This is a genomic window from Candidatus Nitrospira bockiana (assembly GCF_965152565.1).
In genome coordinates, this window is the sequence record NZ_OZ224215.1 from 1,577,294 (window position 1) to 1,630,939 (window position 53,646).

General features: G+C 62.7%; 63 protein-coding genes and 1 pseudogene (1 of these 64 running past the window's edge). 24 read left to right on the forward strand and 40 right to left on the reverse strand.

The genetic code is table 11. The features are described 5' to 3' along the window. From ACWHYV_RS07820 to ACWHYV_RS07850, 7 genes are all read left to right on the forward strand, one after another. Positions 1-61: the 3' end of a Na+/H+ antiporter subunit B gene (locus ACWHYV_RS07820; protein WP_447980087.1), read on the forward strand. 356 nt of this gene lie to the left of the window's left edge; the window shows 61 of its 417 coding nt (coding positions 357-417); its start codon lies off the left edge, out of view; it ends in the stop codon at positions 59-61. Between the two features lie 10 nt (positions 62-71). Beyond that, positions 72-419: an NADH-quinone oxidoreductase subunit K gene (locus ACWHYV_RS07825; RefSeq protein WP_447980088.1), complete on the forward strand. Its 348-nt coding sequence runs from the start codon at positions 72-74 to the stop codon at positions 417-419. Position 420: 1 nt separating this feature from the next. Further along, positions 421-1,914, forward strand: coding sequence for a proton-conducting transporter transmembrane domain-containing protein (locus tag ACWHYV_RS07830; RefSeq protein WP_447980089.1), 1,494 nt, complete (start codon positions 421-423; stop codon positions 1,912-1,914). Next, positions 1,911-2,261: a Na+/H+ antiporter subunit E gene (locus ACWHYV_RS07835; protein ID WP_447980090.1), complete on the forward strand. Its 351-nt coding sequence runs from the start codon at positions 1,911-1,913 to the stop codon at positions 2,259-2,261. The genes ACWHYV_RS07830 and ACWHYV_RS07835 overlap by 4 nt, the downstream gene beginning before the upstream one ends. After that, positions 2,258-2,557 carry a cation:proton antiporter gene (locus tag ACWHYV_RS07840; RefSeq protein WP_447980091.1) on the forward strand — a complete coding sequence of 100 codons (300 nt, stop codon included), beginning with the start codon at positions 2,258-2,260 and terminating at the stop codon, positions 2,555-2,557. The genes ACWHYV_RS07835 and ACWHYV_RS07840 overlap by 4 nt, the downstream gene beginning before the upstream one ends. Continuing rightward, on the forward strand, positions 2,550-2,921 hold the full coding sequence (gene mnhG, locus ACWHYV_RS07845; RefSeq protein WP_447980092.1) for a monovalent cation/H(+) antiporter subunit G: 372 nt from the start codon (positions 2,550-2,552) through the stop codon (positions 2,919-2,921). The genes ACWHYV_RS07840 and mnhG overlap by 8 nt, the downstream gene beginning before the upstream one ends. 356 nt (positions 2,922-3,277) lie before the next feature. After that, on the forward strand, positions 3,278-3,703 hold the full coding sequence (locus ACWHYV_RS07850) for a hypothetical protein (protein ID WP_447980093.1): 426 nt from the start codon (positions 3,278-3,280) through the stop codon (positions 3,701-3,703). 125 nt (positions 3,704-3,828) lie between these two features. Here the strand turns inward: ACWHYV_RS07850 and ACWHYV_RS07855 are convergent, their stop codons facing one another. From ACWHYV_RS07855 to ACWHYV_RS07950, 20 genes are all read right to left on the reverse strand, one after another. Next, positions 3,829-4,272: a hypothetical protein gene (locus ACWHYV_RS07855; RefSeq protein ID WP_447980094.1), complete on the reverse strand. Its 444-nt coding sequence runs from the start codon at positions 4,270-4,272 to the stop codon at positions 3,829-3,831. Further along, complete coding sequence (locus ACWHYV_RS07860) at positions 4,269-4,805, reverse strand: hypothetical protein (RefSeq protein WP_447980095.1); 537 nt, start codon at positions 4,803-4,805, stop codon at positions 4,269-4,271. Before ACWHYV_RS07860 ends, ACWHYV_RS07855 begins: the two co-directional genes overlap by 4 nt. Next, complete coding sequence (locus ACWHYV_RS07865) at positions 4,802-5,965, reverse strand: nucleoside hydrolase (RefSeq protein ID WP_447980703.1); 1,164 nt, start codon at positions 5,963-5,965, stop codon at positions 4,802-4,804. The genes ACWHYV_RS07860 and ACWHYV_RS07865 overlap by 4 nt, the downstream gene beginning before the upstream one ends. Positions 5,966-5,996: 31 nt before the next feature. Continuing rightward, positions 5,997-6,596 carry a DUF1579 domain-containing protein gene (locus tag ACWHYV_RS07870; protein ID WP_447980096.1) on the reverse strand — a complete coding sequence of 200 codons (600 nt, stop codon included), beginning with the start codon at positions 6,594-6,596 and terminating at the stop codon, positions 5,997-5,999. Between the two features lie 46 nt (positions 6,597-6,642). Next, positions 6,643-7,557, reverse strand: coding sequence for an SDR family oxidoreductase (locus ACWHYV_RS07875; protein ID WP_447980097.1), 915 nt, complete (start codon positions 7,555-7,557; stop codon positions 6,643-6,645). A gap of 7 nt (positions 7,558-7,564) precedes the next feature. Next, positions 7,565-7,927 carry a DUF1428 domain-containing protein gene (locus tag ACWHYV_RS07880; protein ID WP_447980098.1) on the reverse strand — a complete coding sequence of 121 codons (363 nt, stop codon included), beginning with the start codon at positions 7,925-7,927 and terminating at the stop codon, positions 7,565-7,567. Between the two features lie 25 nt (positions 7,928-7,952). Next, positions 7,953-8,369 carry a YciI family protein gene (locus ACWHYV_RS07885; RefSeq protein WP_447980099.1) on the reverse strand — a complete coding sequence of 139 codons (417 nt, stop codon included), beginning with the start codon at positions 8,367-8,369 and terminating at the stop codon, positions 7,953-7,955. 194 nt (positions 8,370-8,563) lie between these two features. Beyond that, positions 8,564-8,968: a RidA family protein gene (locus ACWHYV_RS07890; RefSeq protein WP_447980100.1), complete on the reverse strand. Its 405-nt coding sequence runs from the start codon at positions 8,966-8,968 to the stop codon at positions 8,564-8,566. 16 nt (positions 8,969-8,984) lie between these two features. Then, positions 8,985-12,077 carry an efflux RND transporter permease subunit gene (locus ACWHYV_RS07895; protein ID WP_447980101.1) on the reverse strand — a complete coding sequence of 1,031 codons (3,093 nt, stop codon included), beginning with the start codon at positions 12,075-12,077 and terminating at the stop codon, positions 8,985-8,987. Positions 12,078-12,082: 5 nt separating this feature from the next. Beyond that, complete coding sequence (locus ACWHYV_RS07900; RefSeq protein WP_447980102.1) at positions 12,083-13,297, reverse strand: efflux RND transporter periplasmic adaptor subunit; 1,215 nt, start codon at positions 13,295-13,297, stop codon at positions 12,083-12,085. A gap of 40 nt (positions 13,298-13,337) precedes the next feature. Continuing rightward, positions 13,338-13,676, reverse strand: coding sequence for a hypothetical protein (locus ACWHYV_RS07905; RefSeq protein ID WP_447980103.1), 339 nt, complete (start codon positions 13,674-13,676; stop codon positions 13,338-13,340). A gap of 26 nt (positions 13,677-13,702) precedes the next feature. Next, positions 13,703-13,912, reverse strand: a complete 210-nt coding sequence (locus tag ACWHYV_RS07910; protein WP_447980104.1) for a hypothetical protein — start codon at positions 13,910-13,912, stop codon at positions 13,703-13,705. 416 nt (positions 13,913-14,328) lie between these two features. Then, on the reverse strand, positions 14,329-16,932 hold the full coding sequence (locus ACWHYV_RS07915; protein ID WP_447980105.1) for a sigma 54-interacting transcriptional regulator: 2,604 nt from the start codon (positions 16,930-16,932) through the stop codon (positions 14,329-14,331). A gap of 60 nt (positions 16,933-16,992) precedes the next feature. Further along, entirely contained in the window at positions 16,993-17,289 is a 297-nt protein-coding gene (locus ACWHYV_RS07920; protein WP_447980106.1) for a MoaD/ThiS family protein, read from the reverse strand. A 102-nt stretch (positions 17,290-17,391) separates the two neighbouring features. Beyond that, on the reverse strand, positions 17,392-18,573 hold the full coding sequence (locus ACWHYV_RS07925; protein ID WP_447980107.1) for a WD40/YVTN/BNR-like repeat-containing protein: 1,182 nt from the start codon (positions 18,571-18,573) through the stop codon (positions 17,392-17,394). Between the two features lie 79 nt (positions 18,574-18,652). Next, positions 18,653-19,078, reverse strand: a complete 426-nt coding sequence (locus tag ACWHYV_RS07930; protein WP_447980108.1) for a YciI family protein — start codon at positions 19,076-19,078, stop codon at positions 18,653-18,655. A gap of 217 nt (positions 19,079-19,295) precedes the next feature. Continuing rightward, positions 19,296-19,661, reverse strand: coding sequence for a YciI family protein (locus tag ACWHYV_RS07935; RefSeq protein WP_447980109.1), 366 nt, complete (start codon positions 19,659-19,661; stop codon positions 19,296-19,298). A gap of 60 nt (positions 19,662-19,721) precedes the next feature. Then, the gene (locus ACWHYV_RS07940; RefSeq protein ID WP_447980110.1) at positions 19,722-20,213 is read right to left on the reverse strand and encodes a VOC family protein; all 492 of its coding nucleotides are present in this window, start codon (positions 20,211-20,213) and stop codon (positions 19,722-19,724) included. 38 nt (positions 20,214-20,251) lie between these two features. Continuing rightward, on the reverse strand, positions 20,252-20,605 hold the full coding sequence (locus ACWHYV_RS07945; RefSeq protein WP_447980111.1) for a YciI family protein: 354 nt from the start codon (positions 20,603-20,605) through the stop codon (positions 20,252-20,254). A 33-nt stretch (positions 20,606-20,638) separates the two neighbouring features. Beyond that, on the reverse strand, positions 20,639-21,112 hold the full coding sequence (locus ACWHYV_RS07950) for a VOC family protein (protein WP_447980112.1): 474 nt from the start codon (positions 21,110-21,112) through the stop codon (positions 20,639-20,641). Positions 21,113-21,699: 587 nt separating this feature from the next. On the opposite strand from ACWHYV_RS07950, the gene ACWHYV_RS07955 reads away from it, so the two are divergent. The 4 genes from ACWHYV_RS07955 to ACWHYV_RS07970 all read left to right on the forward strand — a co-directional run bounded on the left by ACWHYV_RS07955 (position 21,700) and on the right by ACWHYV_RS07970 (position 24,510). Then, positions 21,700-22,002, forward strand: a complete 303-nt coding sequence (locus tag ACWHYV_RS07955; protein WP_447980704.1) for a BrnT family toxin — start codon at positions 21,700-21,702, stop codon at positions 22,000-22,002. A 222-nt stretch (positions 22,003-22,224) separates the two neighbouring features. Next, positions 22,225-23,358: an AAA family ATPase gene (locus ACWHYV_RS07960; protein WP_447980113.1), complete on the forward strand. Its 1,134-nt coding sequence runs from the start codon at positions 22,225-22,227 to the stop codon at positions 23,356-23,358. 5 nt (positions 23,359-23,363) lie between these two features. Then, complete coding sequence (locus tag ACWHYV_RS07965) at positions 23,364-23,981, forward strand: DUF4276 family protein (RefSeq protein ID WP_447980114.1); 618 nt, start codon at positions 23,364-23,366, stop codon at positions 23,979-23,981. 217 nt (positions 23,982-24,198) lie between these two features. Then, entirely contained in the window at positions 24,199-24,510 is a 312-nt protein-coding gene (locus tag ACWHYV_RS07970) for a PilZ domain-containing protein (protein WP_447980115.1), read from the forward strand. Between the two features lie 20 nt (positions 24,511-24,530). Here ACWHYV_RS07970 and ACWHYV_RS07975 read toward each other — a convergent pair whose 3' ends face one another. The 3 genes from ACWHYV_RS07975 to ACWHYV_RS07985 are packed head-to-tail and all read right to left on the reverse strand — an operon-like array spanning position 24,531 to position 26,230. Further along, positions 24,531-25,106, reverse strand: a complete 576-nt coding sequence (locus ACWHYV_RS07975; RefSeq protein WP_447980116.1) for a class I SAM-dependent methyltransferase — start codon at positions 25,104-25,106, stop codon at positions 24,531-24,533. A gap of 47 nt (positions 25,107-25,153) precedes the next feature. Further along, positions 25,154-25,576, reverse strand: a complete 423-nt coding sequence (locus ACWHYV_RS07980) for a VOC family protein (RefSeq protein ID WP_447980117.1) — start codon at positions 25,574-25,576, stop codon at positions 25,154-25,156. Between the two features lie 33 nt (positions 25,577-25,609). Then, positions 25,610-26,230, reverse strand: coding sequence for a class I SAM-dependent methyltransferase (locus ACWHYV_RS07985; protein ID WP_447980118.1), 621 nt, complete (start codon positions 26,228-26,230; stop codon positions 25,610-25,612). Between the two features lie 83 nt (positions 26,231-26,313). On the opposite strand from ACWHYV_RS07985, the gene ACWHYV_RS07990 reads away from it, so the two are divergent. Both ACWHYV_RS07990 and ACWHYV_RS07995 read left to right on the forward strand, forming a co-directional pair. After that, the gene (locus ACWHYV_RS07990; protein ID WP_447980119.1) at positions 26,314-26,532 is read left to right on the forward strand and encodes an addiction module protein; all 219 of its coding nucleotides are present in this window, start codon (positions 26,314-26,316) and stop codon (positions 26,530-26,532) included. Further along, the gene (locus ACWHYV_RS07995) at positions 26,529-26,840 is read left to right on the forward strand and encodes a type II toxin-antitoxin system RelE/ParE family toxin (RefSeq protein ID WP_447980120.1); all 312 of its coding nucleotides are present in this window, start codon (positions 26,529-26,531) and stop codon (positions 26,838-26,840) included. The genes ACWHYV_RS07990 and ACWHYV_RS07995 overlap by 4 nt, the downstream gene beginning before the upstream one ends. A gap of 29 nt (positions 26,841-26,869) precedes the next feature. Here the strand turns inward: ACWHYV_RS07995 and ACWHYV_RS08000 are convergent, their stop codons facing one another. The 4 genes from ACWHYV_RS08000 to ACWHYV_RS08015 form a co-directional block, all read right to left on the reverse strand. Continuing rightward, positions 26,870-28,129, reverse strand: a complete 1,260-nt coding sequence (locus ACWHYV_RS08000; protein WP_447980121.1) for an RNA polymerase sigma factor — start codon at positions 28,127-28,129, stop codon at positions 26,870-26,872. Between the two features lie 74 nt (positions 28,130-28,203). Then, positions 28,204-28,416 (reverse strand): type II toxin-antitoxin system HicA family toxin, encoded by a 213-nt coding sequence (locus ACWHYV_RS08005; protein WP_447980122.1) that lies wholly within the window; start codon positions 28,414-28,416, stop codon positions 28,204-28,206. Beyond that, the gene (locus ACWHYV_RS08010; protein ID WP_447980123.1) at positions 28,413-28,634 is read right to left on the reverse strand and encodes a type II toxin-antitoxin system HicB family antitoxin; all 222 of its coding nucleotides are present in this window, start codon (positions 28,632-28,634) and stop codon (positions 28,413-28,415) included. Before ACWHYV_RS08010 ends, ACWHYV_RS08005 begins: the two co-directional genes overlap by 4 nt. Before the next feature lie 250 nt (positions 28,635-28,884). Beyond that, a complete protein-coding gene (locus ACWHYV_RS08015) occupies positions 28,885-29,280 on the reverse strand; it encodes a tetratricopeptide repeat protein (protein ID WP_447980124.1) in 396 nt (131 codons plus the stop codon). 239 nt (positions 29,281-29,519) lie between these two features. On the opposite strand from ACWHYV_RS08015, the gene ACWHYV_RS08020 reads away from it, so the two are divergent. After that, complete coding sequence (locus ACWHYV_RS08020; protein ID WP_447980125.1) at positions 29,520-30,209, forward strand: M23 family metallopeptidase; 690 nt, start codon at positions 29,520-29,522, stop codon at positions 30,207-30,209. A gap of 51 nt (positions 30,210-30,260) precedes the next feature. On the opposite strand, the gene ACWHYV_RS08025 is transcribed toward ACWHYV_RS08020, so the two are convergent. Further along, positions 30,261-31,118, reverse strand: a complete 858-nt coding sequence (locus ACWHYV_RS08025) for a GNAT family N-acetyltransferase (RefSeq protein ID WP_447980126.1) — start codon at positions 31,116-31,118, stop codon at positions 30,261-30,263. A gap of 354 nt (positions 31,119-31,472) precedes the next feature. Between ACWHYV_RS08025 and ACWHYV_RS08030 the strand changes: the two genes are divergently transcribed. The 6 genes from ACWHYV_RS08030 (at position 31,473) to ACWHYV_RS08055 (ending at position 37,240) form a co-directional block, all read left to right on the forward strand. Next, on the forward strand, positions 31,473-31,700 hold the full coding sequence (locus tag ACWHYV_RS08030; RefSeq protein WP_447980127.1) for a hypothetical protein: 228 nt from the start codon (positions 31,473-31,475) through the stop codon (positions 31,698-31,700). Next, complete coding sequence (locus ACWHYV_RS08035) at positions 31,700-32,863, forward strand: ammonium transporter (protein ID WP_447980128.1); 1,164 nt, start codon at positions 31,700-31,702, stop codon at positions 32,861-32,863. The genes ACWHYV_RS08030 and ACWHYV_RS08035 overlap by 1 nt, the downstream gene beginning before the upstream one ends. A 188-nt stretch (positions 32,864-33,051) precedes the next feature. Next, entirely contained in the window at positions 33,052-33,498 is a 447-nt protein-coding gene (locus tag ACWHYV_RS08040; RefSeq protein WP_447980129.1) for a QcrA and Rieske domain-containing protein, read from the forward strand. Between the two features lie 148 nt (positions 33,499-33,646). Further along, positions 33,647-34,675: a cytochrome b gene (locus ACWHYV_RS08045; protein WP_447980130.1), complete on the forward strand. Its 1,029-nt coding sequence runs from the start codon at positions 33,647-33,649 to the stop codon at positions 34,673-34,675. A 109-nt stretch (positions 34,676-34,784) separates the two neighbouring features. Further along, positions 34,785-36,200, forward strand: coding sequence for a multiheme c-type cytochrome (locus ACWHYV_RS08050; protein WP_447980131.1), 1,416 nt, complete (start codon positions 34,785-34,787; stop codon positions 36,198-36,200). Between the two features lie 257 nt (positions 36,201-36,457). Next, the gene (locus ACWHYV_RS08055; protein WP_447980132.1) at positions 36,458-37,240 is read left to right on the forward strand and encodes a class I SAM-dependent methyltransferase; all 783 of its coding nucleotides are present in this window, start codon (positions 36,458-36,460) and stop codon (positions 37,238-37,240) included. 163 nt (positions 37,241-37,403) lie between these two features. Here ACWHYV_RS08055 and ACWHYV_RS08060 read toward each other — a convergent pair whose 3' ends face one another. Further along, a complete protein-coding gene (locus ACWHYV_RS08060) occupies positions 37,404-38,057 on the reverse strand; it encodes a hypothetical protein (protein ID WP_447980133.1) in 654 nt (217 codons plus the stop codon). A gap of 406 nt (positions 38,058-38,463) precedes the next feature. Continuing rightward, on the reverse strand, positions 38,464-39,243 hold the full coding sequence (locus ACWHYV_RS08065; protein WP_447980134.1) for a PAS domain-containing protein: 780 nt from the start codon (positions 39,241-39,243) through the stop codon (positions 38,464-38,466). A 408-nt stretch (positions 39,244-39,651) separates the two neighbouring features. On the opposite strand from ACWHYV_RS08065, the gene ACWHYV_RS08070 reads away from it, so the two are divergent. After that, a complete protein-coding gene (locus ACWHYV_RS08070) occupies positions 39,652-40,320 on the forward strand; it encodes an alpha/beta hydrolase (RefSeq protein WP_447980135.1) in 669 nt (222 codons plus the stop codon). Positions 40,321-40,783: 463 nt separating this feature from the next. Then, positions 40,784-41,737: a hypothetical protein gene (locus ACWHYV_RS08075; protein ID WP_447980136.1), complete on the forward strand. Its 954-nt coding sequence runs from the start codon at positions 40,784-40,786 to the stop codon at positions 41,735-41,737. Between the two features lie 393 nt (positions 41,738-42,130). On the opposite strand, the gene ACWHYV_RS08080 is transcribed toward ACWHYV_RS08075, so the two are convergent. Then, complete coding sequence (locus tag ACWHYV_RS08080; protein ID WP_447980137.1) at positions 42,131-43,552, reverse strand: PAS domain S-box protein; 1,422 nt, start codon at positions 43,550-43,552, stop codon at positions 42,131-42,133. 190 nt (positions 43,553-43,742) lie between these two features. Here ACWHYV_RS08080 and ACWHYV_RS08085 point away from each other — a divergent pair, with 190 nt between their 5' ends. After that, the gene (locus ACWHYV_RS08085; RefSeq protein ID WP_447977236.1) at positions 43,743-44,927 is read left to right on the forward strand and encodes an IS256 family transposase; all 1,185 of its coding nucleotides are present in this window, start codon (positions 43,743-43,745) and stop codon (positions 44,925-44,927) included. A gap of 250 nt (positions 44,928-45,177) precedes the next feature. Here the strand turns inward: ACWHYV_RS08085 and ACWHYV_RS08090 are convergent, their stop codons facing one another. The 9 genes and pseudogenes from ACWHYV_RS08090 to ACWHYV_RS08130 all read right to left on the reverse strand — a co-directional run bounded on the left by ACWHYV_RS08090 (position 45,178) and on the right by ACWHYV_RS08130 (position 53,100). Next, the gene (locus tag ACWHYV_RS08090) at positions 45,178-46,398 is read right to left on the reverse strand and encodes a hypothetical protein (protein WP_447980138.1); all 1,221 of its coding nucleotides are present in this window, start codon (positions 46,396-46,398) and stop codon (positions 45,178-45,180) included. Between the two features lie 337 nt (positions 46,399-46,735). Continuing rightward, entirely contained in the window at positions 46,736-46,909 is a 174-nt protein-coding gene (locus tag ACWHYV_RS08095; RefSeq protein WP_447980139.1) for a type II toxin-antitoxin system VapC family toxin, read from the reverse strand. 270 nt (positions 46,910-47,179) lie between these two features. Beyond that, a complete protein-coding gene (locus ACWHYV_RS08100; RefSeq protein ID WP_447980140.1) occupies positions 47,180-47,398 on the reverse strand; it encodes an AbrB/MazE/SpoVT family DNA-binding domain-containing protein in 219 nt (72 codons plus the stop codon). A gap of 259 nt (positions 47,399-47,657) precedes the next feature. Then, positions 47,658-48,029, reverse strand: a complete 372-nt coding sequence (locus tag ACWHYV_RS08105) for a VOC family protein (protein WP_447980141.1) — start codon at positions 48,027-48,029, stop codon at positions 47,658-47,660. Between the two features lie 177 nt (positions 48,030-48,206). Then, positions 48,207-48,359 (reverse strand): annotated as a pseudogene (locus ACWHYV_RS08110) (AhpC/TSA family protein); the annotation flags it as partial. A gap of 236 nt (positions 48,360-48,595) precedes the next feature. Next, positions 48,596-49,807: a hypothetical protein gene (locus ACWHYV_RS08115; protein WP_447980142.1), complete on the reverse strand. Its 1,212-nt coding sequence runs from the start codon at positions 49,805-49,807 to the stop codon at positions 48,596-48,598. Positions 49,808-50,028: 221 nt separating this feature from the next. Further along, a complete protein-coding gene (locus ACWHYV_RS08120; RefSeq protein WP_447980143.1) occupies positions 50,029-50,715 on the reverse strand; it encodes a hypothetical protein in 687 nt (228 codons plus the stop codon). Positions 50,716-50,859: 144 nt separating this feature from the next. After that, a complete protein-coding gene (locus ACWHYV_RS08125) occupies positions 50,860-51,840 on the reverse strand; it encodes a rhodanese-like domain-containing protein (RefSeq protein ID WP_447980144.1) in 981 nt (326 codons plus the stop codon). 306 nt (positions 51,841-52,146) lie between these two features. Beyond that, positions 52,147-53,100, reverse strand: coding sequence for an aldo/keto reductase (locus ACWHYV_RS08130; RefSeq protein ID WP_447980145.1), 954 nt, complete (start codon positions 53,098-53,100; stop codon positions 52,147-52,149). 226 nt (positions 53,101-53,326) lie between these two features. On the opposite strand from ACWHYV_RS08130, the gene ACWHYV_RS08135 reads away from it, so the two are divergent. Then, positions 53,327-53,491: an FmdB family zinc ribbon protein gene (locus ACWHYV_RS08135; RefSeq protein ID WP_447980146.1), complete on the forward strand. Its 165-nt coding sequence runs from the start codon at positions 53,327-53,329 to the stop codon at positions 53,489-53,491. The last annotated feature ends 155 nt before the right edge of the window (positions 53,492-53,646 follow it).

A 53,646-nucleotide genomic window follows, 5' to 3' on the forward strand; every position in this document is an offset into this window, starting at 1 on the left:
CTATCTCGTGGTCATCGGGGTCGTCGTCGCCATTCTGCTCAGCGTGGCCGAAGTGGAATAAAGGGAAAGACATGGAAGCGGTCTTGGCGGTGGTCATCGGCGTGCTCTATGCCGGAGCCATGTACCTCCTGCTGCGGCGGAGCGTGATCCAACTCGCCATCGGCTTCATGTTGCTCAACCACGCGACGAATCTCCTGCTCTTCACGATCGATGGGGTGACTCGCGCCACGCCGCCCATCGTGCCGGAAGAGGGCGCTCGGCTGGCGTGGCCCTTTGCCAATCCATTGTCCCAAGCCTTGATCTTGACCGCCATCGTGATCGGGTTCGGCCTGCTCGCCTTCACCGCCGCGTTGATCCAGCGCACGGTGAAGACGGTCGGGGCCGATGATGTGACCCGCCTCCAGGGGAGCGACCGCTGAGATGAGCGCGTCGCTCCTTGTCCTGCCCTTGGTCGTACCGTTGCTGACGGCGGCCGGGTGCCTCTTCGCCCGCGGACACCGGCGTATCCAGCGCCTGCTCAGCGTCCTCGGCGCGGCGGCCTTACCGGCGATCGGCGCGCAGCTCCTGGCCCGCACGGTGGCCGACGGCATCCTCTCCACGCAGATCGGGGGTTGGGCGGCCCCCTTTGGGATCACCCTGGTCGCGGACCTCCTCAGCGGGCTGATGGTGTTGCTCACCGGGGTCGTGGCGCTCGCCGTCGTCGTCTACTCGTTGGCGACGGCCGACCCATGGCTGGAGTCGATCGGCTACCATCCGGCCCTGCACGCCCTGTTTGCCGGTATTTGCGCGGCGCTGCTGGCCGGAGACCTGTTCAACCTGTACGTCTGGTTCGAGGTCATGCTCATCGCCTCCTTTGTGCTCCTGTCCCTTGGCGGAGACCGTGCCCAGCTCGAAGGCGCGCTCACGTACGTCACGCTCAACCTCATCGCATCGGCGTTCTTTCTCACGGGCATCGCCTTTCTCTATGGGCTCGCCGGTACCCTGAACCTGGCCGATCTCTCGACGAAGCTCCAACCCTTGCGCCATGGGGCGTTCGTCGCGACCAGCGCCATGTTGTTTCTGGTGGCCTTCGGTATCAAGGCCGCCGTCTTCCCGCTGTTCTTTTGGCTGCCCGCCTCGTACCATACGCCGCCGTTCGCCGTCTCCGCCGTCTTTGCGGGCCTGTTGACCAAAGTGGGCGTCTACGCCCTCGTGCGGCTCTCCTCATTGCTCTTCCTGTCCGATCACGGGCCGATGCAGTCCGCCATCCTGGTGCTGGCCGGCTTCACGATGGCGGTCGGAGTGCTGGGTGCGCTGGCTCAACGGGAAGTGCGCCGGCTGCTGTCGTTCCTGCTCATCGGCCACATCGGGTTCATCATCTGGGGCCTGGGCCTGTTCACGGCGCATTCGCTGGCGGGGTCCGTCTTTTATCTGCTGCACCATATGCTGGCCATCACGAACCTCTTCCTCATCAGCGGCATCATTCACTGGAAATTGGGCTCGGAGTCCCTGCTCAGGCTCGGCGGACTCTTTCGCTCCGCACCGGGGCTTGCCGTGCTGTTCATCATCCCGGCCTTTGCGCTGGCCGGGTTCCCTCCGCTCTCCGGCTTCGTCGCCAAGGTCCTCCTCGTGAAGGCGGGCCTCGAGGTGGGCGGGTACGGCCTTGTTGCGGTCGCGCTCGCGGCGGATCTCTTGACCCTCTATGCCGTCTCCACGATCTGGGAGCAGGCGTTCTGGAAGCCGCTTGCCGGCGAGAACGAGAGCCGGCACGGCGGTTCCTGGCTCACCTATGGGCCGGTCGCGGGGTTGGCGGTGCTCACGGTCCTGCTCGGCCTGGTGGCTGACCCCGCCGTCCGGCTCTCCAGCCTGGCGGCCGATCAATTGATGCATCCTGAGCGCTACATCCGCGCGGTGCAGGACGGGGGGCGGGGATGATACGGGCGGCGCGTTTCACCTTCGGGAAATTGCGGCGGACCCTGGAGTTCCTCGTGTTCTTCGGATGGGAGCTCATCGTGGCGAATCTCAGACTCGCCTACGACATCATCACGCCGGGCTACCACATGCGCCCGGGGATCCTGGCGATCCCTCTCGACGCCCGGCGTGACGTCGAAGTCGTGCTCCTCGCCAACCTGCTCAGTCTGACGCCCGGCACCCTCTCCCTGGACGTGCCTCCCGACAAACGGCACCTGTACGTGCACGTCATGTATCTGGACGATATCGACGCGTTCCGCCGGAAGATCAAGGCGGAATACGAACGCCGAGTCATCGAGTTGCTGGCATGAATCCGGACGACCCCTTGCAGTGGCCTCTCGCCGTGCTCTGTGCGCTGGGAGGACTGATCGTGGCGATGGCGCTTGCGTTCCTGCGGATGCTCCGGGGTCCGACGGGGGCCGACCGCGTCGCGGCTCTCGATATGATGTCCAATCTGGTGGTCGGGCTCATCGCGGTCTATGCCATCGTGACCGATCGTCTCGTTCTGCTGGATGCCGCCATCGCGTTGGCCATCGTGACCTTCCTGGCGACGGTCGGGTTTGCCCGATACGTCGAGTGGGGGGGCACTCGGAACAGCCATGATTGAGGTCTTCACGCAGATTTGCCTGCTGATCGGCACGGTCTTCATGCTCCTGGCCGCCCTCGGGCTCGTGCGCCTGCCGGACGTGTACATGCGGCTGCAGGCCGTCTCCAAGGCGGTGACAATGGGGGTGGGATGGATCATGTTGGCCGTCGCGCTCAGCTTCGAGACGCCTTGGGGCCTGCTGCGGGCCGCGGCCATTTTCAGCTTCGTCTACGTCACCGCGCCCGTGGCCGCGCATCTGCTCGGTCGCGCCGCCTATCTGACCAACGCTCCCCTCTGGGAGGGCACCGTGGTCGATGAGATGTCCGCCCATGGCCGATCAGGAAGGAAGCAGGACGGGGCGGAGAAGACGGCACTCAGCCGTTGAGCCTCGGTCCACAGGCCCGGAAGCCCTCACCTCAGCTCCCGTACCGGCCGTGCCCGCCCGTCGTCCCGCTTTCTCAGAGGAATGCTCTCGATCATCGTCGTTGACGCACGCGTCGGTACCCCTCGAATCCTCCGGGTCGTCCTTGACAAGCTGTCGACAGCGAGTGATATTCCGAACCGGAATACGGACGCTCGGGCGACCGACTGATCGGTTGGCTCGGTCGTGGTCTCCCTTCCCGGTGATGTCACCTGCTCGTGTCGAGTGCCCATGTGGACCGACGGTGCCGCTGAGACCTTTGACGTCTGCGTCTGGCATTGCGCTGCGGTCGACTCACTGCACGGGTCCATTTACGGAGGATGACGGCCGTGATTCGGTATCTCCATGAGATGAAATGGAGCAAAGCCGTTCTCTGGTGCTATTTGATTTGGTATCTCGTCGTGACCTATTTCTACTTCGACCCGTCCCCGAAGATCTGGATGAACTCGATCGGGATCAGTGCGGTGGTCGGTACGGCGTTGATGTTGAGCGTGTCCTCCGGCGGGAATGGGCGAAGAGATTACTGGCAGATGTTCCGTCTCTATCTCATGCCATTCTGCGTGTCGAGCTTCTCAGCTTTGATCAAAGGACAGGGATTTATCTTGTTCGTATCACCACGACTCGAGGAAAGCCTGGCGGCAGTCTCCTCGTGCCTTCTGTTTGTCGCCACCATCTGGGCCGTTAAACTCATGAAGGGAAGCCGTGGCGCCCCTTCACCGCCGGCGATCCAGCCGCTCGACCCATAGACGGTCGCGTCTCTCCCGAGAAGCGAGTCCCGGGCTTGCCACACGCTTGTCTGCCGGGGCCGGATGGGACCCGGTCGCACGATCCCGAGTCGGTCGGTGCGAGAGAATGAGACCCGCCAAGCCGATTAGAGGTCCTTCCGGAAGCAGCGTACCTGCCCGATGTCCTGCCCTTCCGCCTCCCTCGTCGCCCGGGCATACAGATAGAACGCCAGGCTCATCAAAAAGATCGCGTACCAGGTCCAATTCCGGCCGGGTATGAAATGGGCTGTGATGTGGGCCAGAAAGACGTCCATCCACGGTTGATGGGTGGCCACGAGAACGTTCCAGAGAATGTCGGGGAACATGGCGACGAGATGTCCCATGAAGGTCCAGAACAAGGGGTGCCGGGCGATCCGGCCCGACGCGAGCGTGATGGTCCCCATCACGCTCAGGGCGGCGGCGGCGCCGACGAAGAAATGCAAGAACCAGTGAAAGCGCCCGTCGTGCTGCTGATACGAGAGATACAGGAACGCCTCGGCGGCGCCGAACAGCAACCAGGGCCACACGGGATGGACGCGCGCCGGGCTCACGGGTCCATGTCCTCCAGGAGAAGCCGGATTTCCCATGCGCGCCGGTTGTATCCGGGGTCCAGGGTGCGGAACCGTATGAAGCCCGAGGCGTCCACCAACACGTAGCCCACCGGGTAGCCGCCGTCGTTCGGCCTGCGGAGATGAAACGCGCGGGCAACGGCCTCGTCCGGGTCGGCCAGGACGCCGTCGATTCCGGTCTCGATGATCGGCCGCGAGCCGTCCGGCGTGACGACGATCAATCGGGCGTGTGCCGCGAGATCGGACTGATCAGCGAGGTCATGGAACAGGTGCCGTCCCGTGAGGGGTCGATCAAATATGACGACGGCCTTCTCAGCCGCACGTGGAAGACCCCGCACCGCCGGCATCGGCTCGCTGCCGGCCGGGAGCAAGACCCCGGTTCTCTGCTGCGCCTGATCCGGATCGTTCAAGGGATTGCGTTGATGTTCGGCCAGCGCCAGGAGTCCCGCAAACACGGCTGCGGCGGCCATCCAGAGCCCTGCGTAGCGGCGGAGGCCGTATCGTAGGCTCATCATCGGCTTGGGACCGGGTCCGAGCTCCCTGCCAGACGCCTTGCCAGCCAACTCTGGAGGTGCTCGGACACCTCCGGACAGTAGAGCGCGGTGCCGGCGGCGTGGCGTCTCGAGTCGGCCTGCTCCTCTGATACGACGAAGAGCCCCCGGTAGCCGAGCCAACCAAAGAGCCATGTATCGTCTTCGACCGCGATAGGAACCTCGGCGCAGTGCAGCAGCGACGGTTGAACGGCGTAGGCGGCCGCGATCAGATCGAAGGGATAGAAGCCGTCTCGGCCGATCTCTTCACGCCAATAGGCCAGCCAGGACCGAGCACCTTGCGCCACCCAGGCGGCGGCGCCGCCGCGGGCGGTCAGCCCGTGAAGGAGCGCGGCGTCGACGAGGATAGCCCGTGCGGCTTCATAGGGGATGAGGGTGGTCGGCACGCCCAGCGCCACCACCGCGGCCGTCGCCTTCTCGTCCTGCGTCACGTTGAAGTCGCGGAACACGGGACCGTGCCCCAGGAACGAACGCGCCGTGCCGCCTTCGATCGGGTGAAAGACATGGCCCTTTCGGCGGCCCATCACCGCAATGAGCCTCGTCACCCGGGCTCGCAGCTCCGGCCGGCCCTCCAGCGCGACGGCGACGTTCGTCAACGGTCCCAGTGCGAGAATCGCCAGCGGCCCTTGCTCGAGAGCCGCGCGGAGCCTCTCATGGGCCTCGTGCAGGGGAGCGGTGTCGATCGGGGTCTGCTCCGCCAAGGGCCCGGGCGACCCACGGTGAACCGGCACAGCCCGGCCCGTGTCCTGCTCGACCAGGGCGAGCAGCGCGCGGGCGGTCCGATCCGTCTCAGGGAACGCGGCGTTCCCGAAGACCGTCGAGACGCCGACGACCTCGACGCCAGGGTCCTGAGTGAGCAGGAGGAGCGCCAGGCAGTCGTCGGGATCGGCCCGGCGGTCCTGCCCGCACGCCGCGTCCGAGTCGATCCACACGCGGACGGGCGCGGGCGAGAACGGCTGAGCCGGCTCGAGCGGAAGCGATGGCGCCGGCAGTTCGCCGGTGCGCCAGGTCTCGACCGGCATGGCCAGCGTGGCAAGAAGGAAGGCCGCACCGGTGGCCGCCAAGGCGAGAGCCGCCAAGATCGCCGTACGGAGAGAGCGCACGACCGAGACGAAGACGAGCATCCTCACGGGCGCTTGTCTTCCCGCCCTTCCTCTATCGTTTCCTGGTGTAGGTGATCTCCATCATCTTCATCTCTTTCCCGTCGCCGTGCGCGCCGTACATTTCGAAGGTCTGGGTATTGGCGTCCACCAACTTCCACACGGCGCGATGCGTCATCTGTCCGCCGCCCGGTTCCGGGTGGCTTCCCTTCAACGTGATGGTCTTGCCATCGGCGCTGGCCGTGCCTTCCATCGTAAAGATCCCGGTGCCCATGCTATCGATCCACGTCGAGACATAGCGCTTGCGAAGGTTGTCGTATCCGGTGATTCCCATTCCGGAGTAGGGTTGCCCCATCATCGTGCTGGTGAAGTCCTGTTGCAGAAAGCGCCCGTCGAACAACGTCTTCAGCTCAGCGGAGCCGGTGGATTCCGTCGGCGGCTTGTCGGGCTCCATCCATTCTTTGGTCGTCGTGGTCCAGCTCCCGGCCAGGCTCGCAAGCTGCTTGTGCGGGTCGCCGGGCATGGCCAGCTTCTTCCACGTCTCCATCATCGCCTGCGGGTCCATCTGTTTGTCGGATTGTTTCTCTTTCGCCAGCGCCGGCGAGACCAAGAGAACCGCACACAACCCCATGCTCAGGATAGATGACAAACGCATAGGAACCTCCTTGTGATGAAGTGATACGCACATTGAGCCGGCGACGTCACCGGTAGCCGGTCGCATCCGCCGGTTTGCCGGCGTCATGAACCTCACGAAAGTAGCGCCAACAATCCGGCTGCGAGCCGTCAAGGTCGGTGAAGCCATACACGTGTGCCAGTTGGCCGCTCGAGAGCGACTGGCCGGTCCAGCGTGACACCTCCGGGTCGCCGGCCAGGTGGGCGACGGCGCGACCGACGTAGCGCGGCGTTTCACTGATCACGAAGTGCGGTTGTGTGACGGTCGCGTCACGCCAGTTCGCTTCGCTGACACCGTAGTGCTCCAGCATCTGCTCGGAACGCAGCCAGCCCGGGGTCAGGGCGACCGCGGTCCCCTGATAGGGGCGAAGCTCCTGGGCAAGCGCCCAGGCCATGCGAATGACCGAGGTCTTGGCCAGATCATAGAACAGCGACAGCCTGTAGTGCCTCGTGTTGTAGTCAACGGTTCCGTCCGTCATCTCGACCAGCAGTCCACCCGGATGCCTGATCAGGAGCGGCAGGGCGAAGTGGCTCGTGATGATGTGCGTGTCGATGGCCAACCGCAGCATGCGCAACCCGCCTTCCAGCGAGTGCTCCCACACCGGCACGTTCCACTCGATCAAGGGATCCGCACCCCACACGTCGTTGACCAGGACGTCGAGGCGACCTTGCTCGCGCTCGATCCGCGCGACCAATGCCTGGACCTGTGCCGGGTCCAGATGATCGACCTGGACGGGAATGCCCCGGCCGCCGGCCTGCTCCACCAGCTCGGCCGTCTCCTCGATCGTTTCGGGTCGGTTCAGCTCGGAAGGCTGCGAGCTGGTCGTTCGGCCGGTGCAGTACACGGTCGCCCCGGCGGCGCCGAGCTCGACGGCGATGCCGCGGCCGGCGGCCCGCGTGGCCCCCGCCACCAGCGCCACTCTCCCTTTCAATGGGTGCGTCATCTCCACGCTACCGGGCATCGATCATGACCGTGAAGCCGCCGTACGCCATGCGCTTCACGTCGAACGGCATGGCCTTGGGATCACACATGTCCGTGATCCTCGGGTCCTTCATGACCTTGGCGTTGACTCGATCACGGTGCGCGCGCGATTTGAACACGATGTAGGCGAAGACCACCGTCTCGCGGGGCTTGGCTCTGGCGCTTCTCGGAAACGGGACGCCATATGCGACGTTCAGGTCGTCGCCGACGCATTCCCGGTACTCGAGCGCGCCGTGCTCTCGCCAGATCTTGCCGGCCTTGTTGGCCATCCGAAGATAGGCCCGCAGGTTCTTCTTCGGAACGGGGAGCACGAATCCATCGACGTACGGCATACGCATCCTTTCGTGTGTGGTGGACCTACCGCTTCTCTCCGATGCCCAAGTCCCGAAACCGTTCGATGGCCTCGCTCGGCTCGAAGTCCTCGAGGTCGAACACCTGCCGCACTTCGATCTCGCCTTCCTTGCCGTCGCCGGCCGGATTGGGGAACTTCTCCGCCCACGCGCGGGCTTCTTCCCTCGACGCCACTTGGATGAGCGTGTACCCGGCGATCAGCTCCTTGGTCTCCGCGAACGGCCCGTCGATCACCGTCCGCTGCCGGCCGGAATACCTGATCCGCCACCCCTTCGAGCTGGGCTGGAGGCCCGAGCCATCGACCAGCACGCCGGCCTTCTCGAGCGACTCGTGGTAATCCGCCATCTCGGCAATGAGCGGCTCGCTCGGCATGACCCCCGCTTCCGATTCCGTGGTGGCTTTGACGATGATCAGGAACCGCATGGTACCCTCTCCTTCTCGATTGGTTCGAGTCCGCCTCCCGGGCTGCCGCCCGATCGGGTTCCATCTGTTAGTCGAACGAGGACGGGAAAATCGACACGGAACCGCTGCCCGGCGGAACCGTCCTCTGTCTGCTGATAGTCGAACAGGAAATCCAAAATCGACAGAGTCTGCAGCGGTCCTCGCGCGCGGTCCGGTTACACTCGCTCGGCGGCGGAGTCGACGACGGCAATCGCCTCGATCTCGATCATGGCGTCCGGGGAGTACAGCGAGCTGACTTCGACGATGGTGTCGGCGGGGTAGAGAGGGGTGAACCAGTGACCGCGCAGCTCCACGATCCGGTCGAAATACCCCATGTCCGTCAGGAAGATGGTGACTTTGACGACGTTCTGGAGGCTCGATCCGCCGGCGCGCAGCACGCGGTCGAGATTCTCGAAGGCTTGCTTGGCTTGAGCGTCGAAGTCGCCGGCGCCCACGATCCGGCCGCGCGGGTCGATCGCCGCCTGGCCGGAAATGAACAGGAGGTCGCCGACTCGATAGCCCTGCGCGAGCCGGAACGGCTCGTAAGGGTCCGGATCGATGGTGATGCGAGCGATCTTCATGTGTGCCACCTCACGTTCACCCCTTTGCTTCCGCCGGGAGGAGGGTCCCGTGCTCCATCTCTTGGTACGCTTCGCGTGCCGGGGCGGGCCGCCGCTGCGCCGCGATCAGCGAGTAGAACACGGGGACGACGAACAGCGTGAACACGGTGCCGACGGTCATACCGGTGACCAGCACGATGCCAATGCTGTTGCGGGCGGCCGAACCTGGTCCGGACACGAGCACCAAGGGCAGGTGCCCGAAGACGGTGGCCGCGGAGGTCATCAGGACCGGCCGCAACCGCGTGAGCGACGCCTCCCGCAGCGCGGCCGCCTTCGAGAGCCCCCGGGCCTGCAGCGTGTTGGCGAACTCCACGATCAAGATGCCGTTCTTCGCGATCAGGCCGACGAGCGTGATCAGGCCGACCTGGGAATAGATGTTGATCGTCGTCAGGTCCAGGAAACTGAACACCAGCGCTCCCGAGATCGCGAGCGGGACCGAGCCGAGCAGCACGATCAGCGGATCGCGGAAGCTCTGGAACTGGGCCGCGAGCACCAGATAAATGAGGACGACCGCGAAGCCGAGCGTGACGGTGAGCGTCGAGCCTTCGCGCCGGATCTGTCGCGACTCGCCCGCATGATCGAGCGTGACGCCGGGCCCGCCCGCCGCCCTCGCCGCCGTCTCGAGCACGCGCAGCCCTTCCTCTTTCGTGACGCCCGGCTTGACGCCGCCGAAGACGCGGACCGCGTTGCGCTGCTGGAAGCGGTTCAGCGTGCGGGGCGCCGTGCCGGTTTCGATGTGCGTGAACGTCGACACCGGGACGAGCTGTCCGCCCGGCGTCTTGATCTTGAGGTCGAGCAGCGGGCCGACGGTGGCCCGGTCTTCGTCGCCGAGCTGCGGGATCACTTTATAGCTGCGCTCGAAGAAATTGAAGCGGTTCACGTAGGCCCCGCCGAGCATCGTCCCGAGCTCCCGGCCCACCCCGGCCAGGTCGAGCCCGAGGTCCGCCAGGCGTTCCCGGTCGAGCACGACCCGCGCCTCGGGCAGGTCGATCTTCAAGTCCGTGTCGACGTACAGGAACTTGCCGCTGTGCCAGCCGGCGCCGAGCACCGCGCCCGTCGTCGCGACCATCTGCTCGATCGGCGCATCGCTCTCCAACACCAGCTCGACGTCGTACTGGCCGGACGTCGGGAGCGGCGGGTCCAGACGCGGGAAGATGCGCAGCCCGGGAACCCGCGACACCGCCCCGAACACCTCGCCGTACATGTCTTCGGTCGAACGGGTCCGCTCGCGCCAGTCCTTCGCGACCAGGCCGCCGAAGCCGCCCCAGGCGGCCGTCAGAGACCACATGAACCGGGCCTCGGGGAACGACGTGATCGCGCGGACGACCTCCAAGGACTCGCGATTGGTCGCAGCCAGCGTCGAGTCGGGCGACGCTTCCAGAAAGAGGCTGATATGACTCTGGTCCTCGACCGGCGCAAGCTCCTGGCGGGAGAACAGGTAGAGCGGCCAGGCGGCGACCATGATGAGCAGCGACGCGACGACCACGGTCCACCGCATCGTCAGCGCCCCGTCCAGCAGCGCGGCATACCGGCGGCGCACCACCTCGAAGCCGCGGTCGACCAGCCGGCTCAGCCGGCTTTCCTGGCCCTGGGGGTGCACGAACCGCGCGCTCATGACCGGTGAGAGCGTGACCGCGACGAAGCCCGACAGGACGACCGCCGCGGCGAGCGTGATCGCGAACTCCAGGAAGAGCGAGCCGGTCAGGCCGCCCTGGAAGCCGATCGGGGCATAGACGGTCGCCAGGGTGATCGTCATGGCGATGATCGGGCCGATCAGCTCCCGTGCGCCGATGAGGGCCGCCTCCATCCGGGACGTGCCGCGCCGGACGTGCCGCTCGACGTTCTCGACGACGACGATCGCGTCGTCGACGACCAGCCCGACCGACAGCACGATCGCCAGGATCGTCAGGAGGTTCAGACTGAAGCCGAACGCAAACATGAAGAGCGCCGCTCCGATCAGCGAGACCGGCATGGCGACGAGCGGGACCAGCGCCGTCCGGACCGACCCCATGAACAGGAACACCACGAGCGCGACGATCGCGATCGTCTCGCCGAGCGTCTTGGTGATTTCCTTGAGCGCGTTCTCCATGAACATCGTGCCGTCCCAGACGAGGCGCATGTCAATGTCCTTTGGGAGCGTGGGGCGGATGCGCTCCATCTCGTCGCGGAGCCGATGGGCGACGTCGATCTCGTTCGAGCCGACGAGCGGCCAGATCCCGAGGTAGACCCCCTCCGTCTCGTTGTACTTCGCGACCATGTCCGCTTCCTCGGCCCCGAGCTCGACCCGCGCCACGTCGCTGAGACGCACGATGGCGCCCCCTCGGTCGGCGACGATCAGGTTCTCGAATTCGTCGACCGAGCGCAGGTCGGTGTTGGCGAGCAGATTGACCTGCACGGCGTGGCCCTTCGTCCGACCGACGGCCGCCAGATAGTTGTTGCGCCTGAGGGCCGCCTGCACGTCGCCGGGCGAGAGGTTGAACATGGCGAGGCGATCGGGGTCGATCCACACCCGCATGGCGATCTGGCGTCCGCCCTCGATCGTGACGCGTTGGACGCCGGACAGCGTCGACAGTTGCGGCTGCAGGGTGCGCAACAGCCAATCGGTCAGGGCCGGCACGCTCCGCTCCGTCGACGTGAAGCTGAGGTAGAACGACGCGTAGGGCCGATCGGCGCGTTGCACCTCGATCACCGGCGGCTCGGCTTCCGCCGGCAGCTCGGAGCGAACCTGCTGGAGGCGGGCGGTGACCTCGGCGAGCGCCGCCGTGCTGCTGTGGTTCAGCTTCAAGTGCACGGTGACCGTGCTCAGGCCCGCGCGGCTGGTCGACTCGAGGTAGTCGACGCCGCTGACCGCCGAGACCGCCCGCTCGATCGGCGTGGTCAGGAAGCCGCGGACGGTCTCGGCGCTGGCCCCGTAGTAAACGGTCGTGATGATCACCGACGAGCTCTCGATCTTCGGGTATTGCTGGACGGGCAGCGACGACAGGGCGCGCCAACCCACGAGCACCAGCACGAGGTTGACGACGACCGCCAGGACGGGATGCTTGATGAACACGTCGGTGAACGAGCGCATGATGGTCACCTCGCCCCGCCGGCCGTCGTCTCAGGCACGTCGCCGGTTGCGACGAGCACGGCGTCCCGCAGCTTGAACGCCCCCGAGGCCGCCACCCGCTCGCCCGCGGCCAGGCCCGCCTGGATGACGATCTCGTCGCCCAGCATCGGGCCGCTCTCGACGTGCCGCGCATACGCGCGGGGTTTGCCGTCCTTGTCGGACCCGATCACGAACACCTGGTCGCCGCCGGGTCCCCGCCGCACGGCGCTGACCGGAACGGCCACGGCGTTGCGCGGCGGGCCGACCGGCACCCGGACGCGCACGGAGGCCCCGGGAGCCGGCGCGGCGGGGCCGCCCTCGATCCTGGCCCGGACCATCTGGTTGCGGGTCACGGGGTCGACGCGGGCGTCGAGCGCGACGAGCGTGGCGGCGATCGGCGCCGATTGACCGGCGGCGAGGATGTCGACCGCGTCGCCCACCTGGAGGCTTGCAGCGACCTGCTGCGCGACCGTGAAGTCCACGTGCGCCGCGTCGTCGAGGCCCTGGAGGGTCGTCAGTTGGGTGCCCTCGTTCAGGTACTGGCCCGGGTGCACGTCGGCGATGCCGACCCGCCCACGGAAGGGGGCGCGGATGGTCTTGCGGGCGATGATGGCTTTGGTGCGCGCGATCTGGGCCAGGGCCACGTCGCGGTCCGCACGGGCGCGGTCCACCTCCTCCTGGGAAGTCGCCAGGTCCTGGCTCAGAGACTGCCGGCGGTCGAGCACCGTCTTCGCGAGGGCGGCTTGCGCCTCCTGTGCCTTCAGCTCGGCCTCTTCGACGGAGATGTCCAGCGCGACCAGCACGGTACCCGCGTCGACGATCTGCCCGGGTGTGAACCTGACCTCGCGGACGGTGCCGGGCAGCTCATTGCGCACGACGATCGAGCGCAGCGCCAGGACGGTCCCGATCGAGGTGGTGGTCGGCCGGTGCTCGATCTCCTTCGCGACGGCGACCGTCACCGACTCCATCGGCTCCGGCTGGTTTGCCGCGGCCGCTTGGCTTTCCTGAATGGACGCGTACTTCCAGGCGGCCAGGACGAGCCCGAGCGCGAGGAGGGCGGCGAGCAGCAGGGACGGTCCAACCCAGCGACCCCGGCGCGCCAACGTGCCGTTCCCATGATGGAGGGGCTCGTCACGGTCCCACGACGGGTCGAGCGCCCCATGACCGTTCCGCGGTGTTTGGCTGTCCTTCAGTTCGAGCATGTCGTTCGTCAAGCCTCCTGTCCGGTTCCCCCAGTCCGTGTCATGCGACCCAGGCGGAGCAGCGTTTCAACTCGGGCTGTTCCACGTCACGGCGCCTCCCCGAAGAGGAGCACCGGCTCATTGCACGCTGGGGCGACCGGGTGTGTGGCCGGCTCACGAGCCAGGAGGCCGCGCTGACCAGCAGCCCCGCGAGGCCGAGGACGTACGCCCAGGACGCCAGATGAAGCATCAGGAGGAGCGTGCCAAAGCCGAAGTGATCGGGTTTCCACTGTGTCGACAGCTCGAGTCCTCCGGCAGTCATGAGAAGCAGGAGCCCCGCGCTGCCCGTCGCCCATGCCGTCCGTTGCAAGAAGCTGCGTCTGTGAGTCGTACCATCCATCTCGTCACCATGGGTTGCCGCCGCCATCACAGGGAGCTCTGCCGGCGGTTTCGCAGGATCACCGGATCGATCATTTCGCCGCATTGCACGCAGCGCCACACGGGGAACTCGACATAGTCCTCGACCACCATCAGGCCGCCGCATCGCCAACATCCAGTCGGACTGGTGAGCTGTCGTGCATCGAGGGCCTCGTCGTCCGTCAAACCTTTTGCCGGAGCTTTGACTGCCGTTGCCATGGTGGCCTCCCTCCAGATTGCGTCCGCCCTGCCCGCCGTCGATCGTACGTGATCCGACGCTCGTGCCCCGTACGACATGGCATAGATCGTTCCAGGCACGCGGCGGCTCGAGACGAAAGACAAGTCGTGGAGAGAAGAGAGGTTTTGAGAGGGGATCAGCTTCCTCCGTCGGCAGGGGAATCTTGTGACGTGGTCCGCGCGCCGAAAGAGTGGCACGGTGCCGACGGATCGGCGCATTCACGACGTGGAGGGAGGAGTGAGCGGCGACTGGCTCCAAGGCGGGCGGTACCCCTGTCAGTCGGAGCTGACGCGGATGTCGGTGCGGCTGGAAGCCGGATCTGAAATGAAGGTGCGCCTGGGACGGCGGCATCGAAGATTGGGGCGAATGCAGGCTGTGCCCCACTGCCTTGGTGGGCTTATTGCGGGCGGGTGATGCCCAACTTCCGCATCTTGGACTGCAGCGTGGTGCGTTTCATGCCGAGCCGGGCGGCGGCGCCGGACGGCCCGCCGATCGTCCACTTGGCCTCCCGCAAGGCGCGTTCGATGTGCTCGCGTTCGGCCATCTTCAGCGTTGTGACGCCGTTCGATTCCACGCCTCTGGGTTCCACGCCGCCGGGTATCTTCAGCTCGGCGATGGGCACCTGAAGCTGGGTCCCTTGCGACAGGATAACCGCGCGCTCGATGAAATTCTCCAGCTCCCGCACGTTGCCGGGCCATGAGTAGGCCGTCAGCGCGTGCATCGCCTCGGCCGGAATCGTCTCGATCCGTTTGTTCATGCGCCGCGCATAGTTCTGCGCGAAATATCGAACGAGCACGGGGATGTCCTCGCGGCGCTCCCGGAGCGGCGGGACGACGATCGGAAAGACGTTCAACCGATAATACAGATCGCTGCGGAATTGTTTCTCGGCGACCATTTGGCTCAGGTCGCGGTTCGTGGCGGCGATCAACCGCACGTCGACGCGGATCGTCCGCGTGCTCCCCAACCGCTCGAACTCCTGCTCCTGCAACACCCGCAGCAGCTTCGATTGGAGCTCCAGCGGGATCTCCCCCACTTCGTCGAGAAAGATCGTTCCCCCGTTCGCCAACTCAAAGCGCCCGATCTTCTGCGCGATGGCGCCCGTAAACGCGCCCTTTTCATGCCCGAAGAGCTCGCTTTCGAGCAGGCCCGTGGGAATCGCGGCACAGTTCAGCTTGACGAACGTACGTTCGCGACGGCGGCTGAGGGTGTGGAGACTGCGCGCGACCAGTTCCTTGCCGGTCCCGGTCTCGCCTTGGATGAGCACCGTCGAGTCCGTCGGAGCGACGATTTCGACCTGCTTGAGCACGCGCTTGAGGGCGGCGCTGTCGCCCACCATCTCCTCGAAATTGTGCTCGGTCCGGATCTCGTTCTCCAGGTACAGCTTCTCTTCCGCGAGCTTGTCTTTCAGCGCCGCGATTTGGCGATAGGCCAGCGCATTTTCCACGGCGATCGCCACCTGTTGGGCCACCTGGCTCAACAGATCGATCTCGTCCTGGGCAAACGCATCCTCCCCGCGCCTGCCCACGTTCAGCGCGCCCAGCGCGCGGTGGTGGGAGAGCAGCGGGACGCAGCAGAGGGACTTCACCCCCTCATGGAGCAAGTGCTCGCAGGCTTTCGACTCCAGGGACAAACTCTTGAGATCCGCTTCCCGAAAGATCACGGGCTTCTTGGTCGTGATCGCGACACCGGCGGGCGCCTTGCACTGCGCATCCGCCTGTCCTTCTTCGACGACGTTGGTGTTCTTCATGAAGTCGAGGATGTGGATGCGATACCGCCGGGTCTCGGGCTCATACAACAGCAGGCTCGAGCTGTCGTGCTGGATGACTTTGCGCAGACAGGCGCTGACGGCGGTGAACACGTCGTTCAAGTCCAAATTGGACACGACGGCATTGTTGACCTCGAGCAACAGTTGCTGGCGGTCCCGTTCACGCGCCAGTTGCCGCTGGGCGGACCGCGCACTCTCTTCATGCAGCACGTTGTCCACCGCGACGGCGACCTGGGCGGCCACCTGCCGGAGGAATTTCAGCTCCGATTCGCCGAACGCATACGGGCTGAAGCTGCCGAATCCCATTGCCCCCAAGCGTCGTACAGCCGTCGTGAGCGGGAGGAGGCAGTAGGATTCGACGCCGATGCCGCGCAGCAGGGCCGTGGTGTTGGGAAAACGCGTCTCTTCCTCTCGGCGCGGCACCACGAGGGGCTGTTGCGTCCTGAAGACCAATCCGCTGAAGGAACCCTCGACGGGCAGCTCCAACCCGGGCGGAATACTGTCGGCTTCGGCGGTGCCGAGGGTGTGCACGCGCATGACGTTTCTCTCGGGGTCATGCAGCGTGAGCGCGATGAACTCAAACGGGACCATGGCGGGGAGACGCCTGGCGAGATCGCGAAAGAGTCCCGTGAGGTCGCGATGCGACACGATGGATTCCGAGACCTCGAGGAGAAACCGGAGCCGATCCCGATCCCGGCTCAACTCCTCGTGGTGGAGGACGTTGTCGACGGCCACCGCGACCTGTCTGCCGATCTGTTGGAGCAGGGCGACGTCCGCCTCGCCGTAGGCTGCCTTCTGGATACTGGCAAATCCCATGGCGCCGAGCCGCCGCAGCGCCGTGGTCAGGGGCACGATGCAGAAGGAGCTGATGCCGTCTTCCCGCATGCGTTGCGTGACGGTCGGCCAGCGGACTTCTTCCGCGACGTTCGGCACGACGATGGGCTGCTGCGTTTGCCACACCAAGCCGGCCGGCGTCTCTTCGATCGGCTCCCCGTAGCCCCCGATGATGTCGGCCGGCACATTCGCCTGCAGCGTGTGGAGCCGCATCACATGGCACGCGGGGTCGTACAAGGAGAGCGCGATGAAATTCACCTGCACGACGCGAGGCAGCCGCTGGGTGAGGTCCTGAAACAGCTCATGGAGGTTGTGGCGGGTCGAGATCAGCTCCGCGACCTCGAGCAGCGTCCGGTATTGTTCGGCGAGCGTATCGCAGGGGGAGATCGACCGGCCGTCCATGGCGCTCAGTATGGGCCATTCATCGCATGGTCTCAAGGGGGTCCGTGCCCCTCGCCCCTCCTAGCCGCCCGCCATGGCGCCGACGATCAGGAACGGCTCGGCGCCCGTGGCGACGGCGTCGGGGAGGGAGGCATCCGGCGATTCGTGGGACAGATCCTGCTCGCAGGCGAAGAACCGGATGAACGGCCGGCGCCGCCGGGTGACGTGGTCGCGGATCGTTCCCCGCAACATCGGATAGCGCGCCTCGAGCGCATCCAACGCCGAGCCGAGCGTGACCGGACCGTCGACCTCCAGTTTCACCTCGCCGTCCACGCGCGCCAATGTCCGCAGATGGGCGGGAAGGATGATTCGGACCATGGCAGTCGTTAACCGTTAAATGTTCTTCGTTAAACGTTATTTGTTAAACGTTAGTCGTCCAGAACATCACTGGACCTTAACCTTAACCTCAACCTCAACCTTCTACAAGGTCTGGACCTCTACGGACAGCACCGCCGGAAAATCGTGGACGATCGCGGTCCAACTGTCGCCGTTGTCCGACGACCCATACACCTGTCCGCCGGTCGTGCCGAAGTAGAGGCCGCACGGATCGAGCGCATCAACCGCCATCGCGTCGCGCAGCACGTTCACGTAACAGTCGCGTTGCGGCAGGCCTTTGGTCAGCGGTTCCCATTCGTTCCCGCCCGTCCGGCTGCGGTAGACGCGCAGCTTCCCGTCCGGCGGGAAGTGCTCGGAATCGCTCTTGATCGGGACGACGTAGATCGTCTTCGGCTCATGGGCATGTACTGCGATCGGGAAGCCGAAGTCGGATGGCAGGTTCCCGCTGATTTCGTGCCACGACCCGCCGGCATCGTCGCTGCGCAGGACGTCCCAGTGCTTCTGCATGAACAGCACATTCGGGCGGGAAGGGTGCATGGCGATCCGGTGCACGCAGTGGCCGACCTCGGCATCGGGGTCCGGTAATTCATATTTCGACTGCAGTCCCCGGTTCATGGGCCGCCACGTCGCGCCGGCGTCGTCGCTCCCGAAAACACCGGCGGCCGAGATGGCGACGAGGATCCGCTTCGGATTATTGGGGTCCAGCACGATCGTGTGCAGGCACATCCCGCCCGCGCCGGGTTGCCAGAGATTCCCTTTCACCGCGCGCAGCCCGGGCAGCTCCTGCCACGACCGACCGCCGTCGGTCGAGCGGAACAAGGCCGCATCTTCGACGCCGGCATAGACGACATCGGGGTCGCTCAGCGACGGCTCGAGATGCCAGACGCGCTTGAACTCCCAGGGCTTTTGCGTGCCGTCGTACCATTGATGCGTGGTGAGCGGCCTGCCGGTCTCGGCGGACGCATCGTAGAGAAACATGTTGCTCTCGCCCTTCGGCATGCCATCCGGCCCCATGAGGTCTTCGGGTTTGGTGCCAGGGGCGTACCACGTTTTTCCGCCGTCATCCGAGCGTTGGATGACCTGTCCGAACCAGCCGCTGGTCTGGGACGCGTAAACCCGATTCGGATCAGCCGGCGATCCCTTGAGGTGGTACAGTTCCCAGCCGCCGAACAATGGACCGTTGATGTCCCAGTTCTTGCGTGTGCCGTCCGAGGTCAGCACGAATGCGCCTTTGCGTGTCCCAACCAATAGCCGTACCGTGCTCATCATGCTCTCCTTTGCAGAAGACCCGCTTCAGTGTCCGCTCGTCTCAACCGCCATGATCCATCAGATCTCGGCCCTGTGATCACAGCGATGTTCCCGTCAACTGTTCGGCGCGACTCGCCTGATCCGACGCACGTGTTCTCTCCGCGCACGTCGCGGCCACCGGCCGGACTTCGACGACACAACCGTGTTCGAGCCCCGGACATCGCTTGGCGATGTCGAGCGCCTCATCCATGCCGGCGACGCGAAGGTAGAAGTAGCCGGCGATCGCTTCTTTGGATTCGGCGAACGGGCCATCGGTGACGAGCAGTCCGTTCTCGCCGGACACGAGCTTGCCCTCGCCGTGCAGCGGATGGCCGCCCGTGCACTTGCCCTGCTGGATCAGCCCCTCGAACCACGTCATCCAGTCGGAGACGACCCTCTGGTGTTGCTCCGGCGACAGCCGCTTTTCCCAGTCGGTGCCGCGAAAGAGCAAGAGATAATCGTGTTGTGGTGTCTGTTGCGACATGGCATCCTCCTTCATCGTGGTGAACGTTCCCCTGACATCGACTAGTCGTTCTGCATGCTCGAAATCGACAAGGCCCGGTTCGTCTTAGGCAGCGGGGCCGGCTGCTTCATCCTTTCTTTATCTCGGTGTCTGGAGATCAGGTCCCCGGTGTCCGCATCCTTTTGTCGTCCGCGAGGCGTGAAATCGACGGCGCCGGGAAGCCGTGGCAGTCCGCCGGTTATTCATGGGGCAGGCCCGGCACCTCTCTCACCGGCCGCACCTCCACCGTGCCGATCCGTGCCCCGGGCACACGAGTGGCGATGAGGACTGCCTCATTGAAGTCTTTGGCATCGATCAGAAAGTAGCCGGCGAGCTGCTCCTTCGTCTCCGCAAACGGCCCATCGGTGACGATCTGCCTCCCGTCGCGCACGCGGACGATGGCGGCCGTATCCGCCGGGTGCAACGGTGACGCGCTCACGTATTGGCCGTTGCCGTGAAGCTGGTGGGTGAGCTGGATCGATTCCGCCAGCATCGCTTGCCGCGTGGCCTCGTTCAGCTTCCCGAACGCCTCTTCATCATGGTGAACGAGCAACATGTATTTCATCTCAGTCCTCTGGTTCGTGAGCTCCTTCGGCGACGGCCACGCCTCGTCCCTCGACTCCGTCTACCGAGTCTCGCTTGCTTGCATCTGAGCAAAAAAGGCGTGTCCACGTTTCTGGATTTCTTCTTGCGAGAGATCCTCTTTGCGGGTTGCCACGCTCCATTTGTGCCCGAACGGATCGACAAACTGCCCGCATCGATCACCCCAGAACATATCGGTGACCGGCATCGCCACGGTTGCGCCGGCTGAGGTGGCGCGGGCAAACGCCTTATCAACGTCTTCGACGTACAGGTACAGCGCGACCGGTGTCCCTCCCAGCGACTGCGGGCTGCGGCAGCCGTGCTCGACCTGCTCACCCCCGAGCATGATGACGGAGTTCCCGATCTTGAGCTCCGCATGCATGATGCTTTTTCCATCCGGCCCGACGAACCGACTCCGTTGCTCGGCGCCAAGGGCGCGCGTATAGAAGTCGATGGCCTTGTCCACTTCCCGAACCGTCAACGCCGGAGTAATGCTGTGATAGCCAGTCGGAATGGGCTTGACCTGTGTTGCCATGACGGTCTCCTTTCTGATTATTCTCTGATGATTCGCGATCAGTTCGGCAAACCCGGTATCTCGATCACCGGTCGAACTTCCACGGTCCCTTTCCGCGCCATCGGAATGCGCTCCGCGATCGCGATGGCCTCGTCGAGATCCTTCGCGTCGACGAGAAAGTAGCCGCCGAGCTGCTCGTGCGTCTCGGCGAACGGCCCGTCCGTGACGAGCCGCTTGCCGTTGCGCACGCGGACACTGGTCGCCATGGAAGTCGGATGCAAGGGGTTCGCCCCCAGATAGTGTCCGTTGGCTTTCAGCTCCTGAGCGAGCTGCGCGGACTCGACGTAACAGTCGCGCCGCTCGGTCTCGCTCAGCGCCTCCTCGTCACCGTAGATCAGCAACAAATATTTCATGGGGCGGTCTCCAGGTAGTCGGTCGCAACCGGGTCACGAATTCTCGTATGCCTGCTTCAAACGTTCAATGTCGATTTTGCCCATTTGGAGCATGGCTTCCATCACTCGTTTCGACTTCTGAGGATCCGGGTCGTTCAGCATCTCGTTCAAAATCGTAGGCGTGATCTGCCATGACAAGCCATATCGGTCTTTCAGCCAGCCGCACGGCCCTTCTTCTCCGCCTCGAGAGAGCTTGTCCCAATACTCGTCGACTTCCTCCTGCGTCGTACAGCTTACGGAGAATGAGATGGCCTCCGTGAATGTGAAGTGCGGCCCGCCGTTCAATGCGATGAAGTCTTGCCCCTCGAGCTGAAAGACCACGGTCATCACGGTGCCTTTGGGACCGGGCCCGGCTTCTCCATAATGGGTCATCGTCACGATCCTCGAGTTCTTGAAAACCGAAACGTAAAAGCGTGCCGCTTCCTCGGCCTGGTTGTCGAACCACAGGAACGGCGTGATTCTTGGCATAAAGCGCGGCTCCTTGCACCAGAATTCGAACGACGGTGACGACTGCACGAGATTTGAACAGGATGACGGCGGCCTCCCTGTGTGACCCCCGGCGATCCGGTTCCGATGGAAACCTCAAGCGCCGTGGACATCCTATAGTCGTCGGGGATGGGCAAAATCGACAGTCAGCCACCGGCAGGGAAATCAAGGCCTTCGGTTGGGCTGCCCGGCGTGGATCGGTTCACTGATTGTCTGATCGATCCGCGGTGGCGCTGTCCGCCGTCTCGGCGCGCGGCTGACCTGACTTGACACGCACTACACATCAGCGGATCTCGAACGCCTCGGTTGATCTCTCTTAAGATGAGCCGTCGGCTGACGAGGAATTCGAATTCGACGAGAGGCGTCCCTCTAAGCCATTTACCTAAAGGGTTCGTTCAGCGTGAAGTCAATGACGTTGCTTGACAAATCATCATAAGCAAGCGATATTCCGCGCGAAATAGATCATTGTGAAATGAAGTTCCGATCAGCAGGTAGCCGGGATGACTATCTCGACGCAATGAGCCAAGGTTCGTTTGGGCCTGCGGTGATGAGACTTGAATGAAATTCTCTTGGGACCCGAAGAAGGCCGTGCCAATCTGAAGAAGCATGGGGTCTCATTTGAGGAAGCATCAACGGTCTTTCTTGATGTATTGTCGGTTACGGGCGCGGATCCAGACCATTCTGTTGGAGAGCAGCGCTTTGTGACCTTTGGCGCTTCGAATCGGAATCGGCTGCTGATCGTGGCGCATACCGGGGAAGGTGAGGGCCCGGAGAAAAGGGGTCGGGAGTCGATGCGGGGCATGGTTTCCGTTCTCGTCGGAGCGCATTCTGGACTACGTGGACGATGGTGGTTTCGCCGACATGAGATGTAGAGGATAAGACTCCCGACCCCTTTTCTTCCCCCTTTAGCGGTAAAGAAAAAAATGAGTAAAGAAGTTCGTTGGCAGCACGCTACTGGAAGGCGGTTGTGTCTGTTGGAAGCAATAAGGCCTTAGGCGGACAGTAATTTGCTGTGCCGGGAGCGGTCTTCTTTTCCGCCCAGCAATAAAAAGACAACCTTGCGCCGAACTCATTCTGAGTCGAAGGGTTGACGAATGAAGCTCTTAACATTTAAAGCGATCCGCTACCGCAGCCTACGCGATGAAAGCATCGAACTTCGTGACCTAAATGTGTTCATTGGCACGAACGCCTCAGGAAAGAGCACCATACTGGATGCGCTTCGCTTCCTTCATGAGGGAGTACAAGAACGTGACTTCAGACAGCCTGTCTTCTCGCGTGGTGGAATTCTCCATCTGGCCTGGAAAGGAGAGGAAGCTCGACAGATTGAGCTTACAGTGCGTCTAGAAGATGCTGGCAAGGTCTACGAATGGTCGATCCGGCTTGCAAGAGAAGGCTACGAGTTCTCCGTTCAAGAGCACGTTGATGAATTGCCTTGCGGCTCTCCGCCAAACCGCCTGCTCGATGCCAATAATGGAATGGGATGGTGGTGGTCTGCTGAGAAGGCAGGGCAGAGGGTTACCCTACAACAGGGCCCAACAGCCTGTGCGCTTGCAGCGGCGGCGGCTGATGCAGCGTTTCCAGCGCGTGGCGTCGCAGAATTCGTGAGCCGCTGGGGTTTCTTCGATCCGAACCCGTTCCTGCTCCGCCGTGACTGGGCCAATTTGGACTCGTCTCATTTCGATCCTTACGGCCGAAACCTTGGTGAGAGGCTTTACTTGCTTCATAAGGCTTCGCCGGAAATTTTCACTCAGATTGTGTCGGCGACTCGGTCGGTCTTAGGATTGCCGTCGAACATTGAGCCTCGCGAATCTGAGGATCGCTTTTATTTTGTACAGACCGAACCTGGGCTTCAATATTCAGTGCATCAAATGGGAGTATCCAGTGGAACTCTTCGTATGCTGGCTCTCATGACAGCGCTTTTTGGTGAAGCCGGCACGAACTTGATCGGGATTGAGGAGCCGGAGAACCATATTCACCCAACAGCCTTGGCCTCCTTTGCCGAATACCTTTTGAAGGCGCGTGATCGCGTTCAGATCCTTGTGACGACGCACTCCCCTCTCCTGCTCGACTTCCTGAATGAGCCTGCAGCTATTTATGTCGTTCGGCACACCGGCCAGCTAGGCACACGCGTGAAGCGGGAAAAGAATGTGGATTCTGTCCGGCAAGCGTTGGAAGCTTCTGGGTTCGGACTCGGGGAGTTTTACGAGACCAAAGGCTTCGGGGGCTAAGCAAGATGGCAAAACGCGTAATCGTCGTCGCCTCGGGCGAAACCGAACGCCGTTCTCTGCCTCACCTGGTGGAGCACCTAAAGTCTGAAGATATCTTTGTGACCGAAATACGTATACCGCCAAGAAGTAAGGCGCTCAATGTCGAGATGGCAGAAAGGCTTGTGAAGGCCGCGTGGTATGAAAACATCGCTGCCCCGCCGGATAAATTTGTTGTTCTGATGGATCTTGATGGTAAAAGCCCCGATGACGTCATCCGCCCATTACAGGAACAACTTCCCGTACGCCTCGGTCCGAAGATCCAGGCAACAATACAGTATGCATACGCACAATGGCATCTTGAGGCTTGGTATTTTGCTGATGCCACAGGGCTAAGAACATACCTAGGGCGCGATCTTGGCCAGATAGATAGCTCTCAACCGGACGATATCCTGAATCCTAAGCGGCATCTAAAGCAGTTGTTGGGAGAGCAAGCTTATACAGCTGTGCTCGCCGAAGAGATTGCAAAGTGTCTGAATGCAAGAACGATCGGCCAGCGAAGCCCGAGCTTTCATGGATTCGTTGATGCCGTTAGAAATGGAGAAATTTTGCCTGGGGATTGGGGGGGAGTGACACCTGCCACATGAAAAAACGAAAAGAGGGACATTCTGACCCCTATTCTTGTCCATGTCTTGAGCCAGCCTGCCCTTCACCACGAAAAGGCCGATGTCCTCATCAAGCGCTTTCTGATGTCTCCAAATGTCACAGGCTGAACTGCCGAGCAACGAAGGATCTGCTGCATCACCGTGAAGCATGGGTCGAACTCAGGAAGCGTTTGCGAACCGGACTGATCACTGAGTGGAGGTGGTTCTGATCTCACGAGCCGTTCAGCGCTTTTCCGTCCAATTGCCAGTCGCCTTCGACGGGGATACCGAGGGGGTGGGCGTGATCCGCGACCTTTCCATTAATGGCTGTCGCATTGCCAGCGGAACCGTGCTTCAGCCGGGAGCAGCGGTGAGCCTGAGCCTCCACCCCGGGGATGGGCCACCGATCATGATCGAAGTTGCGGAAGTTCGATGGGCGACCGCCTGGGAGTTTGGCGTCCTTTTCCGGACGCTGGAAGCCGACGCTCAGGAACGGCTGCTTGCCTTCATCAGTACACTCCCCTCGGCGTAACTCGGACGGTTCTGCTTCGGTCATGGCTTCACCGCGACAACACAGAAATCTTCGTTCACATCCTTCACGTGTACACCGGCGAACCCCGCCTCGGCGAGCAGTTCAAGCAACCCCTCTTTCCGTTGTCCGGAATAGGGGGTGAATCCGAGCACGAGCTTGCCTCCGGGTTTCAGGACACGCCGGATCTCTCGGAGCCCTGCTCCGGCATCCGGCCAGATCTGCATGGAATTGATCGCCAAGGCCTTGTCGAACCTCGCATCCTTGAACGGCACGCTCTCCGCGACGCCTTGCTTGAGCACGACCCGCCCGGTTCTGATGCCCTCGGCGTTTCGAGCCGTTGCCTGATCGACCATCTCTGTAGATGGATCGATCCCGGCGACCAAGCCCGATGAGGCGGAACGAGCGAGCAGCTCGATGCCGACACCAGGCCCGAAGCCAACCTCGAGCACGCTGTCATTCGGCTGAGCGTCGAGCAGCTCGATCGCTCGCTCGGCGATCCGCCGGTTGGTGCGGGCCATGATCATGCCGCCCAACCTTCCCAACATGCCGCGGGGACGACCGAATGCGCGCATCAGGATGCTCTTCGCGAAATTCATCAGCTACTGATCGTCCTTCTGTAGTCTCGAGCCTTCGTTCATGCCTGTCAGTCCTCGACTTCCCACTCAGGATTCCACGCGATCTCCCAAAGGTGTCCGTCCAGGTCCTGAAAATAGCCGGAGTAGCCTCCCCAGAAGCGCTCGTGCGGCGGGTCCGTGACCCGTGCACCGGCTCGCGCCACTTGCGCCATGATCTCATCGACTTCCTGTTTCGAGTTGACGAGGTGACCGATGGAGAAGTCTGCGGGATTTGATGGACCCACGGCGACCTTCGCATCCTTGCCCAAGGCAGCTTTCGGATAGAGCGCCAGGATCAGGTCGTCCTTCATCTTGAAAAAGACCACCGCGCCGTTCTCAAACTCCGTCCCGACAATCCCCTCCGTCGGCAATCCGAGCCCATCGCGGTAAAAGGCGAGCGCCTTCTCCAAATCGTTCACACCCAATGTGAGCACGTTGATGCGTGGCTTCATTGGACTTCCCTTTCTAGCCACCGAATGACAAGACTAGCCCTTTTGGCCGGCGATCGATATCTGAACCGCTTTGCGACAAAGGACTGCGACGTGCCCTCTGGATGATGGATCATCGACTTCTGACAGAAGGATCTCGAAGCCGGCCTCACGGAGCAGCGCTGCGCTGACGTCGGGTGCATGACCGCTGTAGAAGAAATCCACCTCGAACATCGGAGCGATGAACTCATCCTCGCGGCCGCCTACCGATAGAAGGACTGGCGCGCCCGGCCTTACCCACTCGTGCATCTGGTGAAACAATGTTCCATGCTGCGCTCTCGGGACATGAAAGATTGAGTCCCAGGCAACGATTCCGTCATAACGGTGAGAAAGGTCGATGGCCGATAGATCTCCCGCGATCAAGTCCGCCTCGGGGCAATTCATGCGGGCCAGGCGGAGCATCTCGCGAGATGAATCAACGCCGGTGACCCGGTGTCCGCGGTCGAGGAGGTATCGGGCAATGGGTGTGCCTGTCCCACACCCGAGATCGAGAAGATGTGCTCCAGGTTCGACGAGGTCGAGAAAGCGGTCGACATATGGTTTCTCGCGGAACCCGGATAGACCGCGCTCGCGCGACCACTTCTCGGCGATCAGATCATAGGGTGCGCGCGCTCGCATGCGGTCTCTGATGGTCCATGACACATCGCCGCGAACGAGACAGGAGGATTTGAATCAATGAGCATCTACTGTATACTAGCCACATGCCGTTCAACCTGCCTCTCAGAGATATGACACTCCAGGAAAAGCTTGCGGCCATGGAGTTGCTTTGGGAGGATCTTGCGCGCACCCCGGAAGCCGTCGAGTCTCCTGCCTGGCACAAAGACGTCCTCGATGATCGTGAGCAGCAACTGGCCGACGGGCAATCTCGCTTCACCGATTGGGAGACAGCCAAAGCCAATATCCGTAAGAAGCTCTCGTGAAAATCGAGATCCTCGATCAAGCCCAGGAGGACTTGATCAAGGGTTTTCGGTTTTACGAGGACTGCGAATCCGGCCTCGGCTCCTATTTCGTCGACTGTCTCTTCTCCGATATTGATTCCCTTCTATCGTTCGCAGGAATTCATCAGGTGATGTACGGCTATCATCGGTGCCTCTCCAAACGATTTCCGTTTGCCATCTACTACAGAGTAGAAGGAGAATTGGTTCGTGTGTTTGCTGTACTGGACTGCCGTCGAAAACCATCCTGGATCAGAACACGACTCAAAGAAGGCGGTCAGCCAAACCCCTAGTCTGGTTACCCGTAGAGCCGATCGCCGCTTCAGTCCAATTCGCGCAACCGCCGCTCCAGAAATCGCCGTTCCGGCTCCTGCTGCGTGAGCCTGAGCGCCCGTTCATAAGAGGCTCGGGCTTCCACGGTGTGTCCCAGGCGCCGGCAGAGGTCCGCCCGGGCCGCGTGTGCCAGGTGGTAGTTCGTGAGCTCGCCACGGGCGAGGATGGCGTCGATGAGGGCCAGGCCCGCGGCTGGTCCGTCCCGCATGGCCACCGCGGCCGCGCGATTCAGCTCGACGACCGGCGAAGGATTGGCCTGAAGCAGCACGTCGTAGAGTGCGACGATCTGTGCCCAGTCCGTGGCCGCGGCCGTGGGCGCCTGGGCGTGCACGGCTGCGATCGCCGCCTGCAGGATATATGGGCCCACCTGGCGGGATGACAGCGCGCGTTCCACGAGGGAAAGCCCCTCCTTGATTTGATCGCGGTTCCACAACGAGCGGTCTTGGTCCTCGAGGAGGATCAGATCGCCCGTCGGCGACATCCGCGCCGCGCGTCGCGAATCGTGGAGCAGCATCAGCGCCAAGAGTCCGATCGCTTCGGGCTCCGGGAGCAACTGGGCGAGCAAGCGTCCCAGGCGGATCGCCTCACCGCAGAGATCGTGCCGCGTGACCGAGCCGCCGGATGAGGCGGAGTAGCCCTCGTTGAACACGAGGTAGACGACGCGCAGCACCGCGTCGAGCCGGCCCGGCAAGTCCCGCTCGGAGGGCACGACATAGGGGATGCGCGCGTCTCGGATCTTCGCCTTGGCGCGTACGATCCGCTGAGCGACGGTGGCCGGCTTGGTGAGGAAGGCGCGGGCGATCTCCTCCGTGGTCAGCCCGCAGACTTCGCGCAGCGTCATCGCGACTTGCGCCTCCGGCGGCAAGGCGGGGTGGCAACAGGTGAAGATCAGCCGCAGGCGATCGTCCTCGACGCTCTCCTCGTCCCATTCCTCGGCGTCAGGATCGGTGCTGGTCGTCGTGTCCAGTTGCTTGGCCAGCTCCTCCATCGACGCGTCGAATCGAGCGCGCCGGCGCATTCCGTCGATCGCCTTGAATCGGCCGGTCGAGACGAGCCAGGCCCGCGGGTTGGTCGGCACGCCGTCCCGTCCCCATTGCTCCACCGCCGCCGCAAACGCCTCGTGCAACGCCTCCTCGGCGGCATCGAAATCGCCGAGCAAGCGGATGAGCGTGGCGAGCACTTGGCGCGACTCGGAGCGATAGACGGCATCCACCACCTCGCGGATCTGTTTGGTCGTGCCGTCGTTCACTGTCCGCAGGCCTTGAGGAGGGCTGAGAGATTAGCGTGCGAGAGAGGGCGAAATGGCTTAAGACCCTCGTGCCTTCATAGGTCGTCCGGTGTGAGTCCCGTGAGCTTTGCGAGACGGGCAAGCATCTTTGGCCCGATCTCGTCGCGCTCGTGAAAGGCGAACACCACATCGGGCCAATCTGTACGGGCCAGCACGCGATGCGATCCTGTGGTTCGTTTGATGTGCCAATCGATGCGGAGCAGCGCGGACAGGACCCGAGAGGCCTGGGTCGAAGGCCAGCGGCTCATGCCGCGATAAACGAGACGTTCAAGAATTCATCAGGGAGAGCCTCACCATGTTCCAGGCGATCGGCCATGACCCGAAGCGCCAGAGCTTGCACTGCGACTAGTGCTTGTGTGCGAGTGGCACCATACGCCACCACACCCGGCAGCGCCGGCACTTCGCCGATCCAGCGCCCGTCGTCTTCCTGCTCAAGCTCGATCGTGAATTGATTAGGCTTTGACATCTTGTGTGTGGGTCCGCTTCTTCATCTTGTCGGCAGGAAGCGGTGTCTCACCACAGTGCTTGGCAACGCGGTGTTTCGAAGGCACGCTCATCTTATAACCCATCCCTTCACACCTGTCGAGACGGGAAGGGGATTGCCGCCGAGATTGCCGTGCGGAAGCGAAAGCGGCGGGACATGCCTGACGAGTGCCGCTCCTCTCCTGTTCGGGCGGTGCGCTCGCCGCGTGCAAACGGTCTAGGCGGTCGTGCCCTTACATGCTGACGTGCTTCTTGAGAATCTCCGACTCCTTGATCGTGGGATCGTTCGGCGCGAGCTCCAGCGCTTTCTTGAACGAGGCGGTCGCCTCGTCATGTTTTCCCATCTTGTCGTACGTCAGCGCCATGTTGTAATGCACGACCGCCGAATTCGCGTCGGCTTTCACGGCCTTCTGGAAATGCTCCATCGCCACGTCCCAGTGCCCCTGCTGGTAATGCCCCACCCCTTCGTCGTTGGCCGCCCGAGCAGCCGATGCGGCCGGGGCGAAGAGCGGAGCATCGGCGGCCGTTCCGGCTTTTCTTGTGCTGTCGCCGGTCTGGCTCGTATCACACCCGAGCACGCTGCTGATGGAGAAGAGGACGACGCCGAACAACACGGTGCTCCGTTTCATGGCCGCCTCCTTGGTGAGAAGTCTCGATGCACGATGCTCCAGTCTAATACAGGGACGGAGGCGAGGGCTATGAGATCCGGTGGGGCTGGCTGCCTCATCCGGACCGTCGGTTACCATGCGGAGAACGTAGGATCGGGCGTAATCCCAGGGCCGTCGACTATTTCGACAAGCGAGATAGAGCAATCGTACGAGTTCCGCGCTCTGATACAATCGGTGCCCCGCGAGAATAGGCACGTCGCATGACAGCACCGCTGACCGTCCAGCTTCCTGTCAGAGGCGAATGGCGGGTGATGCAGCCGCCCGGTCATCCGGAATCGGCCTTCGACCTCCTGGCGGTGAAAGGGGAGCAGCGGGACTACGTCTCGACCGGTTATCTCCGATGGATGTTCGGCATGCAGCCCGTGGAAGAATGGTACGGCTGGGGACAACCGATTTATGCCCCCTTCGAGGGCGTGGTCGTCCAAGCGCACGACGCCGTCCCCGATCGGACGCCCGTCAACCTCATCAAGGATCTGGCCTTCACCATCCTGCCGATCTCGCTCTTCGCCCCGCGAGGCGTCAATGCCGACCTGTCGCGCTTCGCCGGCAATTATGTCGTGCTCCAAGCGGGATCCGTCTACGCCCTGCTCGCTCATTGCCGGCTGCACTCGCTGAACGTGCGTCCGGGGCAAACGGTGAGGGCAGGGGAGCCGCTGGGCCAGGTAGGCAATTCCGGGAATTCACTCGTGCCGCACCTGCATGTTCAGCTCAATGATGGCCCCAACCTGTTCACGGCGGGCTCGGTTCCGTTTCGCGTCAGTCGGTTCGAGCGATGGACCGGGCAGGGATGGAGGTCGGTGAGAGACGAAGCCATCGCCGGCGGCGACGTCGTGAGAATGGACGGCGAACGCTCGGGGAATCCATGCGACACCCACCGAGCGCGTCACTGATGATCCACTCGGATACCGTCCGGTTGGAGACGCGGTCATGAAGAATGCGGGCTAGTACAAGACAGAAGGGAGAAAAGCCCCGGCCGGCTTCTGGTACAGACCACGGCTCATGAGCGTCATGGGTTGAACGATCCGAAGCCCCTGCGCCAGGCACCACCGGAGCAACTCCGCATTCCGCGTCGGCAGCAAGAACCCCGGACCGGTGAACTCCGGCGCCGCACCGATCAGCGCCTTCAGGTCGTCATTCGTCTGCCCGACCGCGTGGGCAAAGAAGCCGATGGCCGTCGCATAGGCCGTCACACGCCCGCCACGTTCCACCAGTCGTGCCGTGCCTCGATCGATGGCATCGGTCACTTCACGGCTGCGAGCATGGCCGTGGATGCTCGCGCAGAGGCGATTGCAGGCCTCGAGATCCTCGATCGTCGCGGGCCGCACCCGGTAGCCGGGTATCTCCAGTTCGAGCGGGGGGCCCTGCAGCACCGTCAGCGGTTCGCGCGCATCGAAACCGAGCTTGGTGTACATGGAAAGCGAACGATTATGGTAGGCGGCTTGGACGAGCCTCACGCCGATGAACCCCCGTGCATGAGCCCGATCCAAAACCCGCTCCATCAATCGCCGTCCGATGGAGCCGTTCTGCACAGCAGGGTGGACGGTAATGGGTCCCACGCCCGCAATGGGATCGCCTTCCCAGAGGAAGTTGCTGCCGATCACGCGACCGTCACGCTCGGCGATCACGGAGTAGACGTCCTTGTGCGAGAGGACCATGGTCAGTAAGCCGACCGCCGCGTCGGGTGAGGGAAAGTCCGGGGGAAAGTTGTGCTGTTCCGCGATCGTCTTGAAGGCGTCGTAGCATACGGTGCCACAGGCGGTCGCGTCCGCGATCGAGCCCGATCGAAATGTGGCTTCCATAGATCCGTCCTCCCTGCCTAGGTCATCGCATCCCACAGGGGCCGGGTAGAGGACGACCTCGATGGGTCAACTCCTCGCACCTGCTCGGTGCCGCCCCTCGCCTGGCTGCCCATTCTCGCTATTGCCTGTCTTGTATGCAAGCACCTCGAACGCGATCAGCCCCGGAAGGGCAGCTCTCTCACTTCTCTAAAACGCTCCACACCTCCTTTTTGTAGGGTCCCAGACAAAATTGTCGCATTGGCGATCCCCCACGCTGGAAATGGCGTCAGTTTTCCCAGAAAACCTCATCACTCCCGATGGCATAGACGTTGCTGACCGTACCACTCCATGTCGCCTTCTATCATGGAGGTCATCATGAGCAGGGCGTTCAGGCACCGAGATGAGCGGACGTCGGTCGACGAGGAGCTGTTGTCCGTGCTGAGAGGCGTGGGGCCGCAGAGCATCGAGCAGGTCTGTGCGATGACCGGCATGGATTGGCCGAGGGTCTTTCTAGCCGTCGATCGGCTGAGTCGATGCGGCACGATTGCGCTCCACAGGAGTGGCCGAGGTCAGTATCACATTTCCCTCCCCAGGGCCGCGTGATGTCGCCGAGCGATCACACGGCCTGGCTGCTGATCTCCACGACCCTCCTCATGCTGACCCTCCCCGGCGTAGCCCTGTTCTACGGGGGCATGGTCAGGAAGAAGAACGTGGTCAACACCATGGGGCTGCCGCTCCTGGCGCTCGCGCTGGTGTCGATCGGATGGGTGATGGTTGATGGGGTGGCCGTCACCGGTGAACCGTCGGCGGCTGGGACTGTCCGGTCCGCCGACCGGCCGCTCGAACAGTTCTCTGACGTCATTGCGGGCGCACTGGCCCTGGCCCTGGTTGCGGGCGCCCTCGTCGAGCGGATGCGCGTCTCGTTTTTCTTGCTGTTCGGGTCCCTGTGGGTGACCGTCGTGTACGCACCCGTGGCCCACTGGGTATGGGGAGGGGGATGGCTGGAGAATCTCGGCGTCCTCGATTTCGCCGGTGGGGCGGTCATTCATCTGACCGCCGGCGTCACCGCGCTGGTCGGCGTGCTCCTGATCGGCCCGCGAAGGGGGTTCGGACGCACCGAAATGATGCCCAACTCCTTGCCGCTGTCGGTGTGCGGCGCCGGGTTCCTGTGGGTGGGCTGGTTCGGGTTCTCGGCCGGCGCCCGGGTCACGTCCATGGCGGCCTCCACGATCGCCGTCGTCGCCATTCAGGCCTCGGCATGCGCGGCCGCGCTGAGCTGGACGGTCGCCGAGTGGCTGCAACGCGACAAACCGACGGCGCTGGGGACGGTGAGCGGCGCCGTCGCCGGTCTTGTGGCGATCGCGCCCGCCGCGGGCTACGTCGGCCCGCTGTCGGCCCTCGTCATCGGGATCGGCGCGGGCGGCGCCTGCTATATGGCCGTCAACTTCGTCAAACCGATTCTCGGCTACGACGATTCCTTGGACGTGTTCGGGATGCACGCGGTCGGAGGCACGTGGGGCATGGTCGCCACCGGGTTGTTCGCGTCGACCGGCGTCAATCCGGACGGCAGCGACGGCCTGTTCTTCGGCTATCCCTATCAGTTCTTCGCGCAGTGCGTTGCGGTTCTGGCGGTGTGGAGCTTTGCCGCCGGGGCGACGTTCGTGATCGTGAAGGGGCTCCAGCTCGTGCTGCCGGCGCGGGTCGACGCGGACGCCGAGCTGCTCGGCCTCGACCTGAGCCAGCATGGGGAGAAGGGATATTCTTAAGCAGTGAAAAGTGCTGAGTGCTGAGTCCTGAGTGTGAGACCGTGAAGCGGATATTGAGTTAGGCGAATTGAATTACGGAGTAATGAGGAATGAATAGGGAACCAAGAGTGGGAGAAACTTTCTCTACGTTGCATGCTGGGCTCTTCTTCAGCACTCAGGACTCAGCACTCAGCACTAACGGGGCAGTTATGGCCATCATCCACGATGACAGTAGTCGCAGGCGGTTCCTGAGCCAGGCGGTGATGGGGTTCGGCCTGCTGTTCGGCATGGGGACATTGGGGGTTCGGTTTCTCCAGTTCCTGATTCCCAGCCCGAAGCCCCGGCAGGCGGCGCCCGTCCTGATCGGGACGGAATCGACGATGCCGCTCGGAGAGGCGGTGGCCATGGACCTCGGCGGTCAGAAGATCATGGTGCTGCGGACGGACGATGGCGTCGCGGCCTTCTCGCGACGGTGCACGGACCTGGGCTGCCTGGTCTCATGGAGCAAGGAGCGTGAACAGTTCGTCTGCCCGTGCCATCAAGGCGTGTTCGACAAGACGGGGCGGAACGTGGCCGGTCCACCCCCGCGGCCGCTCGATCGTTTCCAGGTGGTGAAGCGGGGTGAGCAGCTCTACGTGAACATAGAAAGCACTTAGAAGATGTTGGGTCCGTTCAGTCGGTTTGGTCCGTTAGGTCCGTCGGAAGCGGATCAGTTCCTAGCTCTGAACGGACTTAAACAGACTCAACGGACCTAACGGACTCAACCGACCTAACAGACCCACCGAACAACACAAGAATTCAATCGTGGCCACGGAAGCCAAAGCAGAAGCACTTGAACAGGGGCCGGAGAAGAAGACCCTGATCGACTACATCCAGAAGGATCTCCCGGAGCATCTCGACTGGTGGCCGTACACGCTCGGAGCGATTCCGCTCACCTTGTTCGGCGTGTTGATCACGACGGGGCTGCTGCTGACCTTTTACTACGTGCCGTCCGCCGAGAAGGCCTATGAGAGCGTGGACCAGATCACGCATGAAGTGTACCTCGGCTGGTTCGTGCGCGGCGTTCACAAGTTTTCCGTGGACCTGATGATCCTGTTCCTGCTGTTTCACGTGATCCGGGTGTTCCTCACGCGTGCGTACCGGGAGTCGGGAGAACTGAAATGGGTGTCGGGCTCGCTCGTGCTCTTCGTCACGTTCGCGATGGGCTTCACGGGCTATTCCCTAGTCTACGACAACGTGTCCTACTGGGGCATGACGGTCGTGACCAGCATGCTCGGGAGTTTGCCGATCGTCGGCGCTCCGCTCTTGTATCTCCTGCGCGGCGGCGAGGAGGTCTCCGGCGGGACGCTGTTGCGGCTGTACGACCTGCACACGAAGCTGCTTCCGGTCTTGCTGGCGGGGCTGGTCCTGGGACACGTCGTGATCGTCCGGCTCCTGGGTTTCGCCACCGTCAAAGGCAGCCGCGGCTTTCATCCCTTCTATCCCGAACACACCCTGATCATGGGGGCGATTGCCGTCGGCCTGCTGGTCCTGATCGTGGACCTCGTCATGATCTTTCCCCCAGTGCTCGGTCCCCCGGCGAATCCCCAAGAAGTCGCGGCGGACGTCTCACCGCCCTGGTATTTTTCGCCGGCCTACATGTGGATCACGCTGCTGCCCGGACCGGTGGCGCTCTCGAGCCTGCTCGGGTTGGCCGGGCTCTTCGTCGTCTACCCGTTCGTCGATCGCGTCCTCGCCGAGCGCGGGTGGCCCATGCCGGTCGTGAATGCCGCGGTGGCGGCGCTGGTCGTGCTCGTGTTCGTGGTGCTGATGGTGCTGGATACGAGGATGTGAAGGAAGGTGTTGGGTCCGTTTAGTCGGTTGGGTCTGTTAGGTCCGTTAACGGACGAAACGGAATGAACCGACCCAACGGACTCAACGCGCATGGTGGCAAGGAGGAGCCGTGGCGGATTCATTCGAGGAAGAACGCGCGGAGGCGGCAGGGGCGCCGAACGGCAAGCTCAACTTCACCCGCTACATGATCGGCGGGCTGTGCCTGGTCCTGTTCCTGGCGCTGACGGGCGTCGGGTATGTGCAGGTCGAGGAGCGGCGAGGCGGCGGACTGCGGCCGTTCATCTCGGCCGAGAACAAGAAGTGCATCGACTGCCATCTGGCAAAAGACGTCTCGGTCGGGGGCATCAACGATTGGAAGGCCAGCGCGCATGCGCCGAAAGGGATTGGGTGCGTGGAGTGCCATCGCGCCGAGAAAGGGGACGCCGACGCCTATCCGCACGAGGGCGCGTTGATCTCGACGCTCGTCACGCCGAAGGACTGCATGCGGTGTCACGACAAGGAGGCGTCGGAGTTCGCGCGATCCCATCATGCCAAGGCGGCGCAGTTCGTCGGGTCCCTCGACAATTTTCTCGGCAACGTCGTCGAAGGGCCCGAGGTCGGCACGACGGGCTGCGCGGGCTGCCATGGCAGCGTCGTCAAGGTGATGGAGAACGGGAAGCTGCATCCGTCCACCTGGCCCAACTCCGGCATCGGCCGCGTGAACCCGGACGGGTCGAAGGGGACCTGCTCGGCCTGCCATGCCCGGCACGGGTTCTCCATTGCGCAAGCCCGGCAGCCCGAGAGCTGCGGGCGATGCCACATGGGGCCCGATCATCCACAGATCGAGGCCTATTACGAAAGCAAGCACGGAATGCTGTTCACCGCGAACAAGGACAAGATGAAGCTCGGCAAACCATCCGAGCAGTGGCATCCCGGGAAGGATTATCTCTTCCCCACCTGCGCCACGTGCCACATGAGCGCGACGGGCACGCAGGAGACGACCCATGACGTCGGGGATCGGATCAGTTGGACCCTTCGGCCGGTCGTCTCGACCAGGCTCGAGAACCACGAGGCGCGGCGAGCCGCCATGAAGCAGGTGTGTTCATCCTGTCACAGCGGGGAAATCGTCGAACGGTTCTTCACGCAGATGGACAGCGGCATCACCCTGTACAACGAGAAGTTCGGCAAGCCGGCCAATACGGCGATGAACCGCCTGAAAGAGCTCGGGAAGGTGACGCCGACCCCGTTCGACGAAGAGATCGAATGGGTGTTCTACGAGCTGTGGCACCACGAAGGACGCCGCGCGCGGCATGGCCTGTCGAAAATCGCACCCGATTATGTCCACTGGCAGGGGTTCTACGAAGTGGCGAAGCATTTCTACACGAAGTTCCTGCCGAAGGTCAGGGAGCTGTCGCCCGACGTCGCCAAGGAGATGCTGCGGCAGGAGAGCCACAAATGGGTCGAGAACGGGATGAGCAAAGACGAGATCGCCCAGATGCTGGAGTTCTACGATAAGGAAATGCAGGGCAAGCGGGGAGGGTCGTGAGGGGGTGATAGTTATTCGTTATTCGAGATTCGTTATTCGGGGGATAGAAACAGATCTATTGGCGAAACCTCCTGAGTACCGATTAACGAAGAACGAGTAACAAATAACGATCAACGAGCCTCCACGAACACTGCTGGACGCGGCAAAAGGCTCGCCTTTTCATCAAGACCCGCTTTACACTCCCCCATCCTACTGACACCCGGCCGCTCCGCACATGGTGGTCCAAGAAGCGGCGCCTCATCAACTCAACGCTCGACATGAAGGACGAGAGCCTCTCGCCTGGAACGCAGACTTGGACGGCCGCCTCTTATCATGCCCACGCTCGATTCGTCTCCGATCTGGGTAGCCCGCTCCTCGACCTCTTGAACATTCGACCCGGGGAGCGCGTGCTCGATCTGGGCTGTGGTGACGGCGCCCTCACGGAGAAGCTCGTTGCAGCCGGCGCGCACGTCGTGGGTATCGATACCGCATCAGACCTCTTGACCGCTGCGGCAGCGCGAGGGTTGGACGTCCGCCTCATGAGTGGGGAGCAGTTGGCGTTCGTCCAGGAATTCGACGCCGTGTTCTCGAATGCGGCGTTACACTGGATGCAGAACGTCGACGCCGTGCTTGACGGCGTCCGGCGCGCGCTCAAGTCGGGCGGTCGCTTTGTAGGTGAATTCGGGGGCCATGGTAACGTCGCCTCGGTTGTCGTCGCCTTGAGGGCGGTGCTCTCCCGCCGGGGCCTTGACCCGGCGCGAGCCAAACCGTGGTATTTCCCTACCCGTGACGAATACTTCCAGAAGCTGGAGGCCGCGGGGTTCTCGGTGGAGCACCTGGAGCTGTTCCCGCGGCCGACGCCACTGCCAACAGACCTTCATGGCTGGCTCGAAGTCTTTGCCCCGAGCGTGTTGGGGCAGCTAGTGCCCCATGACCAGCTTGCGGCGCGTGAAGAAGTCGTCGATCTTCTCAAGCCGGCTCTCTGTGACAGTCAGGGACGCTGGACCATCGATTATGTTCGGCTTCGCTTCTCGGCACGACTCAAGTCCCACGATCGTTGAGTGAGACACGGTCGAGGCAAGACGAACAGGCGGTAGCCGGATGCCCGGAGACGGTTCTTCAGCAACTCTAACTGTTACCAAAGAAAGACCTCGAATAACAGAAAGGGGACTGCCGTTGGCAGTCCCCTTTCATCCCGACGTCACGCTTCTTGAAACAGATCACTCACACGGCATTGGCTCGATGGTATGAGTGCCAGAGCACCAAAGCGATCATTGGGACAACGAACAAGAGGAGAGTTCCGGGAATAGGAACGGCTCCTGTGACAGAGGTCAGGCCGGCCTGCTTGCCGCTCGAATCGACGTAGAGCGCCTTGATGCTCCACTCGTTCTGCGGGAGTAGGGCACCGCTCACAATGGTGGTGCGGAATTTGAACGAGTAGTCGGCGGCGTTGGGAACAGGAACGCCGCCGAGGTTCGTCGATTGAGCGCAGATGAAGCCGCTGTTGCCACCCGTTCCGCAGCCATTGGCGTTCAATCCACTGATCCCAGCGCTGGGAAATGAGGAAGGCGCCGACTGAAGCAATGGTGTGCCGACGATGTGATTGTCTTGCGCGACCGTCTTGATTGCGACCGCATCGAGCCCGGACCCTGGTCCATTGTAACCGGCCGTATTCACCGAGAGGAGAAAGTCATAAGTGTGCGTGGTGGTGGTTGAACCGACGAGTTGGCTGACTAACGTATAGACCGATCCAAAACAGTTGCCACTACCACAATCGGGACCAAAGGACACTGCGAATGCGGTCTTCGCAGAGCCAAGGAACAGAGTGGCCATCACGATGACGCTGAAAACGAGTGACCTGATTATCCGCTGTCGCATAGGACACCATCCTTTCTGAGGGCGTTGACGGTGAATGCCAAAAGAGAAGCCAGCCTCGAGCTGAGACCGGTTTACCTCTCAGGCGTGGAGAGGTGTTGCTTCTTAGCCGTTACGCTGTGAGGGAACGTTGTGCAGAGATCAGAGATCTGAAGAGCGGTGGGGGTGGAGCAGGTAGAGCTTCGCCCCGTGAGCCACACTAAGAGAAGGTACCGGCTTTATTCAAGAGAAGGTACCGGCTTTATTCTGCCACATGCTGTGGATCGCAGGAGTCGGCATCACTCTCTCTCTGGCGTAGGTGGTCCCCTTACATGAGAGAGGGGAGGTGGTGAGCCGCAGGGTCTTGGTGATCAGGCTCGGCTTCGCTTCTCGGCACGGCTGAGCGGACCCAGGGTGACGTCGCACCGTCCTAGCCTGCCTTCCCTCCGTTTAATTCGTTCGCTGCCCGGCGCTGGACCTCCTTCTCGAGCTCTATCAAACGGAGCTCGCGCCCGACGGCGACGTCATGGAAGGTCTCGAGCTCTTCGACCTTTTCTTGTAGCGCCCTCGTTCTCTCGTCCACCATCTTTTCCAGCGTCCGCTGGAGTTGCCTGGCCGCCTGCTCGGCCTGCTTGCGGTCGCTGATGTCCTGGAGCAGCCAGCGGATCGCCACGACCTTATCGTCTTTGCCCCTGCTGACGCTGCAGCGGGCGGAAACCGGGATTTGCTGGTCCTGCCTCACGGTAAATTCCGTATGCCAGACGAGCGGGTAGCCCGATGTGGAGGTTTCTGGTGGCTGTTGTGTGATCTTGGAGATGAAGGAGCGGAGGCCCTGGCGGGCTTCTCGTGGGGCGAACACCGCGAGCGGCTTCCCGATCACCCGTGCGGGATCACACTGCAGGAGCTCGCAGAAGGGACGGTTGGCTTCGGTGACGACGCCGAACGCGTCGGTGACGCAATACGCGTCCGGGGCGAACTCGAACAGTTCCAGATAACGGCGTTTCTCGGCTTCCGCGCGTTCGAGGGCCTCGCCCAATGCGGCATTCTGTTCCTGCAGCGTCTCTTCTGCGATCTTGAGCTCTTCGAGTGCGTTCTGGAGCTCGATGAGCACTTCCGGTGAGCGCTGCTCGGCAATGGTCGCCGTCAGCTGATCCACGAAGGCCGCCAACGCGTCAATGGTGAAGCACGTTCGCCGATGGACGTCGCTCATTCGCTCGACCTCACGGTCACATGATACAAAACAATGGCTTCCCTTGTGAGTCGGAGTAAGAGCAGCATCAGTGACGAAATCATCCTACGAATCGTCTCGCTCAGCGAGCGGGATGGATCACCAGATGTAAGCGGACATCATCGAGCCACACGGCGCTCGGCTCTTGGGTGGCCTTGGTCGCAGCGCCGCCTACCCGTACCAGCGCACGCGACTCGGCGGTCCGAGGATCGGCAAGCGAGCACCTTTGGCGAGATGCGGTGATCGGGAGCCTCTCGGGATGGTAGGGAGAATGAGCCGGTCGGGGGCGAAGTTCATGATGCCAGGACATCGCGAGCGAGCCGCCGAGGATATGCCAACGGCCGGCCGGCCGATGCCGCGGCTGTGCGCTGTCTGCTTACAATTGCGTGGATGGGACATCGGGAAATCACCTTGCCGAGTGCGCGCGGGCCGGTCGCGTGCCGGTGGTACGCGGCGCCGGGCAGCCGTGCGGCCGTCATTTGGGTGGGTGGTGTCGGAGGAGGGTGGGATACACCGGCCAAGCAACTGTACCCTCGGCTCGCCGAGAGGCTGCAAGCCGACGGGATCGCATCACTCCGGATTCGATTTCGAAACCCCACCGACTTGGAAGAGGCCGTTCATGACGTCTCGACAGGCCTGACCTTTCTGGAAAAAGACGGAGCCGAGCGGCTCGGCTTCGTCGGCCATTCCTTCGGGGGAGCGGTCGTGATCGAAGCGGCGACGACCACGCCTCTTGCCCGCGCAGTGGTCACGCTGGCGACACAGAGCTATGGAGCCGATCGCGTGAACGAGCTCAATCGGCACTGTGCGCTCCTTCTGATCCATGGGATGCGGGACAGCGTCCTTGCTTCAGCCAGCTCTCAGTACGTCCATCAGTTGGCCCATGAACCGAAGCGTCTCCAGATCTATGGCGCAGCAAGCCACGGGCTCGATGAGGCGGCCGAAGACATCGAGCGGCTGGTGCACGAATGGCTCAGCACACACCTCCGGAATGGCGGCAGGGCGAGGCCGGTACATCGGCGGATCAACACGAGGATCAAACGGGCGAGACAGGCCTGAAGGAGTGAACGATGGCGCAGCCAGGCAAGAAGGGACAAGGCAAGAAGGTCAAGGCAAGGCGACCAGGCGGTGGCGAGGTGCCCGGAGAGCGAGCCCCTCAGCAAAAAAAGTCGGCAGCGAGAACCCCTCGCAGTAGAGGAGCGACCGCTCCGTCACGGTCTCCCCGGTCCCAGGGATCGCGATAACGGGTTCGCGGGGCTCCAACCATGTGGCGCCCCGCCGGCCCGGTCTCATCTCGCTGTTGTTCTTGTTGCTTCACCCGGGCATTTCTGCTAGGGTCGACTCTCCATCGCGTAAGACCTCCTGAGCTCGGGGCAGCCGTCCCTTGGACATCATGGACTCTTACGCGATTTTTTTATTCCCACCCCATCGCGTGCCCACTGAGCCGATCGAGAAGATCTCTTTCTTGGCATCAGCCCCGCACGGTTGTGGATCGTCCCGTTCAACATAAAGAGGTGAATCGTTGATTCAAGAATCGTGGTCCAAAGTTCGAGGATTCTTTCGTGACTCGGCAGGAACTTTCTATCACATTCTCGTCGTCGCGCTCAGCGCAGGCATTGCACTGTTACTGCCGGCCGGCGCGAGGCAGTTCTTATCGGTGTGGTCACGAGTCGAGCATGATAAGTTCTCACTCATCGCCGTGGAGCTGACCGTCGCCATTCTGCTGATCGTCAGCCTGAACTACATCCACCGCGGCATCCGGGACCGTCGCCTGTCCCGAGTGGCGATCGGAGCCGGGCTGGTCTCTTTTTTCCCTCGTCGCGCGCGTGAAGCTCAGCGGCACATCAAACAACTGAAGGAGGAACACGGTACTGGACGCACCATCATGGTCATAGGGTCGAGCGGCTCCAGCACCTTTGTCGATCAAGTGGGGAGCCTCTCCTCGGTCCTCGACAAATGCGTCGGTGCGAAGATTCTCCTCGTGAACCCCTACGGCCAAGAGGCGAGTGCGCGCATCCTGGCCATCGGCCACCCCGAATACACACTGGCCGCCTTCCGGGATGAAGTCCGGCAAAGCATCGGGCTGCTCAAGCGGTTGAAGGCCATGGGGAAGGCCGTCCAACTCAAGCTGTACTCCGACCCGCCGCTGATCAAGATGGTGATCCTCGGCGATTACCTCTGGCTGCAGCATTACCATGCCGACCTCGACGTGCAGACCATGCCGGAGTACGTGTTTCGGCACAACCGCAAGCTCCACGGTCTCTATACGCTTTATTCCCACTACTTCGTACAGCGATGGCAGAGTGCCGAGATTCCCGAATATGATCTCGAGACCGACGAGCTGGTCTATCGAAGCAGAACCGGCAACGAGATTCGCCGGGAACCGTTCGGGATCGAGAGTGCGCCTGAAGAAGCCGGCGCATCGGGCGAGCGGCTCGAACTCACCGACGTCGCTGATCTCACCGCTCGTCGGTGAACCACCGCTGTGTGAATGGAGTTGTCGCGGGCGGCAGGGTCGGCAATTCGGGCAACTCACGCGTGCCACGTGCACGTTCCGCTAGGAGCGGAGCGTGTTCATGGCCAAAGCGGCTCCGTTGCCCGCGCATTCTTTCGAGCGATGAACGGGATCGGGCTGGAAGCCAGCGAGAGAAGAAGCCATGGCGGCGGGGGATCTCATCACTGAGTGAGGGGAGTGACCGGGCAGCATGCGGGTGACGTCCGCGATGCCAATTTGCTAGTTGCGAGACCCGGGCCTGTCTTTTCCTTCTGTCATAATCCAACGTGCAGCTCCGAGCGTGCCAGCGGCGAGGCCAGAACCCAGTCGCATTCAGTACTGATGTCGTGATGCATGACCTGACCCTGAATCTGCTCACGAGCGCTCTCGTTGCTGAGAACGGGTCCTCTCCGCGCGCAATTTCTGTACTTCCTTCTCCATTTGAATCAACTTGAGCTCCCGGCCCACGACCAGGTCATGGAACATTTCCAACTCGTGGACCTTGTCCTGGAGAGTGGAGCGCGAGGCTTCGAGGTCCGCCACGGTCTTGCGCAGTGCGGTCTCACCATCGTGCAACAACTGTTCGGCTCGTTTGCGGGCGTCGATATCCTGAATGATCGCCACGAGCTTCTCCGGTGGGGCATCGCGCCGGAGAAGCGCAGCCATCGCCACGTTGACCCAGGTCTCCGAACCGTCCCTGCGGATATACCGGGTTTCGGCCACATAGTCGCGGTTGTCCCCACCCACGAGCCCCTTCATGAGCGCACAGTGTTTCGGCCGGTCGTCGGGGTGCGTCAGATCCGCGCACGTCAGCTCATGCAGTTCGTTCGGACCATAGCCGAGCAGATCACACAACTTGTCGTTGGTCTCGAGAAACCGGCCCTTGGCGTCGACGAGAGCGATCCCGACGGCAGCTTGATCGAACATGGCCCGGAGGCGTTGTTCGCTTTCGCGTAACATGATCTCCACCTGCTTGCGCTCGGTGATATCCGTGTCGGTTCCGACCATCCGAAGCGGCTTGCCCTCCGCATCCCGCTCCACGACCTTCCCTCGATCAAGATTCCATCGATACTCGCCGGTTTTCATCCGAAGCCGGTTCTCGCACTGATACATGGGCGTGTGGCCCTCCCAGTGAGCCTGCAGCGCTGCCCGCAGCCTAAGCATGTCGTCGGGGTGAACGATGTCTTCCCAGAAGCTGATATGCGGCGGCACGTCGTCGGCGGAATACCCCAAGGATTCGATCCAGCGGCGGCTGAAGAAGACCTCGCCGGTCCGGATGTTCCAGTCCCACAATCCCTCGACCGTCGCATCGAGGGCATGGGCGAGCCGCCGCTCACTCTTGTCCAACGACTGTTTGTGCTGGGTCAGCTCGGCCATGTGTCGCTCGAGTGACCGCCCATGTTCCGTCAACAGTCGAGCCTGCTGCTCGGCGCGCCGCTGCGCCTGCTTCATGGCTTCACAGGTGACGGCAATCAAGCCCCCCATCGCCATAAAGATGGCCAGGGCGGTCAGTGCATGGGGATCCAGTGTATGGACCGGCGGCAAGTAAAAAAAATAGATGGCGGCGATGGCACTCCCGATTACGGCGAACACCGCGGGGCCTGCACCTCCGGCCCATCCCGCCACCGTGATCGCGAAAAAGTACGTGATGAAAGGCACGGTGTCGCCTAACAAGGGATTGAACAGGAGTCGAAGCCCCGTTGCTCCGATGACGGCCAAGGCTGCCGCCCCGTACTGGAGCGGGAGGGACTGCGGCATCCGGCCCAGGATCCTGTCGATCAGCGCTCCAGCGGGCATATGCGCCTCTCTTTGGGGTGGGGGCGAGGCAAGCGGCAAGAAAGGAGAACCCAGTATGGACCAAGACGCCGCCCATTTCAACGCCGGCTCGGAAGAGGGTGATGTAACGTTGTGTGTGTAAAAGAAGAAGGGTGTAAGCTGGGTCGCTGTCCAGGCAAACCCATTCTCCAACAACGGAGGGCTTACACCCATGAGCACGCTAGCACCGTGGACCGAGCAGTTTCAACATTTCATGAGCGACGTCCGCGAGCAGTTCTGGGGCGATCTGCATCGCCACACCCGGGAGGTGTGGCAACGCAGCCTGGAGCGACTCTCGGTCGAGGCGCGGGATCGGTATCTGGGGGTGCGGGAGTATGAGCGGGACGCGAGCCGGCCGGATTATCGCAACGGCTTCTATGAACGAGAGGTCGTGACGGTGTTCGGGACGCTCCGCGTCCGCGTGGCCCGGACGCGGCGACAGGCGTTCCTGCCGCGGGGGCTCCAGCGCCTGCAGCGGCGTGCGCCGGAGGTGACCCTGCTCATCCGCGAAGCGTTCTTACGCGGGATCAGCACGCGGCCCGCGGGGCGCCTCATCGCGTTGCTCACGGAGGAGCCGGTCAGTGCCCAAACGGTCTCGCGCCTCAGTCGGGCGTTGGACCACGCCGTGGCCCAGTTTCATCAGGCGCCCCTGACCGACGACTGGCGCTATCTGTTTCTGGACGGGGTGAGCCTGCGCGTCCGACGCCCCAGCGGCCGCAAGCGCGTCCAGCTGTTAGTCGCCTACGGCATCCGGGCCGATGGGACCCGGCAGTTGCTGGCGTTTACCCGGAGCCGGGGCGAGAGCCAAGCAGCGTGGGAGGGCTTATTGCAGGATCTCTACCGGCGCGGCCTGGAGGGCCGGCACCTGCAACTCGTCGTGACGGATGGCTGTCCGGGGTTAGCGGCCGCCGTGCAGACCGTCTACCCCAGGGTCCCGCATCAGCGGTGTTGGGTGCATAAGCTGCGCAACGTACTCGGGCGTGTCCGGCGCCGGGATCATGCGGCCGTCAAGGCCGCCGTGCAGGCGATCTATCAGGCCCCCAATCGGCGGGAGGCGGAGGCCGCCGCCCGCACGTTCGCTCGGCACTGGCAGGCCGCGTATCCGACCGTGGTCGCGCGGGTGCTGGCGGATCTGCCCGAGTTGTTGGCGTTCTTCAGTTGTCCTCCGCGACTGCGGCGCAAGCTGCGCACCACCAATGCCATCGAACGCTGCTTCGTGGAAGTGCGTCGGCGGACGCGCCCGATGGTCTGCTTTGTCAATGTCCAGAGTGTGGAGCGGATTATTTACTCGATCTTCAACCGGTTTAATTTGCAGTGGCGTCAGCACACCCTTCAGGAATTTACACAAGCGGCTTGACATCACCTCGGAAGAGGAAGAGGCTCAAGCCAGCGAAAAGGGGATCACCATCAAGAAACCAAACCCATTGTCGGATCGCATCAGGAGGATTGAGGCGCGGTGGCCGGGCCCGCAAGGAGCATCACTATCGTGCAGCCACGCGTATCAAACGACCCAGCGCGAAGCCGGTAGCGCATGACGGATTTGACCGTGTGCCGATAGGCAAATCATGGCGGGCGGGCAGGGGCGTTCGGGTTGCGGAGGATCGCGACTATCGGTCGTCCTCGAACGTCTGCGGAGGATGTACGCGCTGTTGCTGCTCTGGGGTGAGTATCTCCCGCGCTTTCAGATACCCGAGGGCCTTCACCTGAGTGATTCGGCTCCGAATCTGTTCAAGGCCTCGAACCGCCGTGGCGATCTTGTCCTCGGATACCGGCGTCTCGCCGTTGCGAAGGAGCCCCAGAAGCTCGAGCTCCGCCGCCTTCAGCTTCGCCTGCTCGATCAATACCGCTTTTCTCGTCTCGTTCTTCGCGGCCACCAAGGCCGCGACCTGCTCCGGCATGAGCCCGAGCCGATCGGTTTGGTCCAAGAAATAATCGAAGGCCGGGGCGGCTGCGGGGCCCCGAGACTCTCCATGTGCAGCGGGTGCATGGCGGTTCTGCTCCCTGTTCGCCGCATGGCGTTGACGGCTCTGTTTCAGCTCGGCCAGTTTCGTTCGCTGCTCCGCCGTCAACTGCGCATCGATCTGGTCGGCGACCGTAAACAGTGTATTGAAGAGCACCCCTTCCGTCTCACCGGTCTTCTGCATCTTGGCGCGGATGACCTCGGGGTCCGCGTCCAGCCGCATCACCAACTCGTCGGCCTCGACGCGGCTGAGGTCGATCTCCGTGCCCAGCCGTAGCACCTCGCGTCGCGCGCCTTCCAGCAACGACTGGATGGCTCGCGCCTGGGCCTCGCTCAAACGCAGGTCGTCGCGGTAGCCGTTGTAGACCCGTCCGATGCCCTCCAGGGACATCAAGCCGATTCTCGTGTTGAATCCTTGCGAGAGCCGAAACGCTATGGTCGGACGCGGGGCCTCATGAAGCTTGGCTTGCTGATCCGCGGTGAGGAGCCCGCGGAGACTGATCAGCGTGTCGATGAAGAGGTTGAGCTCGTCGGTCTCTATCCCTCCGGTCAGCGTATTGGCGATGCGGTACTCGTTGTCCTGCAACAGGCCGTGCCGGCGCTTCTCCTCCAGCTCCTGGAACATCCCGACCAGCACCGCCTCCTTCATCCACATGTCGGTCTTCATCCTCTGCACGAGACGGGCCATGGCCTCCTTCTGCTCCGCCGTCAGCCCCAGCGTGCGGCCTATGTGGGCATAGGATCCTGCGATCCGCTCGATGGCCCGGATCATCCGTGGGCCCGGCGTAAACTCCATGTCGGGCGACTGCGCCGCCGCGCTGCGCCACATGACACCGATCATCAGGACCGCCAACAACACTCGTTTCATCGGTGAGCTCCTTGATGACATCTGGACCTATTCATGAGGGAGGACACCATACGATGCCGGATGCCGTCAAGCGCCGAGATGACCGGGGAAAGGCCCATGAACTCGCAGGCGATCATACCGGCACCAATTCTTCGTCGCTGCGCAGGATGGGCTACGAACACCCAGCCTCCCGGCATCGGTACAGCGATCAGCTTCTCTGAGTACCGAGCCTACTGACTGCCGGTTTCAGCACCGAACAGCCGATTTGTTCTGGAGTTGCGCTGTACTGAGGAGAGGGGCCGCCGCGGATGACCGCATGCTTCGGATTAAAGAGCTCAACGCGCCTCGCAGATTTAGATTACGTCATTTCATCCACAATGAGGCATTCAATCTCTTTCACCCGGCGCAGACCTCGATCATTCCCATAAAAGCGTGTGGCCTTGCGGTTGATGGCCGTGGCCAGTTGAATCGCATCCGGAGTGCTGAGGCGATAGCGTGCACGAAGTTCGGCTGCTCCATCTGCCACATTCATTGTGACGGGAACCCCTCAATTCGAGGGTAGGTACTGGTGAGCGCAAAGATTCTCTGTGCGAGATCCTCCTTCTGTTCCCGATAGGGCTGGACCAGCAATTCCAGAAGCGTGACGGTCGATGTCACCGCGGGATTATGACCTCGTCGATCAGGTCGAACAAGGACGCGCACCATAATCCGTATCGGGGATGGTCTGCGAGAAAATAGATGAAGAGGTTGGTGTCAAGGCCGATGCGTTCGCCTTTGGCAGGAAGACCTGGCGTGGAGGCCTCTACCACGAGCGGCGCTCTCGCTTCAGGTAGCCCGACGGATACGTGCCCTTGGCAAGTCCGCGGAGCGTCCGAGCATACCGCTTGGGCTTGGGCATCACCAGCGTGATTTCATCCTTGACGACAATGAGCAACTCATCGCCGCCTTTTACGCCCATCGCTTGCCGAGCTTCTTTTGGAATGACAATCTGGTTTTTACTGCTGAGCCGCTGAACAGACATCACACCCTCCTTTTGGAGGCTTTACCTTAGCACTGAAAAGTAAAGCACCCAACCCAGTCCTCATGACGTTGAGGGAAGCCCCGAAAGCCAGAAGCCAGAGGCAAGAGGCGGAAGAGTTGATGATCGAGGACAGAGTGTCGGCTTCGTGCGGACCTTGCCCGGTCTGTCAGCACCGGCGTGACGGTGTGAGAGGCCATTCGGGGATGGGTTTGACGGCCATGGCCAATCCCTCCTTGCTCGGTCGGCAACTTCAGCGACCTTACCCCACCGTCAGCAGCTCGAGGATATGCCCGTTGGGGTCGCAAAAGTAGACGCCGCGTCCGCCACCGCGATGGTTGATGGTCATGTTGGTCCGATCATGCGGCTCGCTCCCGTATGGAATACCTTCCGCCTGAATTCGGCCGAAGATCGCGTCGAATTCCGCGTCGCTCACCTTGAACGCATAGTGATGGGTATCGATACGATCCACGTCGTCGTCGAAATCGAGCGTGAGCCTGTCGTTCACCCGGACCGGCGCGAAATAGCCGACATCCTGTTTGTCGAACGGCAGGCCAAAGATCCTCGCGAAGAACTGCGCCGACGCCACTTTGTCACGCGCCGGCACGATCGTGTGATTGAGCTCAATCGCCATGGGAAGCCTTATCGTCTCAACGTTAGGACCGATGAATCACTGGAGGGGAATCTATCCCGATGACTTGAAGACCTCCGCCATTGTCTTGCCATAGGGATAAAACAATTCCGTCCGCCTGCTGTCCCGTGCCCACGCGTCACGAAGCTCGGGTGTGGTGATATCCCAATCCGGACGGATTTGACGGCGGTCTTTCGGACAGTAATGACCGCGGGAGAGGACGAGAATCATGGGGTCGATGCCTTGAAGATCGGAGAGCTTCCGTCGACGTCCTGTGTGATCCGGAAGCTCATAATCTGGAAAGGGAGCCCCTATTTGTACGTCTGGTCTCATATATGCCTCCAGCTCCTCGATGCCGGTGCCCGCAGCCTGCCTATGACCCGACCTCAATCAACAGGGATACCGCCGTGGAGTGTGCTGGACACCGACTCATGATCCGTCGTGAACTCCTCGATGCCACTTCTCATGCGCGGGGACGATCTGTGATCGAGCTCAAGCGGCCCCGTGATGAGCGTTTCTGTGCCAGACGGGTGTGCCGGAGACGTGACGAATCCGACGATGGTGATGATTCATTTGGGCGCGGTGGCGGCATCTTGCGCCACGTGGCCCGTCATGGATTTCTCGGTGATGTTGTGTTCAATTTCCAATGCGATGACGCGGGCGAGTTGATCGGCCGAGAGCGCGCCCATCGGGAGCCCCTGGGTCTCTCGATAAAAAGGGTCATCCGGCGCCGCCGTCCGATAGACATTCACCAAAATACTGGCCGGTTGGATCTTGTGCTCGCGCGCTCCCACCGACACCGCTTTGTCTTGCGGAAGCACGCGCGTGCGCGTCGCCCAGTCCCGTTGCTCGATGTTCACAAACGCCACGTTCCAAATTTTTCCGTTCAACAGGCTTCTGACCGCCCGCGGGGTCTGGTCCATGAAAGACGGCTCCCGCACGATCTTCTGGAGCGCTTCCCGGACGCGAATGTCGTAGTGTTTCGTCGTCGAGTCGGGTTGAGCCGGCGGAAGCAGGGTGGTGGTTCCGACTTCATAGAACGGTCGGCCGTCCAGGCTCTTGTAGTCGTCGACTGTGGTGAGATAGGTGTCGAACAGTTGTTGAAGGACCTGGCTGCGCTCCTCTCCCGACATCTCGCGGATTTCTTTGTCGGTCCGGATCGGCGCATGCGCGACGTCTCGTGCGGCGGAGACCGTTGTGGGTTTCGGTGAGGTATCGGCTTTACTCACGACCCATTGAAACTCTCTGGCCAAGATCGGCGCCAGCCGATCGGGATGGCGCAAGTATCCTTTCTCCTCCAGCGACGAAGCGCTGATCAGCAGCTTGACCCGGCCCGCGTCTTTCGTTCGCGCCACCAAAAACGGAAACTCCTTCCCCTCTCGATTCACGACCGTCGGTTCGATGACGACGCTTTCGACGAGCTCTTTCTTCACCGCTTCATCGAAGCGCGGAAAGTCGCTCCGCCGTTGCATCATGAGCGTCAAGGCATCGACGACGGTTTGAGCCGCCGCTTCGGCCTGCCCCGCATCCAGGTTCGCGCCCTCCGCGTGCGGCCCGCGATCGAGGAAGACACGAAAGGAGGCCCCCGGGATCGGGTACCCGGAGCCCATCGGCGCACGATGGCTGTCCTCACTCGCGACACTGCCATGACCCCCATGACTCGCGTGTGCATACGGCGCCGGCAGCATGGAGGCTGCGAGGAGCCAGACGACTAAGGGTGTTCCGATAAGCCCGAGGCGACGGCCGTCTTGCTGCCGGCGGTCTTTCGTCAGATGTTCCATGTTCGCCTCCTTAGACGACTCAACGTCGCCAAAGAAAGTCTTGGAGCGCCGAGAAGAAACACCATTTGCGGGAGCAGGGTGAACAGTTCAGGAGCAGCGCTATCTTAACCAGCTTGCATCCCGCGTGATGTAGGCGGTCGTCCTACTCGGGCGCCGATCGCCCGTCTGTCACAGTTCGTGATCCGTCCACAAGCAAGCGACATCGTGCGGATGAATACCGGCTACGCGGTTGCGCGTGCGCATGGCCGGCCGGCGAGGGATGCAGACTGTTGGCTTGCGTGCCTCGGCATCATCAGGCGTCGTGCCTGAACAAGCGCGGTCAGATGCAGCATGATAAACAATGGGACGAAAAACGCGGGGACCAGCACGAGCGGCAATTGAGCCATCGGAGCAGTCGTGATGTCACCGGTCGCCATGGTCGACGCGATTGCACCTGTGCTCACCGCCACAACAAGGTCCAAGATCCCAAGGAGGTTCCAGATGACAAAGAGTCGCGTGGCTGCAAAGCCGGGCACACGGATGAGGGTCAGCATGATCCATGGCGCAGTGAGTCCGATGGCGATATCGCCAAGGCCTGCGGGCCACGCGAAGACACCGGGCAGCACCGCGTGCGTGGAGAGGGCGAGAAACCCCAGCCCGGCGAATCTCCACGCCTGGATTCCGGTCAGAAGCCGAAGGTCCAGGCTCAAAACGTACTCTCGGAAGGTATGGAACACCCGGAATGCGGCAAGGAAGACCAGAAGCGGCGTGGTGACGCTGACGAGGATCGGAAGCGGCCAAGCTCCCGGTGCTCCGGCAAAACTCCCGCGTGCACCGAGGAACAAGACAAGCGCGAGCCACAGCATCAGTGCAACGAAGACGAGCGCCGTGACCTGCGACCTGTTTTGAGTGGGTTTCGATGAAAGCATTGTCGGCCTCCATGGGTATGGAATCGCGAGCATACGGTCACGTATCTCAAACTTGACTTCTCTCCGCGAATTCTCAGGATGACTGGATCGAAGACCTCGCCCACTGCACGTCAAGCCACACCGGACGATCAAAACCGGGCTCAATCACCACACGAGTCGGATGCGCCGCGGAATGGGCCCGTCGTTCTCCACAACCCCATGCGCGGTCCGGAGCGGCGCCGCCTGTTGTGCCTGCCACGCATCGAGTCCACCGGCCAGGGGCCGGACTCGCGTGAATCCCAGCTTGTGGAGGCGCAGGGTGCCGTCCGCGCTCGCCGCATCTTCCGGGCAGCCACAATAGAGGATGAGCTCACGGTGTCGTGGGAGCTCACGATGGCGAGCCGCCAGCTCCTCCAGGGGCAGGTGGAGCGCGCCGGGGATGCCTGGCGCCGCAGCGACGGCGGCGTGCGGCCGCACGTCGATGAGGAGCGGAGGGTCCACCGTCCGGAGCATCTGTACCAGTTCTCCGGCGGTGATCCGAGGGACGCGACGAAGCTGGCGCCGGCGGTGGATGGCTTTGAAGGAGACATAGCCGCCCAGCGCAATGATGCCGGCCGCCATCACCACCGGCGTCACCTGGTCCGCATAGACCACCGCCTGCTCGATCTGATCACTGAAGACATAGCCGAGGCCGATGCTCGAGCCGGCCCAGACTACCGCCCCAAGCGTGTCATAGAGCAGGAAAAGAGGAATCCCCAACCCCACGATGCCGGCAAGGGGCGGGGCGATCGTGCTCAGGCCCGGAACGAACTTCGCCAGGACCAGCGAGTGCGGGCCATGCTTGACGAAGAACTGCTCGGTCTTCCGCACGCAGGAATCCGGCTCGAGCGCAATGCGGCAGAGCCACCCGAGAACCCGGCGACCGCGCCGTCGCCCCAGCTCGAACCAGATCCAGTCCGCCGCCAGCGCCGCCCCGACGGTGACCCCGATCGCCGTCCAGAGGCTCATATGCCCGGTCCCCGCCAGGGCGCCGGCGGCGATCAGTACGGGGATGGCCGGGAGCGGCAGCCCGATCTGCTCGACGAATACGACGGCAAAGAGGACCACGGTCCCATACTGCGTCAAGAAAAGAAGTGCGTCGTTCATGGCGTTCCCGTCGGCCTTGAGAGGACCCTGTCTCCGTACGGTCCGATCGTGGCCATCTCCATGGCATAGATCGTTCCAGGAACGCCGGGAAGCAGCGGTCGTTCGAACTCATGGCAAGGGCGTTGGATTTTGACGGCCCGCGGGTGCACGAGCGAGAGCAGAGGCGGGGAGTGACGAGCCCGGCAGGCGACGGCTCGTCACATGCCGAAATCTCGGCGTGCGCAGCTCACTGCAAGCGGGTGGATCGAGTGAGGGCCGGCAAGCGATCAGTCGGGCAGGGACGATCAGCGCAAGGACACGGAAGGCTCAAACCGCGTCTTTCAGGAGCGCATCGATCTCGGCCAGCTCGGCGGGTGAGAGTTGCCAGCTCGCGGCAGCCGCGTTGATCCTCACTTGCTCAGGCGAGGTGGCTCCGGCGATCACCGAGGCGACGCTCGGGCGCACGAGCAGCCAGGAGACGGCGAGATCGACCAGGCTGTGGCCACGAGTCGCCGCACACTCAAGGAGCGACTCGACCAGCTCGAGATTGCGGTCGTTGAGGCTGTCCGCATAGCGGCCGCCGGGGGCCAGTCGGCTCCCAGCGGGTGCCGGCCGCCCACGCCGATACTTCCCGGTGAGCAGGCCGCTCGCCAAGGGGAAGTAGGGGAGGAAGGCCAATCCCAGGCGCTCGCACTCCGGCAGCACGTCCCGCTCCGGGTCTCGGTGTAACAGACTGTACTCGTTCTGCACGCTGACGAATCGGGCGGCGCCCGGGCGAACCGCCGCCTCCGCCTCGCGGATCTGATCGGCCGAAAAATTGGAGCACCCGATCTCGCGCACCTTCCCGGCACGGACGAGGTCGTCCAAGGCGCCGAGCGTCTCGGCGATCGGGACTGCGGGATCGGGCTGGTGGAGCTGATAGAGATCGATCCGGTCCGTGCTCAGGCGGCGGAGGCTGTCCTCCGCGGCCTGCCGAACGTACTCGGGCCGCGCCCCTCGGCGCCGATCGTCGATCGCCATGCCGAACTTCGTGGCGATGACGACGTCGTCACGGCGCTTGCCGAGCGCCCGGCCGAGGAACACTTCGCTCTTGGTCTCACCGTAGATATCCGCCGTATCGAAGAACGTGATGCCGGCGTCGAGTGCGGCGTGCACTACCGCCGTCGTCGCCTGCTCGTCGAGCTTCCTGCCGAAATTGTTACAGCCCAGGCCGACGATGGAGACGTCGAGGGATCCGATTCGTCGCGTGTCCAGGGTGCGTGGCTTGCCCGCTATCGCCATGGCTCTCCTCCGGTTCCAGAGACTACCCGTGCTCCGTGTACTCTACCATCCTCCGTGGCGGGAAGGGGGAGAGGAGCGCGGGGTCTCGGCCTGCAGTCACGAAGCCACCTGCCGGAGGCCGGCGGGCGGAGTACCTAATACATCCTTCGGTCTTGCCGACGCCCGGGCGGCGGCACTACTCTTCTCGGTAGTCTCCAATCCCTCTTCGGAGTGAGGAGGTGCCGCCATGCCGACGTATGAGTACAAATGCCTGGACTGCGGCAAGGAATCAGAGGTGAGCTTGACGCTGAGGGACCATGAGAAGGGCGTCGTGAGCTGCCCCTCGTGCCATAGTCACCGCATGGAGCAGTTGATCAGCAGCGTGATGGCCAAGACCAGCCGAAAGAGCTGACGGCCGTGGAGGTTAGCGCTGAGCCGGTCGGGCCGTCCCCGTTCCCTGTGTCATCGTCACGGCTTGTTCCGGTTTTTGAAAGGGCGTATAAGAAGAGCGTGTCAATCCGGTCGCAGCCCCGCTGAGGAGGCGAAGGATTCCGCGAGGCACCGAAT

What these genes read in the sequence shown, in the direction of transcription:
- ACWHYV_RS07825 (WP_447980088.1), top strand. Translation starts at nt 72, where the DNA reads ATGGAAGCGGTCTTGGCGGTGGTCATCGGCGTGCTCTATGCCGGAGCC.
- ACWHYV_RS07830 (WP_447980089.1), top strand. Translation starts at nt 421, where the DNA reads ATGAGCGCGTCGCTCCTTGTCCTGCCCTTGGTCGTACCGTTGCTGACG.
- ACWHYV_RS07835 (WP_447980090.1), top strand. Translation starts at nt 1,911, where the DNA reads ATGATACGGGCGGCGCGTTTCACCTTCGGGAAATTGCGGCGGACCCTG.
- ACWHYV_RS07840 (WP_447980091.1), top strand. Translation starts at nt 2,258, where the DNA reads ATGAATCCGGACGACCCCTTGCAGTGGCCTCTCGCCGTGCTCTGTGCG.
- mnhG (WP_447980092.1), top strand. Translation starts at nt 2,550, where the DNA reads ATGATTGAGGTCTTCACGCAGATTTGCCTGCTGATCGGCACGGTCTTC.
- ACWHYV_RS07850 (WP_447980093.1), top strand. Translation starts at nt 3,278, where the DNA reads ATGACGGCCGTGATTCGGTATCTCCATGAGATGAAATGGAGCAAAGCC.
- ACWHYV_RS07860 (WP_447980095.1), bottom strand. Translation starts at nt 4,805, where the DNA reads ATGATGAGCCTACGATACGGCCTCCGCCGCTACGCAGGGCTCTGGATG.
- ACWHYV_RS07865 (WP_447980703.1), bottom strand. Translation starts at nt 5,965, where the DNA reads ATGCTCGTCTTCGTCTCGGTCGTGCGCTCTCTCCGTACGGCGATCTTG.
- ACWHYV_RS07870 (WP_447980096.1), bottom strand. Translation starts at nt 6,596, where the DNA reads ATGCGTTTGTCATCTATCCTGAGCATGGGGTTGTGTGCGGTTCTCTTG.
- ACWHYV_RS07875 (WP_447980097.1), bottom strand. Translation starts at nt 7,557, where the DNA reads ATGACGCACCCATTGAAAGGGAGAGTGGCGCTGGTGGCGGGGGCCACG.
- ACWHYV_RS07880 (WP_447980098.1), bottom strand. Translation starts at nt 7,927, where the DNA reads ATGCCGTACGTCGATGGATTCGTGCTCCCCGTTCCGAAGAAGAACCTG.
- ACWHYV_RS07885 (WP_447980099.1), bottom strand. Translation starts at nt 8,369, where the DNA reads ATGCGGTTCCTGATCATCGTCAAAGCCACCACGGAATCGGAAGCGGGG.
- ACWHYV_RS07890 (WP_447980100.1), bottom strand. Translation starts at nt 8,968, where the DNA reads ATGAAGATCGCTCGCATCACCATCGATCCGGACCCTTACGAGCCGTTC.
- ACWHYV_RS07895 (WP_447980101.1), bottom strand. Translation starts at nt 12,077, where the DNA reads ATGCGCTCGTTCACCGACGTGTTCATCAAGCATCCCGTCCTGGCGGTC.
- ACWHYV_RS07900 (WP_447980102.1), bottom strand. Translation starts at nt 13,297, where the DNA reads ATGCTCGAACTGAAGGACAGCCAAACACCGCGGAACGGTCATGGGGCG.
- ACWHYV_RS07905 (WP_447980103.1), bottom strand. Translation starts at nt 13,676, where the DNA reads ATGGATGGTACGACTCACAGACGCAGCTTCTTGCAACGGACGGCATGG.
- ACWHYV_RS07910 (WP_447980104.1), bottom strand. Translation starts at nt 13,912, where the DNA reads ATGGCAACGGCAGTCAAAGCTCCGGCAAAAGGTTTGACGGACGACGAG.
- ACWHYV_RS07915 (WP_447980105.1), bottom strand. Translation starts at nt 16,932, where the DNA reads ATGGACGGCCGGTCGATCTCCCCCTGCGATACGCTCGCCGAACAATAC.
- ACWHYV_RS07920 (WP_447980106.1), bottom strand. Translation starts at nt 17,289, where the DNA reads ATGGTCCGAATCATCCTTCCCGCCCATCTGCGGACATTGGCGCGCGTG.
- ACWHYV_RS07925 (WP_447980107.1), bottom strand. Translation starts at nt 18,573, where the DNA reads ATGAGCACGGTACGGCTATTGGTTGGGACACGCAAAGGCGCATTCGTG.
- ACWHYV_RS07930 (WP_447980108.1), bottom strand. Translation starts at nt 19,078, where the DNA reads ATGTCGCAACAGACACCACAACACGATTATCTCTTGCTCTTTCGCGGC.
- ACWHYV_RS07935 (WP_447980109.1), bottom strand. Translation starts at nt 19,661, where the DNA reads ATGAAATACATGTTGCTCGTTCACCATGATGAAGAGGCGTTCGGGAAG.
- ACWHYV_RS07940 (WP_447980110.1), bottom strand. Translation starts at nt 20,213, where the DNA reads ATGGCAACACAGGTCAAGCCCATTCCGACTGGCTATCACAGCATTACT.
- ACWHYV_RS07945 (WP_447980111.1), bottom strand. Translation starts at nt 20,605, where the DNA reads ATGAAATATTTGTTGCTGATCTACGGTGACGAGGAGGCGCTGAGCGAG.
- ACWHYV_RS07950 (WP_447980112.1), bottom strand. Translation starts at nt 21,112, where the DNA reads ATGCCAAGAATCACGCCGTTCCTGTGGTTCGACAACCAGGCCGAGGAA.
- ACWHYV_RS07960 (WP_447980113.1), top strand. Translation starts at nt 22,225, where the DNA reads ATGAAGCTCTTAACATTTAAAGCGATCCGCTACCGCAGCCTACGCGAT.
- ACWHYV_RS07965 (WP_447980114.1), top strand. Translation starts at nt 23,364, where the DNA reads ATGGCAAAACGCGTAATCGTCGTCGCCTCGGGCGAAACCGAACGCCGT.
- ACWHYV_RS07975 (WP_447980116.1), bottom strand. Translation starts at nt 25,106, where the DNA reads ATGAATTTCGCGAAGAGCATCCTGATGCGCGCATTCGGTCGTCCCCGC.
- ACWHYV_RS07980 (WP_447980117.1), bottom strand. Translation starts at nt 25,576, where the DNA reads ATGAAGCCACGCATCAACGTGCTCACATTGGGTGTGAACGATTTGGAG.
- ACWHYV_RS07985 (WP_447980118.1), bottom strand. Translation starts at nt 26,230, where the DNA reads ATGCGAGCGCGCGCACCCTATGATCTGATCGCCGAGAAGTGGTCGCGC.
- ACWHYV_RS07990 (WP_447980119.1), top strand. Translation starts at nt 26,314, where the DNA reads ATGCCGTTCAACCTGCCTCTCAGAGATATGACACTCCAGGAAAAGCTT.
- ACWHYV_RS08005 (WP_447980122.1), bottom strand. Translation starts at nt 28,416, where the DNA reads ATGAGCCGCTGGCCTTCGACCCAGGCCTCTCGGGTCCTGTCCGCGCTG.
- ACWHYV_RS08010 (WP_447980123.1), bottom strand. Translation starts at nt 28,634, where the DNA reads ATGTCAAAGCCTAATCAATTCACGATCGAGCTTGAGCAGGAAGACGAC.
- ACWHYV_RS08015 (WP_447980124.1), bottom strand. Translation starts at nt 29,280, where the DNA reads ATGAAACGGAGCACCGTGTTGTTCGGCGTCGTCCTCTTCTCCATCAGC.
- ACWHYV_RS08020 (WP_447980125.1), top strand. Translation starts at nt 29,520, where the DNA reads ATGACAGCACCGCTGACCGTCCAGCTTCCTGTCAGAGGCGAATGGCGG.
- ACWHYV_RS08025 (WP_447980126.1), bottom strand. Translation starts at nt 31,118, where the DNA reads ATGGAAGCCACATTTCGATCGGGCTCGATCGCGGACGCGACCGCCTGT.
- ACWHYV_RS08030 (WP_447980127.1), top strand. Translation starts at nt 31,473, where the DNA reads ATGAGCAGGGCGTTCAGGCACCGAGATGAGCGGACGTCGGTCGACGAG.
- ACWHYV_RS08035 (WP_447980128.1), top strand. Translation starts at nt 31,700, where the DNA reads ATGTCGCCGAGCGATCACACGGCCTGGCTGCTGATCTCCACGACCCTC.
- ACWHYV_RS08040 (WP_447980129.1), top strand. Translation starts at nt 33,052, where the DNA reads ATGGCCATCATCCACGATGACAGTAGTCGCAGGCGGTTCCTGAGCCAG.
- ACWHYV_RS08055 (WP_447980132.1), top strand. Translation starts at nt 36,458, where the DNA reads ATGAAGGACGAGAGCCTCTCGCCTGGAACGCAGACTTGGACGGCCGCC.
- ACWHYV_RS08060 (WP_447980133.1), bottom strand. Translation starts at nt 38,057, where the DNA reads ATGCGACAGCGGATAATCAGGTCACTCGTTTTCAGCGTCATCGTGATG.
- ACWHYV_RS08065 (WP_447980134.1), bottom strand. Translation starts at nt 39,243, where the DNA reads ATGAGCGACGTCCATCGGCGAACGTGCTTCACCATTGACGCGTTGGCG.
- ACWHYV_RS08070 (WP_447980135.1), top strand. Translation starts at nt 39,652, where the DNA reads ATGGGACATCGGGAAATCACCTTGCCGAGTGCGCGCGGGCCGGTCGCG.
- ACWHYV_RS08080 (WP_447980137.1), bottom strand. Translation starts at nt 43,552, where the DNA reads ATGCCCGCTGGAGCGCTGATCGACAGGATCCTGGGCCGGATGCCGCAG.
- ACWHYV_RS08085 (WP_447977236.1), top strand. Translation starts at nt 43,743, where the DNA reads ATGAGCACGCTAGCACCGTGGACCGAGCAGTTTCAACATTTCATGAGC.
- ACWHYV_RS08090 (WP_447980138.1), bottom strand. Translation starts at nt 46,398, where the DNA reads ATGAAACGAGTGTTGTTGGCGGTCCTGATGATCGGTGTCATGTGGCGC.
- ACWHYV_RS08095 (WP_447980139.1), bottom strand. Translation starts at nt 46,909, where the DNA reads ATGAATGTGGCAGATGGAGCAGCCGAACTTCGTGCACGCTATCGCCTC.
- ACWHYV_RS08100 (WP_447980140.1), bottom strand. Translation starts at nt 47,398, where the DNA reads ATGTCTGTTCAGCGGCTCAGCAGTAAAAACCAGATTGTCATTCCAAAA.
- ACWHYV_RS08105 (WP_447980141.1), bottom strand. Translation starts at nt 48,029, where the DNA reads ATGGCGATTGAGCTCAATCACACGATCGTGCCGGCGCGTGACAAAGTG.
- ACWHYV_RS08115 (WP_447980142.1), bottom strand. Translation starts at nt 49,807, where the DNA reads ATGGAACATCTGACGAAAGACCGCCGGCAGCAAGACGGCCGTCGCCTC.
- ACWHYV_RS08120 (WP_447980143.1), bottom strand. Translation starts at nt 50,715, where the DNA reads ATGCTTTCATCGAAACCCACTCAAAACAGGTCGCAGGTCACGGCGCTC.
- ACWHYV_RS08125 (WP_447980144.1), bottom strand. Translation starts at nt 51,840, where the DNA reads ATGAACGACGCACTTCTTTTCTTGACGCAGTATGGGACCGTGGTCCTC.
- ACWHYV_RS08130 (WP_447980145.1), bottom strand. Translation starts at nt 53,100, where the DNA reads ATGGCGATAGCGGGCAAGCCACGCACCCTGGACACGCGACGAATCGGA.
- ACWHYV_RS08135 (WP_447980146.1), top strand. Translation starts at nt 53,327, where the DNA reads ATGCCGACGTATGAGTACAAATGCCTGGACTGCGGCAAGGAATCAGAG.